Here is a 57,671-nt window from a genome sequence, read left to right as displayed (position 1 = left end):
GATAGGTCAGCGATGACTTCTTCGATTGGCTTCGAAGCGAGATCGGAACCGGCCAGGGCGTCGTTGACCTTGGTGACGTAGGCGTTGTGGTGCTTGGAATGGTGGATTTCCATGGTCCGCGCATCAATGTTGGGCTCGAGGGCGTCGTACGCGTACGGAAGTTCAGGAAGTGTGTAGGCCATCTTGCTATTGGATTGTGAGGGAGCGAGACAAAAGAAACTTTTCAGGTGAGCGGCAGTGGATCCTTTCCCGCAGGAAGAGGATGGCGCGTTCCGCCGCTCGACTTATGACTTTAGCAGCCCGGCTAGCGAGCGCGTATCGGTGGTGATTCACTAGTTTTCAGCGGTGTTTTCGGATTCGAGCAACCCCGCGTGGATATTTCCAATCCTGGATTCGACTTTGCTCACCGGTCCGGTCTCGCTATTGCATTTCGCCTCGGCAGGGCACCGATCGGCTGGAATTTGATTGAAATTGGCTCGACGGGGGCGGTCGATGACTCAGTTGGTTCTGATTCGTCCGTGTCCTGCCACCATTCGGGGTCACCGGATTCAAATAGCACCGTGTTGCCGGCTGACGGATCAGGTGCCTCATCCGAATCGACGTCTCGCCAAGCGTGATATAGCAATGAAGCTGAATTCTTGTTGGTAAAATCGGATTTGGTGCTTGGTGGTGTAAACAGATACAAACCCTGACGTGCTCGAGTCATGGCGACATATAACAGGCACATCGCTTCAGTCATCCGAGCGGTGACGTTGCCGCCGAGCGTCCGTTGCCAACGTAGCGGCAGGTAGTGCCATTGTTTTTCGCCCACGCTGCGGCTGAGACCGGCCGGTGGTTTTCCGAGATCCGGCAAGTCGGCCACACACTGGGGTGATTGCCCGATCAGCTCTTTGTGAATCTCCGGCAGGAAGACCGCGTCAAACTCCAGTCCCTTGGATTGGTGAACCGTCATGACACGAACTGCCGCTGCTTTGGGACGCTGCACCCGTTTGATACGGACCAATTCCACAAAGTCTCGTAAACGAGATCGAGCGGTGTGGTGGAACAGAGTTGCGAGCTCGACCAATTGTTGAAGACGGACGCGTTCCCGATCATCGCAAGCTGGTTCAAGAGTGGACGCCAGGAATTGGATCGCTTCGGGGAGACCTTGGTCTTCGATCAAACGACGGAGCTGGTTTGCGGCAGCAAGCTTGTCATCATCGGCGAGAGGCAGGCATTCGGGCAATGGCGAAAAGGCGATATGGTGCCGCCAACGCCCGTCACCGGGGTGCTCGACCATCATCAACGCGGACAAAATCCAACGGACGGCGACCGAATCGACCAACGGGTTACCACCCTCGGCACTGACATCAACGCCGCGTGCTTCGAGTTGGTCGATGAGGGTGGCGACGGTCGCGTTCGTTCGCGTCAAAACGCCGATCGATAAACCAGGGGCCGATCGATGCAGTGATTCAATGCGGGAAGCGACTTCATTGACGAGCGCCGCTTGGATGTCCGAGGCGGTCGGTTTGATCGGTTTGCCGTCCGGGTTTTGTGGGTCTGGTTTGGGCGGGACTTTCGGGCCAGTCATGAACTGTACGAAGCCCGGCAGGTCTTTTGCTGCGGTTTGCGGCGGAAATGATTTTGCGAAGTCTTGGAGTGCTTCGGCTTCGTAGACCGCTTTATCCGACGGATCTTCCGGCGAAGGGGTTTCCGCCAGCGGATGTCGAGTCAGGTTTTGAAACGCTTGGGTCACTGCATCAAGGACCACACGGCTACTGCGGTAGCTTTCGTCTTGCGCGACACTACGAACGCCCGGGATCTGTTCGTCGACGGCATCGAAAATCTCTGCTACACCGCCTCGCCATCCGTAAATGGCTTGTTTGGTATCGCCCACGCAGAAGAACGATTGGCTGCGACGAGGATCGATCAGGTTATTCGCGGCTTCCGTATCGTTGCCTTTTGGCACGACGGAATCGGCGATGACCTTCAGTACCTGCCACTGCACCGGAGCCGTGTCTTGGAACTCGTCCAACAACAAATGGTCAATCTTGGAATCGAGTTTGCTTTGGATTGTCTCTGCACTAAGCGTAGTGAATACGCTTGCCAATCGAACCGCGATATCATCGAACGCAAACGAACGTTGCGATTGCTTAACCAACGTGATCGCTTGGTTGTAATGATCGGCCACGCTGCCAGTGGCCAAGTTCTGGCTACGTAATAGCGACAGTGATTCACACTTCACGGATTCGTAGAGAATCTCGAAGTCTCTGTTCAGTTCCGGCGGGAACTTGCTGCGGCCGAACTTGATTTCTTCGTTGGTTAGGCGTGCTTTGTAGATGTTTTTGAGCAGGGTTTGTTCGACCAGAGGCGAGAAGTCTCGGGCGTCGAGATGATCGGCCATCTTTTCGAGCAACTCTCGAAGCGACTTCTGTTTAGGTTCAGCCATCCGCATCGAACCGGCCGTTCGCGTGATGTCAGCCGATTCGGGGCGCGTGGGAACCTCGAGTTGGTCCCATGCTTCGATGGAAGCTTGACGCGATAGACCGTAAGTCGTCTCGACAACCTGGATAAGTTCTCGGGCGATGTTTCTTTTGACGTCACCGCGTCCGAGCATGGAAATCAGCGATTCGATTTCGGCGGTCTGCAGTGAATCGATCATGTTGCCGATCGCAAGCTGACGCAGCCACACTTCTTCGATTTCGTCCGTTAATCGCCAACCCGGCGGCAGGTCCAGTTCAAACGGTAGTGCACGGGCGAGTTGTGAAAACAGACTATCGAGCGTGCAAATTCGCAGCCGGTGAATGTTCTTGAGTAGACGATGAAAGAGTTGCCCGCAAACGTGTCGGGGTAGTCCAGGCAATCCGACCTGGGCTTGCAGGGAAGCGAGAGCTTGTGGCTTATCAGGGTCCGCAGCATCACCAAGTGTGGTCAGTACGCGGGTCAGGATTTCGCCGGCTGCTTTGCGGGTAAACGTGGTGGCCAGCACGGTTTCCGGCGGCGCGCCTGTCAACAAGATTTTTAGCAGACGGGCGGTTAGTTGATAGGTCTTGCCCGTTCCCGCCGACGCACGTACTAGCGTGGGTTCGAATGCACCACGTAGTAGTTCGGGAGTGAGCATTTCTCGTTCGAGTAGCAGCTCATCAAGTGCATTGTCTGATGATGCGTCGTCTGATGATGCGTCACTGAGTAGCGAGTTTTCGAAACGATCGCCGGATGAGTTCGACGGTGTAGATGACTTGCTCATGATCCGGCCTCCGTTTCGTCGTCTTCGGATGCAATGAAGCTGCCACCGATCTCGTTGAACATCATTTCGTAATCGTCAAATTCAACACCAAGCGGGTTCGGTGCGAATTCACAGTTGCGGATTTTGCGAACGCATTCATGGATCAACTCGTCCGCCGCAGCGAATTGCTGTTCGGTGAACGAAGCCAAGTTGATTTTGGTCTCGGTGTCTTTCTCGGCGACGTTGAAGTAGCCCAGTTCGACTTGTTCCGGATCCGCGGGGATTCCTAAGTCCGGAATGAAACGCCGGTAGAGCGGGAGTTGCAAATCGACCCACCGTTTCGTTCCATCTGGATTGGATTTCAAGTGCTTCTTTTCAGGATGGTGACCATGGGTCTTGTAATCAAGGATTGCCCATCGCCCGGTTTCGGGGTGGTAGTCGATGCGGTCGAATCTTCCTCGTAGACCCGTGAACTCGCCGTCGAGCGTGATGCCCGTCGGCTGCTTGGGTTGTTTGGTTACGGGATCGATCTCTGTTTCATCAACGGAGGCTTCGACCGCGTGGATTTTCCAACCTTGGGCCACGCGTTCGGCCTGTCGCTCGGCCACCACTTTCAGTCGGCGTTGAGCTTGCCGGACTTGCAGTGCAACGGTCGCTTGCGTGTTGTCCCCATAATTGTCCGCTGCGTAGGCATGCAGATGTTCGATTAACGCTTCAGCGATCTTGTCGGGGTCGGGTTCGTCCTTGTCGCTGCTTTCACCGAATCGCTCCAAGGCACCGTGAACCAAGTCGCCAAATTGGTTGGCGGCCAACTCCAGTGCTGAATCGTCTAATGGGCGAAGACGCAAAACATGCCGTAGGTAGAATCGATACGGACAAGCTAGATACGCCGAAAAAGCCGTGACGCTAAGCGTTTTGATCGTTCGGCCAGGCTCCGGTGGCGGCGGACGATAGAATTGGTCAGCACGCGATGTTTCCGGTGCAGATGCGTGTAGCTGGCTTTGGATAGATTGGTGAGGTCGAGGTTCTGTGAGCAGGCGGCAGACTCGGCGAGCGGCATCATCCGCCGTTGCTGCTGAAAGCAGGCGGCTAGGTGGAGTGGGGGATCCATCAGCAGAATGAGTGCCGACAATGAATCGAGTTTCATCTCGGGACGTCACCATTTGATGCATCGCATGCACGTCTCGTGCGAATCGACGATCATTGTTTCGTTGATTAATCGTTGATTGAAGCGATGAAGGCAAGAATGGATCTCCAGAGGAAGCCTCCGGAACGAACGGATGGTTCAGGCCGCAAACGACGAGCGCTGGCGCATCATCGAGAGCGAGATCAAGCCAACCGAGAATCTCGATTTTCTCTGGTGAGGGCGTGTCAGGAAGCGTGAGTTCAGCAACCCGGCCCGCGAGAGTTTCCAGTGCCGTGGTGGAATCGACAGGGCTGTCTAGACTGGTGCTGAGCGTTTGTAGTCGTTCTAGAAGTTTGATCGTGGCTTGAAATGCTTGGTCGGAACGATCGGCGTTGTCACCGGGCGGGACCGCTGCTTGATCAGGTGTGTAAGCCCTCAGATTGCCGATGACGTCGGCCAGCACGCTACTCCATTTGCTAAGCCGTTGTGGCTTCTGGTTGAGCGGCGCTAACCAAGCTTCGACGCACGTTTTTACGTTATCTGGTGTCGAGATGCCGGGACGCTGTTGCGGTAGGGATTCGTCGACGCTGCGGGGAAACGCCTCGGATAGCAGTTGATCCAAACTGGTGATCCAACTTTTGGTTGAAACCCCTTTGGTGGAAGCGTTCGTATTGGGCGAGTCTGGGTCTGTTTGAGCTGCAGCAGCAAAATGTCGGTCAATAAAAGCGTAAACGTCCGCATGCCGAACAAGCGCCGCTAGCGAACGCCAAGTTCGGCGTTGGCGATAGGTCAGGATCAAATCCAACAAACGACCTACCGAAGTGAGTGAAACGGAATAGCCCAAATGGCGATACGTCCGGACATCCAGGCCGCGGCACTCGATTTCAATGGGGGCGACTTGGGACTCGTCGGTGACCCCGATCGTGATCGCATCGATAGCGTAATTTTTGCCAAACGATGCTAGTGATTCAGCGACTGCGTGTGACTGATCTTGCACTGCGGCCGCGGCAATAAGTTGCGTGTCTTGAATCGGAAGTTCGTGGTCCTTCCAGGCGTTCGCGATAAGACATCCCAGTGAATCGAAACGGCCGCTGTGTTCTTCGGGGGCTGCAATCAGTGAAGCCACCGGAACATCGACTTGCCCGATCATCGCTTTGACGAGTTCCGTTAGGTCAGTGGTGCCGACCAGGACGATCGGTCGCAACGCTCGACAGCGTTGGTCGGCGATCATCGAAAATGCCGACAAATTGGGGTCGCATCGATCCGCCTTTTCAAGCTCGGAAGCGTATTGAGCTTGCACATCGACAAGAAACTCCCAGCGACGTTGGTCGGTTGCTTCTTCCGCGAGATCATACACGTCGCTGAAGGAAAGGTTTTCAGCGGCAAGCGAAGAGAGCAAACGGCGAACGGTCCCGGCCAATTCAAGCCAGCCGGCGGTCGAATCGTTGTCTGGGGGTGTAGGAACGAGGGTCGTCAAGCGATCCGCTGGAGCCTGGGACAGTACCCGCGACCAAGCCAGCGTTTGTTCCATATCGGAAGCCCATTCCGCAGGACGTCGATACAGCAAGCTCGGCAAGCGACCTACCAAATAGAAACGTGGTGGTTGATATTGAAGTCCACGCTCATTCGCTTTTTGAAGCAGCAGTTCTTCTAGCCGGGCCACCGCTCGACTGGACGGCAATACGACATCAAAGCCGCTGAGGTCAAACGATTCCGATGCGTCAGGAATCGACGCGTCGGAATCAACCGACGGTTGGTCAAAAAGTGGAAGTGTCTCTTCACCGTCCGCGGACAGGGCTTGATTGGCATGCTCTAGAAGCCAGTCTGTTGCTGAATGCAAAAGTGGACGAGTCCACCCGCAAAAATGGCGTTGTACGATCCTTGAAACAGCCGAATGACGTCGAGCCGATTTAGATGAGCGGCGCGGGGCCGCGGATTTCTTTGCCAATGTTCTTCCTTGCGTGTCCCGTTCCGTTTTGAAGCAAGCGTGAAACGCTATGCTCGCGACAAGACATCGTAGAACGAACCGCTAGCAGCGCGGAGGGGGTTCACTCATTAGACCAAAACTGGCCAGCCTATTTAACCACGTGAAGGCGACACCCGGCGTGATCCTCGGATGCCCGTTCGAATTCTTTGCGGAGTGGTTTGTGTCATGCTGGCAGCATTCGCACGGTGATCACGTAAAGCAAGGAAGGGACGCTCGACCAGCATATGCAAAGCGATCGCAAATACCAGGGAAAGTGGCAGGTACACGCACGCGAAGACGGCAAAGACAGTTAGGTTCAACGCCGACGATCCGAGCACAGTTTGGGCGATCCAGACCGACAGAGGAATCACCATTAAATGCACGAGATACCAAGCATAAGAAAGCTTGCCAATCGCAAAGAGACCCGTGCCGCTGAGCAAACCAACGGGGCCGCCGCCTAAAACAAGCCCCAGCAATATCGCTGCCGACGCCATCGCAACCAAACTTTGCAGAAGCGTGATGTCAAACAGACTGACTTGATCTAGCAGCGGAACGAAGAACAGGAATGCCGAAAATACGCCAATCCCGGACCAGCAAATCAAGTGAGCAATGCGAGGATTCTGGGTCCAAGCGAACTTGTCCTTCTCTAGATAGATGAACGCCGCCAGAACGCCCATCGCTAAACCGTCGAAGGTCAGGTGAAAAGGACTTCGGAATTCGTGGAAGAACCCTTCGTAGTCAGTCGCGACGGTTCCCAATTGAACTTTGGCAATGCGGAAAAGTACCGGCAAAGCGATGATGCTCAAGAGACATGGGTAGCGAGCACGGTGCCGTTGTAGACGCAAGATTCCCATCAGCACGAACGGAGTGATTAGATAGAATTTCTCTTCGACCCCCAACGACCAAAAGACCACAACGATGTTGGCGGGCAGGTAATCTTGTAGGAACATCAAGTGGTAGCCCACTCGCCAGGCTAGATCTTCGTTCGCCACAACGAACAATGGCACCAGACCCAAAATTGCGATCACAATCGCAGCGAAGTAAGCCGGCACGATTCGGTAGGCACGACGGCGACCGTAGTCGGCCATATGACCAACGGTAAATTCCGTTCCGTACCGCCTCAGGATATGGATCGTGATCAAGAACCCGCTCAGGACAAAAAACAGATCGACGCCCATCCATCCGTTGTGCATTGGTGTGCCGAGATCCCAGCCGGAAACGTTCAGGAATCCCTGTTCACCCCAAAAAGGTCTAACACCGTGCCGACCGATCACTAGCAAAATTGCAATCGCTCGCAATCCATCTAACGCCGTGATGGCATTCTTAGGGCGATCCCACCAGCTTGGTTCACTGGCGTCACCATGCGACAGTTTATTCGCAACCTTCGTTCGCTCACCCGTTTCCGGCAGCGTGGGTTGGACGCTGGGTTTAGGCGGGGACATTCATGATCTCTTGATGGGACTTTTTGCGAGCCTTCCAGATATAGCTGTCAACAACGTAATGGTGAAAGTTGATCGATTGGAAAAGAACAACCTTGATACCCAGCAGCATCGTTACGTTGTCTGCGGCAATCAATTGTGTGCCTTGGTCGAGCATGCCGTACACGACGGTGGTGACACCGATGCAAACTAAGAAGTACATCAACGTTCGATAGGGGCTGCGTTGACATAGCCAAAACATCAACGGCGATAGAGCCTCTTTTTCAGGGCCCCGGAAGCGGTTTTGGTTGAACAGCCAAACGAACAGGATGTATTGTGCGTTGTGCCAAACGTTTGCGACTAACCATCCGGTGGTCATGTCCGGCGTCAGAACATAGGCGACGTAGAAAATGGCGTGATGGCTGACCAAGAACATAAACGGTGCATAGCTAAACCGGCCCATTGCCAAATCGTCGATTCGCAGCATCAGCCACACCAGTACGATGGCCACTGCGGCAAACATCGCAATGGAACTTGCCACGGCAGGCAACGCTGGCAACCAAACTGGTTGATAGATGAATGTTTCCCAGCCTTCGGTGCACCGATGGATAAGTCCCCACACGGGGATCGCCCAAACTGCAGCGTGATCGAAACGCGATCTTAAAATAGGTTGCTTGAAGCCTGACTTGCGTTGATAAAACGCAGAAATCCCGTAAGCCTGGCGCGTGTAGTGGTACCATTGCCAAAAGAAGTAGATGGTCACGATCGACCAACTTCCCGCAACTAGATAGCAGCCGACCACGGCGGCGATCACGATCAACGGCAGCCGGTAAAGCAGGAATTGGTTTTCCTGACGATCTTGACGGGTGCCAGCCAGCTTGGTGAATGTCGAGATGACATGATGGTAGCCCAGCAGCCACAAATCCAAGAACAGAATCGGCGTGAAGAGTCCTGGCTCGACGTGTACTAAGTAGCCAGATAGGATCGCAATGAACGCGACGCCGATGATCAAGGTGTGATCATAAAACGGTCCACTCAGAAATGCACTTTGCATTTGCCAAGGCCGAGTCACCGTTTTACTCGCGACGCTCACAACCTGCTCCCTGCGACTGAATCTGCGTATGTCCTAGGGCTTACAACACGGAATCAGCCCTTGTCTGGTACCACCCTCATGTGGATCGACAGTACGGGCAAAGTCGCTCGAAGAAATACTTGGCGGGGCCGGTTGTGATGAAAATACCGGCAACCGGAATGTTGCCAGTCCAGGCTGGGTTATTAGGCACGTGTCGACTGTCTGTTTGGCCTGGCGAGCTAAGGCCTAAGCGGATTGGCCAACTGGCATATCCCACCGGCAAAGTGTCGAGTTGTCGAGTTGTCGAGTTGTCGAGTTGTCGAGTTGTCGAGTTGGCGAGTTGGCGTAATCGCTAACTAGCAAGTCAGTGTCCGGCGAATCGCTGACTTGGTGGCTATTGATTAGCCAGATCTTTCAGTCCTTGCCCGTCGGAAAGATGCCCAGCCGGTAGGCTTTGCTGATTGCCGATGGTGCGTTTTGGACGTCTAGCTTCTCATAGATTCGGCGGATGTAGGTGGCAACCGTCGGAACGCGGATATCCAGTTCCTTTGCGACTTGTTTCTTCAGCAGCCCCTGCCCGAGCAAGGATAGGATCTCGAGTTCTCGTTCTGACAACGCATGGGCGAGCTCTTCGCACGGTTGGTGCTTTTGCACCGAATCGAAGATGTACTTCGCCACGTTGCTATCGATCGTGGCGCCGCCGTTGGCGATGGTTCGAATCCCATCGACAATTTGATTGACGGTCGAAGATTTCAGCAGATATCCAACGGCTCCCTGTTGGATAGCTTCGATGACGTCGGCCTCGCGATCGGATTGGGTCAGGATGATGATTTTCGCGTCCGCCAGATTGCGTCGAAAGGCAGGGAGCGATTCCAGCCCCGACTTGCCCGGAAGGTTGACGTCCAACAGGATGACGTCGGGTTGCGGGTGAAACGACTGGTCTTTGATATTGCGCAGCGCTCTTTCCGCCGAACCCACTTGGCTAACCAAGACGATGTCGGGTTCTTCGTACAGTGCCATCTCGATTACCTCGCGATATTCGGGGTGGTCTTCCACCAACATGACATTGATTGTTCGATTCATGATTGTCTCAAGTCCGCCTGCTCCAACGCCCTACTTTCAATCTCAATAGAATACAGGTTCCGCCCGCTTCCGGGTGCTCGGCCGTCACTTTTGCTCGAAGCAACTGTGCCCGGCGCTTTAGCGAACCAGGAACGCTATTCGTTTTTGTGCCGCTTGTCTGTGCGTCTGTGATACCGTGCCCATTGTCGGTCACGCGAAGGCTGATTTCGTTAGTTGTGCCTTTCAGGTGCGCCGAAAATTGAGTTGCTTCACTGTGACGGCTAATGTTGACGAGCGATTCTTTGTAAAAGAGAAATAGGTCCGCCCGAGTTTGCGGTTTCAGGACCTGCAAGTGCTCTTCGCCCTCTATCGTTAATTGGCCGTCCAAATCGGCCATGATTCGCTGGGTGGACCGGCGCATGTCTTGAACCAAATCGGCATGCAAAAACGAGTCCTGTGCCATGTTAGTCGAATGTCGCACAGCGGAACTGGCCCGCTGGCTCATCATCCGAATTCGATCGTGCAGACTTTTCAGTCGGTCGGGGGAGTTGGTCGCGTTCTGGGCCAAGTCACCGAGCAGGCCGATCACATGGAGGTCGGCACCAAGTTCATCGTGCAGGTCGGCTGCGATCCGTTTGCGAATCTCGGCAATTTTTCTTGCCCGGACAATCCGTTCGATCAACACGGTGCACCCAATTCCAGCCGCCAGTAGTGCTGCCAGCCAGGTCATCCGAGTGAGGTCGTTGGTTTGTTGTTCGTACCGACGCGACAATTCAGCTTGGAGCAATGGACGCTCCGTTTCCAAGTCATGTCGCAGCGCAAGTTCCTCAATCCAGACCCGGATCGGTAGGATCTGGCCATAAAGATTGTTGTCGTCCGTCAGAGCCTTCAGTGTGCGAAATGGCTGGTCGGGTTCACCCTCGATGTACGCTCGCTTGCCGATCGCGATGTTGTTGCGGCGGGAGTAGACCTCGATTTCGGCAAACCCGATACGAAACGTATCCAACGCTTCGCTGGTTTCCGGCTTAGGGTCAGCTGAAGACAATCGGAGATATCGCGAATTAATCGGTGGAAATCTCCACATCATGATCGGCCCGATTTCTTTGATGCTTTTGCTTTGGAAGTCGATGAGGACCTGGGCGTCGGAAAAGTCCGGCCGAGTGGCCGATTCGATTTTCAGGTGTTGCGGCATCCCGAGGTCTCCGGCGTGTGCTTGCGGGACCGTGTCGCTCTGGTCGACCGCGTGCAAGTGCAGCCGATGGATCAGGTATTCTTCTTCCAAGTCGAGGTGCAAGACAGGACGTTCACCATGTGGGCTTACGTAAGAAATACTGGGTGTTCCGCCGGACGAATTCATCAGGTACGGCATTTGGCCGTCGACTAAATAGCGTTTGTCCCAAGCTCCAGCGCGATCGACGGAGTTCGTTTTCGCCTTGACCGGCCGCCGTAATGCGACATTTTCGGTGTCACTGAATACCAGCAGTTCGGCAAGTTGAAATACATAACGACCGTCGAATGCACGCGTCGAAAGTCGCGTGGCCTCCACTCGCACCCAGGACGCTAACGTTTTATCGATAGGAATTACCAGCGGTCCTAGTCGAGATCGGTTGTCGCCGATTGTTTTGTGCTGAGCAACCAGTTTTCCAATGTGGTCGGTCTCGGTGCCGACTCGAATGGTAAAATCCAGCGGGAATCCGTCTGACTTAAACCCCATCGTCATGTCACGCCAGATGTTTGGCACCAAGACAACTTCGTCAATCAGAATTTCATTCTCAAGTTTGACTTCCACCCACTGAGGCGGCGGTGGCGATCTTCTCGCGGTGGATCGATAGCCGATTGCTCCGACTCCGCTGCGCAGGCTGTATTGCGAGAGTTGCCCCAATTGCCGATCAATCTCGACCGCTCGTTCTTCCAGTTTGGACAGCGGAAGCGTGGCCAGATTCAGTGAGGTTTCGGCAGCGGTCGTGTGTTCGCTTCCTAACCCGAAAAGCCCCAGCGAAAACGCGACAATCCCCATTGCAACTGCGTGGAATGTTCGGGGGCCGGATCGGTTCATGCTGATTCGTTAACTCGTGGCTTCAGAGCGTCGGCTACTTTCGGAAAGCCTCTCTTTATATCCCATTCCAAGTCACTAGGGGCATGTTTTGGGGGTCTGGTTGCCGGTGTGTCGTGAATCATTAGGCGTGCGTCGCAAATCATGCTTTGATTCAACTGCGCGATAGCGATTCTATATGGGTGGTGAAGGCTGGTCTGTTTCGGCATCGAAAAGACGCAAGATTGAGCGACTAGATCCACGTTATCCGCGAGTGAAAATCCAAGTTCGTTAGTAAAAACTAAAAGCAGTCTAGGAATGAAAAAACGCCCCTTTCTTCTCCCCATTCTAGTTGGCGTGCTTTTGGCTTTCGGTTTTTCCACCGATGTTGCCGCCGCTGATAAAGAGTTTCCTCAGCAAGCCGGTACTGGAAGCGTCGATCGTTTCACAACGCATGGTCGAGAGGTTTACCGATTCGTGCCCACTGACATGAAGCTGCGAATGGTTAAGTTCGTTCCAGGCCAACTGGGCTATAAGAAGAACAAGCTGCCAAAGGAATATGAAGAAATTCTGTCGACTGCATTGAAGGATCAAAAGCAGATCTTTCTTGATTGCAAGTATTTCGATCATGGCCCCAAAAAGACAGCGATCGGCAAGAAGATCATCGTCCTGAAACTGGTCGAATCGGAACCTGGCACGGAGTGAATGCGGAAAGGAATCCTTGTTTCGAATTCGATGCTTTCGTTGAGTTGATCTCAATGAGTTGAGGTCAGCGAATTAGAATGGGCGTGAGCTGGATGGACAGTCGCCCTCGCAATCTTGTGGTGCAGGCTTCCGCGTAATAGTTACCGGTCTGTCCAGGGAAACGCCCTCTTCAATCCCCCACCCCCATCTTTCCCACCTCTGTTTGCACTGGCGTAATTCATGAAAACCGCATTAATGTTAATTCAGTGTGGCGTCTTGCTTGTGACCTTTTCAGTTTCGGCTTGCTTGGCGTCCGACGGTCGACCCGCTAAGCCGAACATCGTTTTACTGTTGACGGACGATCTGGGTTGGCAAGATGTCGGCTGTTATGACATTGACGAACCTTGCCCTTATGAGACGCCTAATATCGATGCGTTGGCAAAAAAAGGTGTGATGTTTTGGCAGGGTTATTCTCCGACACCCGTTTGTGCCTCATCGCGGTGTGCGATCCTAAGTGGTGTTCATGCCGCCCGTGCCCAAAAGACAAGTGTTCGTGGCGGCACGCCGCCGGTACCGCTGGGGCAATCATCGAGGATTATGTTTCCATGGCAACGTGCGGGACTTCCGCCTAACGAATTAACGTTGCCAAGATTGTTGCAACAAAACGGATACGTGACTGGCCACTCGGGCAAGTGGCACATCTCCAATGGTGGCGAAAGGGAAGCTTCCAATCGCGAGCCCTTTGGTTTTGACTACACGCGTTGTGATCGCGGTTCCCGACAATCAATGCCGGATCGGCTGAGTGGTTTTGCAACCGATGCGCCTGACGACCCTTATCGCCTTGATGAAAACGGTTATCCCTTTCATCAAACCAACGAAGACGCTTTGACGTTTTTAAAGCAGTACAAAGACCAGCCCTTTTTTCTCTATTACGCTACTTGGCTGGTTCACGCTCCAATCCATACGCGATCGGAGGCTCATCTGCAAAAGTACGTCAATCGATTGGGAACCGATCCGACTGACGTGCCCACCAGGGACACGCCGGGCCAGTTGAACCCGTTTTACGCGTCAATGGTTCAGGAATTGGACTACTACGTTGGTCAAGTATTCGATTATCTGGACGAAACGGAAGACCCACGTTGGCCAGGACATACGCTGAGCGAAAACACCTATCTTATTTTTACGTCTGACAATGGCGGTATGGAGGGTGGGCCGACGGAACGCTACACCGACAACTATCCGCTTGATCATGGCAAGATTCACGTTGAAGAAGGCGGCACGCGAGTCCCGCTTATTATCACTGGCCCCGGTGTACCCGCCGGAATCCAAAGTGACGTGATGATCAACGGTCTTGATTTTTATCCGACCATTTTGTCACTCACCGACACTGAAAAGCCCACCGGCAAGCATTTTGATGGTTGCGATTTGACGAACTTGTTGACCACGGATCCGACTGACTCGTCCTTAGTTAAGACGTCTAGCGGATCGGTGCGTGACACCATGGTGTGGCATTTCCCGCACGGTAGTCAGCCCGCCAGCACCATCCGAGTTGGCGATTACAAGCTGACTCGCAACTACGATCATCTCAACAATCCGTCGACAACTGAATTTGAACTGTTTCGTCTCTACGAGACGACGGACGGTGTGCAGGAACGAGGGGACATTGAAGAGTCGAAGAACTTGGCCGAATCGATGCCTGAAAAATTGGCTGAGTTGGATGCGAAGCTAACCGAGATTCTGACCGGAATGAACGCGACCTACCCCTACTACAATCCTAATTGTCGTAGTGAACTGCCGCGCAAGGATGCGGTTCCAACGGTCGTTGCAGTTAGCAAGAGTGAGGACATCGTTACGTTTGCCTATCAGGAAAACGGAGCGAAGGTTGTTCGGGCTGATTTGATTTATACGACCAACGGCGGTGACCGCGACGAAGAGTGGTTGCGAGTAGTAGCCGATGTCCCATCACCTGGTACCGTGAAGGTGGAACTGCCCGAGGGGGCGACTCATTACTACCTTAACCTGATCGATGAAAATCAATTTTTGGTTAGCTATCCGGAAGTCGCCAGCGAGAAGAGGACGTTCTCTAAGGCAGCGTTGAATGCGAAGTCAGCTTCCACGCCGAACATAACGTCGGCCCCTAAGTCGATTGTGAAGTCCGAAAAATTTAAGCAATTGGATGCCGATGGAAATGGTCAGATCACACGAGATGAATATGTCGCCCCGTTTGTCGCCGGTTTTGCACGCAAGGACAAAGACCAAAGTGATTTCTTAAGCAAGGAAGAGCATTCGCATCCATCGTTTAAGTTTGGTGATAAAGATCGCGATGGCCGCCTGTCTCGCGACGAGTTCTTGGCAATCCATGATCGACATTTTCGGCAAGCTGATCTCAATTCGGATGGGGTGATCGCACCCGAAGAATTAGTGCCATCGACAAAGCAATAAACGCGTTTCGTTTCGGCGTTGATGGGGGCCGCTAATACGCGACTCATGCATCTGGTACGGAAATCCGATCGGCACTGAAGCAGTGGATCAACGCCGTTTTGAGTTTAGATCAAACGAGTTTACAGCAGGCCCATGTCACGCTCGTGGATCAACGACATGCGTCTGTGTCGCCAACAACCTTCGTCTTTACCAATTTCTAGCTCTCGTAATTTGCCGTGGCTGATTTGAATCGAATGAACAAATTATTGACGATGGCTGTTGTTTGTCTTTCGTGCGTGTGGGCAATGCCAGCATCCGCGCAAACGCCGGAATTTTCATGGGACACGGTGCCGGTATACCTGCACTTTGGTAGCAAGAAGAGGATGACCGATGAGCAGGTTGCTGCGGCCGCGCGGCTGTCTAACTTCATCTGTCTTGAAAAGGCCCATGGTCGTCTCTCTGACAGCGACCATCCCGAACGGGTTGCCGCAGCGGACGCCCATCGCATCAAGGCTGCGAATCCAGACGCCAAGGTCCTGATGTACTGGAATACGCTGATCGCATGGCCGTTCACTTCATACAACTTTGATTTCGCTGAAACGCATCCTAAAGACTGGACGTTGCGAGACATCAATACGGGCGAACCTTTGCTCAAGGCAATGCATGGAAAGGTTCCCGTCTATCAATACAACTTATTGAATCAGGATTTGCGTCAATGGTGGGCCAAAACGCTGGGCGGCGCTGTCAAAGAATTCGGGTTTGACGGCGTGTTCATGGACGCCATTTCGCAAGCGAAACGACCCTTGTGGTTGCGAACCGGATTTGGCGGGATGGACAAAGCCGTTGAGCTGGATGCTGCTGCAGTGGACATGATGAAACAGTTGAAATCAGTGATGGGTGAAGAGCGTTTGCTGATCTACAACGGTTTTCGTTCCAAAGCGGGCGGCCCCGATGGGAACGCTGCTGCCGGGACTGAATTCTTGCCTTTCGCCGATGGCGCACAGATCGAGCATTTTGATCAGCTCAGTTCAACCACAAAAGAAGACATGGTGGCGTACTGGAAAATGGCGGCCGAAGCGGCAGACGCTGGCAAAATCGTCCTGTACAAGGCATGGCCTGATCACGACATCAATTGGCTTAACAAGAGCTTCATGCGGAAACCGGCTGAAGAGAAGGAAGCGTTTGCTCGGAAGTCGATGACGTACCCGCTTGCCTGTTATCTAATCGGTGCGAGGGAGAATAGCTATTTTTGTTATGGATGGGGCTACGACATCGAAGACGGGCAATTAGTGGATTATGTCGAATACGGTAAACAACTTGGTGCGCCAAAAGGCGATGCGGAACGAAACGGTTGGGTCTTTCGCCGCAATTTCGAATATGCCAGCGTGACGTTGGATCTTGTTAATCGAAAAGGAAAAATAGAATGGTCGGAAGAATAACGTTCGGATTGCTAGCCTTACTGTGCGTGAGTGTCACACAGGGGGCTGAGCAGCCAAATGTCGTTTTCGTCTTTGCGGATGATTGGGGCTACGCGGATCTAGGAATCCATGGAAGCACGTTTTGCAAAACGCCGCGTCTGGATCGGATGGCAAAAGAGGGCACCGATTTCCAGAACTTCACTGTCGATCATCCGGTGTGTTCCCCAAGTCGCACCGCCGTCATGACGGGGCAGTTCCCCGCGCGGCATTGCGTGCATCAACATTTCGCAACCATCGCTCATCATGTGAGGGCGGGGATGCCCGACTGGCTTGATCCGCAAGCACCCATGTTGCCACGAATGTTGCGAGAAGCAGGATACGCCACTGCTCACTTCGGCAAGTGGCACTTAAGCAACGACCAGACTCCCGATGGTCCAATGCCCACGGCATATGGGTACGACGAATATGGTGCATTCAATTTGCCTGGGGAAGATACCGAGCAAATGCCCACGGAAGAGACCTGTTCCCGGGCCGTTGACTTTATCCAGCGACACAAGGACCAACCGTTCTTCATTAATTTGTGGCTGCATGAAACACACACTCCTCATTATCCCAAAGACAAGTATCTGAAGAAGTTTGAACATCTGGATGAGCAAAAGCAGGTCTATGCTGCAGTGGTTGCCGAAGCGGATGATGGGGTTGGAAGCGTATTAGATGCATTGCAAGAATGCGGCTTGGATGAAAAAACCCTGGTGATCTTTTCTTCGGACAATGGTCCTGAAAGTACGGGAAAGAAGAAGCAACAAGACGATAAATCAACGGGCCCTGGGCTCGGATCGTACTATTCGGTAGGCGAAAAGGGAGACCTCAAAGGCCAAAAACGGTCTTTGTATGCGGGTGGGGTTCGAGTGCCGTTCATCGCTCGGTGGCCTGGCGTGATTCCGGCGAATAGGACTGACCGCAATACGGTTCTTACTGCAGTTGATCTGTTGCCGACCTTTGTCACTTTAGCGACTGGGGCGTTGCCGGATGATTATCGACCTGATGGCGAAGACGTGATGTCAGCGTTGAAAGGAGAATCATTCGAACGCAGCAAACCCATTTTTTGGGAATGGGCACCTGCTCGTAAGAGTGCGTACACGTGGCCTCACCAAGGCATTCGAGCTGGCAAGTGGAAGTTGCTACTAAACGAAAATCTAGGGAAGGTGGAGCTGTATGACATCGAAGCGGATTGGGCGGAGACCACTGATCTTGCTGCTAATCATCCCGAAACGGTTGCACAGCTAACGGGGCAAATTCATGCTTGGAAAAAGACACTGCCCGCTAGTCCACCTGAGTCATGTCTCTCGAAGACACGGAAATGAGTTGCTGAAGAACAGTGATGTTTCGAAAACAACAAGGTGTGAATGATGATGAAAAGGTCGGGAAGTTTACTTTTGGCTCTGGTTTGTTGCCTGTGGGCCGTCACTGTTCAAGCTGAAACGGCGGAAGAAGCCTGGAATAAGCTTGTCGGGCAACGAATGATCAAACGTCCCGAATTTGCGTTTGTTCAGAACGATCCGGCGCTACCCAATGTGCTGATATATGGGGACTCAATTTCGATTCACTACACCCAGCCTCTGCGAGCTAAGCTAGCGGGCAAGGCCAATGTGTATCGTCTTCATTGCAACGGTTCGCATTCCGGAGCATTCGTCGGGAATTTAAAACGCATGCTTGAAGTCATGTGTGACGATGATTTGAGTGGTGCGTGGACGTTTCAGTGGGATGTCATCCAATTCAATGTCGGGCTGCACGACTTGAAGTACCTGCATCAGAATAAGCTGGACAAGACGAACGGTGCGCAGGTCACCTCGATCGAAGATTACAAGACGAATCTGAATGACATCGTTTTGTATCTCAAACACGTCGCACCGCAGGCAAAACTGGTCTTCGCGACGACCACGCCAGTGCCAGAGGGGGAACCGGGACGGTTTGCTGGCGATGCCGAGAAATACAATCTGGCGGCAATGGAGGTGCTCAGTCAGCATCCGGAGGTTACGATCAACGATCTGTTTGCTTTGACCAAACCAAAGCATTCAGATTGGTGGACCAAGCCGGGCAATGTTCACTTCAATATGGACGGGCGACGTGCCCAGGGGGATCAAGTGGCGAAGGTCATTCTGGGGGTCTTGTCTGCAAAAAAGTAATCAAGTTCAAAAATAGGGTGACAGTCGGTAGCACCAAGCATCGTCGACAACGATCACCCAATCATCAACGAGAAACTCATGAATCGACTAAAGCAATTTGTTGTAGCCATCGCATTGGTCTTGCCAATGTCGTCATTGGTTGCGGGCGATGCGAAGCCCAACGTGGTTATCGTGATTACTGATGATCAAGGGTATGGCGATTTTGGTTTCACTGGCAATCCAGCAATTCAAACGCCAAATATTGATGAATTGAGTCGGCAGTCGACGTTACTCAATAACTTCCACGTTGATCCCACCTGTGCGCCGACGCGTTCGGCTTTAATGACCGGTCGCTACTCCGATCGCGTGGGCGTTTGGCATACCGTGCAGGGTCGCAGCATGTTGCGGCGTCGCGAAGTCACGATGGCGGATGTGTTTGGAGACAACGGTTATGCCACGGGCATGTTCGGTAAGTGGCACCTTGGGGATTGTTACCCGTATCGGCCGGAAGATCGAGGTTTTCAGCACTGTGTATATCACGAAGCTGGTGGCGTCGGCCAAGCACCGGACTACTGGGGCAACGACTACTTCGATGACACGTATGTCGTCAATGGAAAGCATCAGCGTTTTGAAGGCTTCTGTACTGACATCTGGTTCGACGAAGGGATGAAGTTCATTAAGGCGAACAAGGAAAAACCGTTCTTCGCGTATATCGCCACCAACGCCCCGCACGGCCCCTATTATTGCCCTGAAGAATACGTCCAGCCCTATGAAGGCAATCCGCAAGTTTCCCTGCCGGAATTCTACGGCATGATTACCAATGTGGACGATAACATGGCCAAGTTGATGGCGATGCTTGATGAGGAAGGGCTTGCCGATAATACAATTCTCGTCTTTATGACCGATAATGGAACCGCTGCGGGCGTGAAGGATGGTCGTGGCTACGATGGCGGTATGCGTGGGCAAAAGAATTCAGAATATGAAGGCGGGCACCGCGTTCCATTTATGATCCGTTGGCCGGATGGAAAGATTGAAGCCGGGAAATCAGTCGAGCGTCTGACAGCACACATCGATATTCTGCCTACATTCATCGAGTTGTGTGGGTTGGACGCTCCAGAGATCAAGTTTGATGGAAGCGACATCCGCGACTTGATCTATGGCGATGGGAAAGAGTGGCCGGACCGTGGCCTCATAGTGGAGTCGCAGCGGGTCGTGGATCCAATCAAGTACCGCAAGAGTGCCGTCATGACGGACCGTTGGCGTTTGGTAAACGGCACAGAACTATATGATTTACAGACCGACCCGAAACAGACCAACGATATCGCCGCAGATTATCCCGAGGTATTGAAGCGTCTGCGTGATCAATACGACGGTTTTTGGAACGACGTTTCGCGAGAACATAATCTGACCAGTTACATGGTGATCGGTTCGGATCAATCCCCGATTGTTTCGCTTTCGTCGCACGACTGGTTAATCGACCAACTTCCACCATGGCACCAATTCCATGTTATTCGCGGTGAAGTTGCTGAAGAATCCTATTGGGCTATCGAAGTAGAGCGTGATGGCGAATATGAGATTTCGCTACGCCGTTGGCCAGTCGAGGCCGACAAAGGCATCAATGATGGTACCTATGGCAAGGCGTTCAATTATAGGCAAGCTAGGTTGTTGATCGGTGACATTGACGAAACGGTCGACATTCCCGAAGGGGCTAAGGAAGTCACCTTCAAGGTCACCCTTCAAAAGGGAATCACGCGATTGGCTCCGGTTTTTATTGGTCCTGAACAGACCGCCACGCCGTACTACGCGTACGTTACTCATCACCCGAAGGCCGGGTGGCAGACGCCGCAAGGAATGGGGATCCCCGTCTACGATCCTGATTACGGACGAGTTCCGCCACAGGTGAAGAAAACAGTTAGTGACAAGTCGAGTAAGTGATGACTTAGGTAACGGTCGGGATGTCGATGGGCTCAAAACCTGCTCTATCGACATCTCATCTCATCGGCTTCGTGCGAAGTCGGCTATCGCTGCGGATTGAGTTGTCGATCGAGAAAAGCAAATGAAACGATATCGAAAAAGAGACTCGCGACAGTTAATGCAGCGATCGTCGGGGCGGTCTGCTTTCGGCGGCGAGCGTCGTTCGTTTTTAAAAGCGGCTGGTATTTCGATCGCTCTTCCCACGATGGAATCCGTGGGGGCATCAAGGCGTGCTAGAGACGATGAGCCGATGCGGATGGTGTGTATCAGCAGTGCCCTTGGTGTGCATCCCGGTGCGTTTTTCCCGAAGTCGACAGGCGTTGACTTTGAATTGTCGCCGACATTGTCTCCGCTGGCGAAATTGCGTGATCAGTTCACGGTCTATTCGCACATGGATCATCCAAACATTTCTACGAAGCACCAGGGAATGAATTCATTTTTAAGCGGTGTAAACGCGATTGGTGCTAGGGCGGGTGAAAATGTTTCGATGGACCAGGTTGCGGCTTCGCATGTCGGATACGCGACGAGGTTTCCTTCTTTGCACGTTTGCCTGGGTGGTTCTCTGAATGCTTCATGGACCGCATCGGGAATCAAGGTGCGGGAAGACCGCGATCCACGCGATTTGTTCAAGCGATTGTTTGTTAGCGATTCCGCTGCAGCGATCAAAGAACGCGAACAGGAGTTGCATGAACAAGGCAGCATTCTGGATATCGTCCGCAGTCAAGCAAAGCGATTCGAGGGAAAAGCGAATCCATCGGATCGCCAGAAATTGGATGAGTACTTAACCGCGATTCGCGAAGCGGAAATTAAGTTGCAGGGGATGCAAAATTGGCTGAAAAAGCCCAAGCCGATTGTGGACTACGACCCGAACGGAAGTCCCCATTCGAGTAACGACTATGGTTTTCTGTCGCCGGTGATGTTTGATTTGCTCTTCTTGGCCATTCAGTCTGACTCCAGTCGGGTCTTCACCGCCGGCTTTGGAATGCACAATCGAACGATTGAATTAGATGGTGTTCGGGATGGCTATCATGGGCTATCGCATCACGGCAACGTGCCCGAGCGTTTGCGTCAATTGCACATCATCGACAAGTTCTATATCGAGCAAATGGCTCGCTTTATGGTCCGGTTGCAAGGGGCGTCGCTTGGGAATGGTGGTGACGGAAGCTTGTTGGACAAGACAATGGTCTTGTTTGGCACCGGTTTGGGTGATGCGGCAAGGCACAGCAACCGTGACTTACCAACCGTGATCGCTGGTGGAGGCTTCAAGCATCGCGGACATGTGGATGCCAAGCTGCCGCGAGGCCAGCAGACACCGCTAAATAATCTATATACGACCATGTTGCAGAAGTTCGGCGTTGACGTTGACCGCTTTAACGGTGCTACCGGAACCGTGGATTTGAGCTGAAATGTTTGCGGTCTTCGATGTCGAAAAACGAGTTGCACTTGCGCCTCTTGATCAGTCGTTCGCTAGCCAGGTCTTTGACGCCTCAGTCATTGAGCTGGGAGCAAAAGTCTCGAACTTACTTTACGGCGTTTCGAGATTTCGTTTCGCATGCTTTCTAGTTGCCCTTTGCTTGATCAACGCTTGGCAAGTCGAGGCGAGTGAAACCACAACGTCGCTATTGCAGAAATACTGCGTGGGTTGCCACAACGCCAACGAGCAAGCAGGTGATGTCCGTTTGGATCAACTTGCACGCGATGATTTCGAATTGTTCGGAGGAATCTACGAGCAGCTATCAAGTCGACAGATGCCGCCCGATGATGCGGAGCAACTGTTGGTTGAAGATCGTAATCGGTTGGCAGAGGTTTTTCTTGGGCTAGCAAAGAAGTCTTCGGTCGCTGAGACAGCTTCGTTACGGCGGATGAACCGTCGGGAATACACTAACACCGTGCGTGACTTGCTCGGGCTGAGCGATGTCAGTTTCGATCCCGCTAAGTTCATATACGAAGATGAGGTAGAGCATGGCTTTGATACGCAAGCGAATGCTCTGGTTATCTCGAACGAGTTGCTGCTTGAATATCTGGAGTCAGCACAACTCAGTTTGCGACAGGCTTTGTTTACGCTCGATCCCGTTCAGCCCAAGCCGGAAACGGTTGTCGCCAAGCTAGACAAGATGCAGGGTGGTTCCCGTCGATATGAAACGAAAGGTAAAGATGCTTACGTTTTCAGGGCCGGAAATGCTCGGATCACCTCAGGCGAAAAGTCTCGGATTGTTTCTTTGCCTGGTCGGTATCGCATCACTGTCACCGCATCAGCTCTCGATAAGAATCGTTATCCCGTGCCATTCCCGCCAGAAAAAGGAAATCCCATCTTGGGAATCGGTACAGTCGAGGTGAAGCGGGGCACGATCGCTGGATTTGATAGTAAGGAAGAACGTTTCGAACTGAAGTACGATCAAGATACAACATTCAAATTTGAGCGTTGGATCGATCGAGGTTCCCAGCCGTATCTTCGGTTTACCAATGGCAGCAACAATATACCGACGTTGTTGCGTCAAAAAGTGCGCAAGCGAGAGATCACTCAAGCCCAGGCGAATGGGAGATATAGGGGGCCTGGAATTCGAATCAGTCAGTTCAAGGTAGAAGGACCGTTCTATGATCAGTGGCCGCCAGAGTCGGTTCGTACCACGCTCGGTGTCAATGAGCCGGTCGATTTGCGAAACGCCGATGAACGCTTGAAGTTGCTTGGTCGATTTGCGATTCGTGCGTATCGTCGTCGCGTGTCTCGTGAAGAGATCGCACCATGGAGTGAGTATCTACGGAAGCAGTATCGAATCAAACGGGATTGGAACGAGGCGGTTATTCAAACCTTGATGGCGATGATGGCATCGCCAGACTTTTTGTACCTTAGCGAAGAAGAAGGAAATCTGAGCCCGTTTCGATTGGCCAGTCGAATGTCGTATTTTTTCTGGAGTACGATGCCTGATCGCGAATTGTTTTTGCTTGCGGATTCGGGCAAGTTGACTGATCCTAAAGTGCAGCAACAGCAAGTGATCAGGATGATCCAGGATCCGCGAGCGAAGCGTTTTAGTGAAAGCTTCGTGGACCAGTGGTTGTCCCTTGATACGCTTGGCACGATGCCTCCGGACAATACCAAGAAGGAGTTTCGGGCGTACAGTTCATCGCTTGAAGCGGCGATGCAACAAGAAACTCGGCAGTTCTTCCAGTATGTGTTCGAAGATAACCGTAGCGTGCGGGAGTTCATTGATTCCGATTATTCGTTTCTGAATCAGCAACTCGCTGATTTGTACAACATCCCGTTTCAGAGCAACAACCCAGTCCGGCTTGTCCTAACGAGTCTGCCGGAGAAGTCGAGACGCGGTGGGATCTTGGGGCAAGCCAGTATCTTGACGTTGACTTCCAACGGAGTGGAAACCTCACCCGTGACTCGTGGCGTTTGGGTGCTCGACAACTTTTTAGGCACGCCTCCGCCTCCACCGCCGGAGGAGGTCCCAGCGATTGTGCCCGATCTGAATGGTGCATCCACTGTGCGGGAGTTGCTCGAAAAACATCGCAGTGATTCGGCGTGCATGACTTGTCACCGAAAGATGGACCCGCTTGGATTTGCCTTGGAAGCCTACGATCCAATCGGACGCTACCGCACGAAGTATTCTAAACGTCAAAAGGTTAGCACTGAAGGTCGTTACATGGGCACGGATTTCGATGACCTGCAGGGCTTGAAAAAGATTTTAGGTCGTGACGTGCGATCCTTTGCTCGAAATCTCATTGTGCGAATAGCAGAATATGCCAAAGGCCGGAAGTTGGTCGCGGCGGATTACACGACAGTCGAAGCGATTTTGAACGCTGCGGAAAAGCAAGATTACAAGCTCAAGTACATGGTCTACGCGGTTGCAGTCAGTGATCTGATGACCGTTCGATAGTGCGTCGCAAGTTTTGTGGAAGATCTTGCGGCTATTGGTGGGCTATGTATGCGTCAACGTCGGATGATTCTGGTGCCCCCCAAACGATCTTGTGCTGATCAAAGATTCAGGCAGAGAAATGCTAAATACAATGGCGTTCGGTCTCTTGGGCAGGTACGGGAAGGTTGCCAAGCACTAACCCAATATGTCCATCGCAAAAACGATTGGATTCAAATCGGCTGTGCTGTCTGCGTCGATCGTTTTGCAGTGTAAACTGTTCGGCACATATATTGGTAATCGCGGAACAGGCTCGGTTTGGCAAACAGCGATTCCAGAGACAAGTGCCAAAAGAAAGAAACGAAAACGGTTTTTATTGTTTTCGGAAGACCTAACCGCATGACACGCGTCGTGCGAGCAACGTGATCAAGATGGTGATAATTGATGAAGATAAAACGGATGTTTGTAGGATTGGTTTGTGGTTTCGCGAGTCTTTGTCTGTATGGAACAGCCTGGGCTGACGAACTGACGCCGGCTTCGTTGTTTCAAGACCACATGGTGTTGCAGCGGGATATGCCGATTCCGGTTTGGGGAACAGGCCATCCTGGCGAAACCGTTACGGTTGAAATCGCCGGGCAAACGAAGTCGACGGTGGTTGACCCATCGAACCGTTGGAAGGTTGTCTTGGATCCGATGCCAGCCACCTTTGATGCCGCCGAAATGACGATCGCTGCGGATTCCAAGGCGCCGGTGATCCGTTATTCCGACGTGGTCGTTGGCGATGTGTGGATCTGCTCTGGACAATCGAATATGCAGATGGGGGTCGGTGGGGTGCCGGAGCTCGCCGCACTAGTACCATCGGCCAAGAATATCCGCACCTTTCATGTTAAGAATACGGTTAGCTTTGAAGAGCAAGAAACCTGTGGTGGTGCATGGGAAGTGAAGGTTCCCAACAGTGCTGTGGCATTTGGGTTTGCGCATTTTCTAGAAGAAGCCGTTGATGCGCCTGTCGGGATTATTCTTACCGCTTGGGGCAGTTCGTCACTGGAAGCATGGATGCCGCGGGACATGACTGAGACGGTTCCGCACTTTAAAACGATCATGGAAGAGTTTGATGCCAACGTTGAAACTCGTAATCAAATCCAGGCAATCTTGGACGGGCCCAAGCCCTGGAAGAATAAGGACGATGTTTTCCTTCGCCGCCAGACGAACATTCTTTACAACGCGATGATGCATCCGCTCGCACCTTATGCCTGCCGGGGGCTGGTCTGGTATCAGGGGGAACGCAACACCCAGTCGATGCACGGGATGCTTAAGACACCATGGTTTTCACGTAATTCCGGGATGCTGATCTACGGCGATGTGTTGAAAGAATGGGTGAAACGATATCGCCAAGAATGGGACCGTGATGACCTTCACTTCCTGGTGGTGATGCTGCCGGGATATTTTGGGAATCAATTGCCGACGGGTCCGCGTGGTCACGACGCCGAAAGTCCAATCGCGCATTCGTGGGCTTGGATGCGAGACGCACAATTGCAAGTTTTGGATCTGCCGCACACGTCCGTCGCCAACACGGTTGATTTAGGTGACGTCAAGAATATTCACCCAAAAGATAAGTTACCGATCGGTAAGCGACTTGCTTTGCTTGCCCAACGGGATGTTCTTGGGGTGGACGTAGTTGCGGAAGGGCCCGTGATGGAACGCGTCGAGCGATTGGGAAGCCAACTTGTTGTTCACTTTCAGGACGCGACCGGACTTACGACGAATGACGGGAAATCGCCGTCTGCATTTTGGGTGACGGATCAATCTGGGGAATGGGTGCGAGCCCAAGCGGCGATTCAGGGTGAACAGGTCGTGCTTCATTCGTCAGAATTAGCCCATCCTTTGTACGTTCGGTATGCTTTCGCAGGCAAACCTCAGGTCAACTTAGTCAACGGTGCAGGCTTGCCAGCGCGCCCGTTCCGGACCGATACCTTTCAACCTTAATGTTGCATCACAGCAGTGACGTGATCGCCCGGACGCATTCACTGGTGCCGGCGAATCTTTCCCGTTAAACGTTCGGAACTAACCATGAAATCAGTCTTGTTTTTGCTTGCCGCAATTGGTTCGGTATCGTTGTTGACGTCGACATATGCGGATGCGCCACCACCAAAAACATCCTTGTCGAAAGCGTCGCGTCCCAACATTGTATTTTTGCTGGCCGACGACCAATCGACTTACTCGGTGGGGTGCTATGGCAACAAGGATGTGCAAACACCCAATATGGACAAGATCGCCCGCGATGGTTTGCTGTTTGACAAACACTACAACACAACCGCTATTTGCATGGCCAGTCGTGCAAACGTGTTTACGGGCATGTACGAATATAAAACGGGATGCAATTTCAGCCATGGGGACATGCACGCGGAGACCTGGGCGCAGTCATATCCGGTGTTGCTGCGAAAGGCAGGCTATTTGACGGCCTTCGCTGGAAAGTTCGGGATCGTCGTTGAAGGAAAAGGCTTGTGCGAAAATGATTTCGATTTTTGGGGCGGCGGTCCGGGCCAAACCAGCTACAAGACATCAGCGAATAAGTCGATGGCCAAGTACGCCAAGGAATACCCTCACTCTACTTTGTCATATGGCGCTTTCGGGCAAGACGTGATCCGAGAGTCAGTGAAGCAGGGCAAGCCATTCTGTCTGTCCGTCAGTTTTAAAGCACCACACAAACCAGCTACCCCAGACCCGCGATTTGATGATGTTTACGCGGGTAAGACGTTTACGAAACCAGCGAACTTTGGCCGCGAGTTTGCTGAACACCTTTCGCCGCAAAGCAAGCAGGGCCGTCAATATCCTCGTTTCAGCGAGTGGAAATACGACACTGACTATGACGGGGAAATGGCGAAGTATCATCAGCAAATTTTCGGTGTTGACGTTGCTGTTGGCATGATTCGCGATGAGCTAGAAGCACAAGGTGTGGCGGATAACACCGTCGTGATTTACACCAGCGATAACGGTTACATTTGCGGTTCGCATGGATACGGATCGAAAGTGTTGCCGATGGAAGAATCCGCTCGGGTTCCGTTGATGATTTACGATCCGCGTAGTCCGCTCAATGGCAAGCAACTGCGATGTGACCAACTGACTGGAAATATTGATTTTGCACCAACCCTACTCGAGCTTGCCGGTGTGCCCGTCCCCGAGAAAATGGACGGCAAAAGTATCTTAGGTTTGTTGGGAGATCCCGAACAAGGCGGACACGATCAACTTGCCTTCATTAACACTTGGGGCGACTTACCCACTACCAGCATGACTAGCCTGACAAATCAATATAAATACACGTACTGGTGGTATGGGGATGACGAGATGGATCCCACTGAAGAACTGTTTGACACCAAGAATGATCCCCTGGAACTGAAGAATCTGGCGAATAATCCTGAGTTCAAAGAGGTGCTCGACAAAATGCGAAAGCAATACGATGCAGAGCTTGCGGCATGGAAGGAGAACGCTGTGGAGTACAACGACTATCAACGATTCGGGACCTTGTTTGATCGCAATGTTCCGCTTTCGAAAAAGAAGGATCTTCGGCGGTCTGACAGAAAGGCAGCTTCAAAGCCTGTTGTGGGTGCAACTGAAGCGAAGCAGAAAAGGCTTGAGAATCGAAAACGACGTCAGGCAAAATTGCAAAATCAATAGACTGGCGGTCGAAGGAGGCTATGTGATTTCGAAATGCAACCGCTCAGCGATCTAGAAAGTGACGCTTCGTGGGGGGGATCGGATGGTCGGCAATTATTGGCCGCAACCGGCGCGTTGCGATTGTAGTAACACTTTGTGGTTCGGCGTGTTTTGACGCAAAACGTTAGCTGGCTGCCGCATAACCACCTTCAAAACGCGTGGCGTTAGTTCATCATCGATGCCAGCCTTTTTGTATGCACATTTCGAGATAGCAGCATGTTTCGTATCGTCTGTATTTGTATCGTCCTAATTTCGTTGATCGGTATCGTTGATGCGGCGGATAACAAGCCTAACGTAGTCTTCGTTTTCGCTGACGACATGGGTTATGGGGAAATCGAAGCACTGAACCCGGAGCGGAGTCAAATCCCGACTCCTCATCTGAATCAGTTGGCGGCTGAAGGTATGGCCTTTACTGATGCGCACACTAGTTCATCGGTTTGCTCTCCGTCTCGTTATGCGTTGCTGACGGGACGCTATAACTGGCGAACCCGTATGCAGGGCGGTGTGCTTACCGGTGGGAAGGAATGTCTCATTGCATCCGACCGATTGACGCTCGGCAAGTTGTTTCAGCAGCATGGTTACGACACCGCCATCATTGGGAAATGGCACCTCGATTATCAGTACGATATTCCCAAGTCATTGAAAGGCCAGCAGCCAAAGAAGACGAAAGTTCGGTTCCCTGCATCGGTTCCGGTGGGCACTCAAGTTGTTGGCGGACCGGTAACACGAGGGTTTGATACGTTTTTTGGCTTTCATCATGCACGCAGCATGAGCAGCATTGTGCGGGATGATCAGATTGTCGAAGAGATCGATGTCGTGGACGTCTTGCCGCGACTGACACAGGAGGCGGTGAGCTATATCGCCGATCATGCCGCGGAATCAAAGTCAGGTAAACCGTTCTTTCTATACTTGCCACTTAGTTCGCCGCACACACCGATCGTGCCTGCGGACGATTGGGAGGGCAAAGGTAAAATCGGCCAGTACGGCGACTTCGTCGCGCAAACCGACGGCACCGTTGGCGCTGTCGTGGAAGCACTGCAGAGCAACGGTGTGAGCGATAATACCATTGTCATTTTTAGTGCGGATAACGGCACTTCAAAAGCAGCGAACATTGATTCGTTGCAGTCCAAGGGGCATTTCCCAAGTGCTAGCCTGCGAGGCTCGAAGGCGGATCTTTGGGATGGTGGGCACCGTGTGCCTTTCATTGTGCGATGGCCGAAGTCCATTGAAGCCGGCTCGCAGTGTGATCAACTTATCTGCCTTTCAGACTTGATGGCGACATTCGCCGAACTGTTCGAAATTGAGTTGGCAGCCGACGAGGCTGAAGACAGTATCAGCTTTTTATCGACTTTGTCGGGTGAGTCGCCTGTCCAGCCACGAACCGCTATTGTTCATCACTCCATTTCCGGACATTTTGCGATTCGGAAGAATCAGTGGAAGTTGTTGCTCTCACCCGGATCCGGTGGGTGGAGTTCACCTAAGGATACGGAAGCTTTTAAATCAGGCCTTCCTGAAATGCAGCTTTATGATTTGTCCGAAGATCTTGGCGAGACGAAAAACTTGATTAAGTCGCATCCCGAGAAAGTAGCTACGCTTTTGGCGTTGCTGGAATCCTATGTCGATCGGGGGCGAAGTACGCCGGGTGCCGCACAGTCCAACGATGCGAAAATTGACATCTGGAAAAAGCGGTTGTGGCAAAAGAAGCAGACGCCGAAGCAAAACGATGCTTCCAATAAGAAGAATCGTAATCAGAAGCGAGTGAAGGCCGAAGCCGCAGCATCCTAGGGATTAACGCGATGATGCGGTTGCTGTTCAAAGCATGTTTGTAGTTTTTTGCACTCAGGGCTTTTGGGTGAGGGCTTATAGGGTTCTCGGGTGAAGCGGTCACCGTTAGGGATGCCAAGCGCCCTGGGCTATCACTGTTTTGCTTTCGGGGGATGCCATATGACAAAACTGTTCGTACCTTGAAGAGAATGCGTTTTAATGAATCTACTAAGATTGATGCTGTTGCTTGCCCTTTCGCTCGTTCCGGTGAACAGCGTGCTGTCGCAATCTTTCGCGGAGCAGCGAGCCAAGGTCGAATCGCTTGGTCAACTGACACAATCGCCAGCGTTTCAGGAAGCGACTGACTTCAATACGGATCCTAAGCTCTCTGCGGAGCTTCGAGCGATTTACTACGATGCTTTGGACTGGAAGGGGAAGCCGACCAAGGTGTTTGCTATCTTAGGGATTCCTAAGGATCGCCAAGATAAAGTGCCAGCGATTGTGTTGGTTCACGGGGGTGGCGGTAAGGCGTTTCCAGAATGGGTACAGAAATGGGTCGATCAAGGTTATGCCGCGATCAGCATGTCGGTGGAAGGGCACACGACGACACGAAAAACACATGATTGGTCGGGGCCTGAGCGAATGGGTATCTACCATGATTCATCCGAGCCCTTGGTTGATCAATGGATGTATCACGCGGTCGCCGAAACGGTCTTGGCAAACTCCCTGATGCGTTCGTTGCCGGAAGTGGATGAAGATAAAGTCGGGTTAATGGGGATATCTTGGGGCGGTGTGATTACCAGCACTGTTGTTGGGATAGACAATCGTTTTGCATTTGCGATTCCCACCTATGGATGTGGGGATCTGGCCACATCGATGAATCAATACGGAAGGGCATTAGGCCAGAATCAGATATATCAACAGGTCTGGGACCCGATGCTGCGATTTGACCAAGCCACCATGCCGATGCTTTGGTTTTCATGGCCCCAAGACAAGCACTTTCCCATGAATCACTTTGCGGCGTCATATTCAACCGTTTCGGGCAATCGCATGGTTTCGCTGGTTCCCAATATGCGGCATGGACATGGACCTCCGATGAACCGACCTGAGCCTTATGCTTTTGCCAACAGTGTGATTGAGTCAGGAAAACCATGGTGTTTGCAGGCTCATGCGGCGCGAAAAGGTGACTTGTTTGAAGTTGTGTTCGAAACCACTAAGCAACTCGACAAAGCGGTGCTCGTCTGGACGGCGGATGATGGAGTGACTGGAGAACGAGAATGGGTCGAAAGACCAGCCAAGCTGCAAATTGATCGAAATTCCGTGATAGCTTCGGCACACATACCCCAGGGAGCGACCGCCTGGTTCATTAATGTGGTGAGTGATGGATTGATTACTAGCTCTGACTATCAATCTGTCGCAGCCGAATTGGCTGAGAGTTCAAATCAGTAAGATCGAACAATGCAGCCAAATGTTATACGCAATTGTTTGCGTCGCGGGTTGACCTTTGATGCCCCAGAATGACCAGTCGAAAAACATAAAACGTAGCCACGGGAAAGACCGCAGAATGAATTGCCAACGACGAACGTTTCTTGCCGGAATTTGTGCACTCATCATCGTTGCATATACGCCCTGTTTGCGTGCCGACACGCTCATCGGTTCGCGGCCCAATATTGTGTTTGTGCTAACCGATGATCAGGGCATGGGTGATCTGTCTTGCATGGGTAATGAGGTGGTGCGGACACCGAATATTGATCAGCTTTACCGCAATTCGATTCGGTTTACTGATTTCCAAGTAAGTCCGACGTGCGCACCGACTCGAGCGGCTTTAATGAGTGGCCGTCCCCCGTTTAAGGTTGGCGTGACGCATACGATTCGTCAGCGAGAGCGATTGGCACCGGATGTATTTACATTGCCCCAAGCGTTGAAATCGGCTGGCTACGCAACCGGCTTGTTTGGCAAATGGCATCTAGGCGATGAGGAAGCTTATCTGCCGCAGAATCGGGGTTTCGACGAAGTGCTGATGCACGGCGCCGGTGGGATTGGACAAGTCAGCCTTGGAGATTTTCCGCCCAATAAAGACAATGTCTATTTCGATAACGTGTTATTGCATAACGACACGATCGTTCAAACGCAGGGATTTTGCACCGACGTCTTTTTTCAGGCGGGTTTGAACTGGATTAAGAAACAGACTGAATCTGGATCTCCTTATTTTGCATACATTGCCTTAAATGCACCCCACGCTCCGCTCGCTGCTCCGGTGGAATCCAAGCAACGTTTCCTTGATCTAGGCTATGACGAGGGTACCGCCGGACGTTACGGGATGATCGAGAACATTGACGACAATGTCGGACTGCTGCTACAGAAGCTTAAGCAATGGGAGGCATTGGAAAACACGCTCGTGATCTTCATGACCGACAATGGGGCAACACATTTAGGCGGTAGGCTGAACGGTAAGCGAGTCAAACACTACAACTTTGATATGAGAGGTGGTAAGAATTCGCCGAATGAGGGCGGTACACACGTCCCGGCGTTCTTCTATTGGAAGGGGAGGTTCGCCGAAGGAGTCGACGTCGATGTCTTGACCGCACACTTGGATATCTACCCAACATTCGTCGACCTTTCTGGCGCAAAGCTTCCCGTACAAATGCAGCCTCTGGACGGTCGATCGTTGCTTCCTTTGTTGTCTGATTCGAATGCGGAGTGGCCTGACCGGGAGTTGTTTGTGCATTGCGGTCGATGGAAAGACGGCGAAATGGAAAACGACAAATTCAAAAAATGTGCGGTGCGGACTGAGCGGTGGCGATTGGTTAACAATACTCAGCTCTACGACATCTCAGCGGATCCTAAGGAGACCGAGGATGTTGCTGGGGCTAATCCGGAAGTCGTTCAGCGACTGCGGGATAGCTACAACAATTGGTGGGATTCCGCTGTACCGTTGATGGTAAATGAAGGTCTAGCAAGCATTAGACCAGCCGATCAACCGTTTGCTGTTCGGTACGCGAAACAGAAGGAAGAAGGTGGTGTTCCCGAATGGAGTCCTGAAGAATCGTTTGTTCGATAGTGGGAAACGCGTTTGTTCAGACTCGAGCGAAGTGTCTGAATTAGAATCGGTCATGACGGTAGAGCGGGACTCGCTGAAAGGTCTTACGCTTAGCCAAGTTCGCATCTGTTCATGCGAGCTCGTTCTTCGTCGCGGTCGCAATGATTGAATCGAAGACATGCCACTTTTGGCATTCGAATGTCCAGAAACGAATAGGGTCCGAAGTTTGTTTGCGATCAATATGAGATGTTTGGTGTGGAGCGTTGCGTTTTTCACCACAGTGGAAGCGTGTGCGGAAAACTACAAAGTAGCTTCGCCCAATGAGGCGGTTGTGGTGCAGGTGACGTGCACCGATACGAAGCTGTCCTATCAGTTGTCATGGAATGACGAGGCATTGATTGGCCCATCGACCCTCTCGCTATTTGAGCGGTCACGTTACAAAGTTTTGGGTAATGAAACGAAGGACGTTGACGAGAGTTGGGAACCTGTATGGGGGCAATTCAGTGTTGTGCGGGATCATTGTCGCGAATTGACGGTGCACTTGTCGGTTTCCGGTGCCAAGGTTGATCTGGTTTGTCGGGTTTACGACGAGGGTGTTGGGTTACGGTTTGTCGTTCGTAAGCAGCCTGGCTTGGAGAATAAACCAGTCAAGTTCCATTTTGAATGGAACGCAATATCGGATCTTGCTGGATACTTCCCCAATGGGGAACGCATGCCATTGGGACCGCTGCGATTAAGTGAGTGGTCCGCAGGGAAGCGGAAGACACCCAAGACGCTTTCTATGCCCGCGGTATTCGGTTTAGGCGATCATCGTTATATCAGCTTTTTAGAATCCGATCTTTATACTGCCAAGTTGTTTACAACGATGAGATTATCGACGGGGCAAGGTACCGGCTCGGTTGTGCATGACGCTACGGCGAAAGCTACCGACGATGGATTCGTGACGCCTTGGCGTGTGGTGTTACTAGGGGAAGAACTCGGTGATCTGATCGTCAACACGGTTCCATTGAACTTGGCGGCGCCTTGTCAAATCGAAGGTCCAAGTTGGATTGTGCCCGGCAAGGGGCTTTGGGATTGGCGGATTCATGGCTACGACAATGGTGAGTTTGTTTATGGCATCGACACGCGTAGCTATTTACGATTAATCGATTTCGCGTCCGCTCAAGGCCTTGAGTACCTCACTATTGATGATCATTGGTACAAAAATGCGAAGAATGGCAAGATGACGGTTGCACCGGAAGTGGACATCGAAAAAGTGATGTCGTATGCCAAGGAAAAAGGCGTGCGGATTATGCTTTACTACGATCGCAAGAAGGGCAACTTCGGCGATGAATATCTTTATCCTTATTATCACGATCTGGGGGCATCGGGCATCAAGTACGGATTTATGGGCAACGCTGCTTCGTTCACGCGAGGTGCGAATGAAGCTGCGGCGGCGAACAAATTGCTGACTAACTTTCACGATGGACCGACGCCGATGATCGGAGTCGGCCGTACTCTACCTAACGCGATTACTCGCGAGTATTGCCACGCGCAGCAGGATTCACGGCGAGCTTTCACGCCGGAGACATTTTTGAAGATGGCGATGGTGAATGCAATCAGTGGCCCGCTGGATCAGGCGAATGGCAACTTTGGTTTGCGTAGCATCAATGCGGGTGAACGTCTCAAGGGGCCGCGTTTGAAGAACTCTTACGTCTCGACGGTTACCAGTGAAGTGGCTCGCACGTTGGTGATTTTTTCAGGGATGATCACGTTACCCGACGCACCGGAAGAGTACTTGAAGAAAGCAGATCTATTCGACTTCCTTAAGCAAATGCCAGCGACCTGGGATGAGTCGCGAGTGCTTCATTGTAAGATGGGAGAATACATCACCACGGCTCGCCGTTCAGGTGACACTTGGTATGTGGGTAGTGTGAATAGCGAGACTCCCCGCGATCTGGACATTGAGCTAGGTTTCCTGGATCCAGGGGTTACGTACCAAGCCACTCTTTTTCAGGATGCCTCGGACTCGCATGGGATCGATAATCCGGAGGCGTACCAAGTAACGTCACAGACTGTTACGTCCGCCGATGTTATCACTTCTTCCATGGTGCTCGGTGGCGGGCATGCCATGATCTTAAAACCTAAGAGATAGGTGATGATAAAGACATTCGCTTTTATGTGCATCGGTCTAGTCTGGATGGTGGACGCGATAGCCGGTGCAGGGCCAGGGCGGCCACACTCGAAGCCTAATATTGTCTTCATCATGGCCGATGACCTGGGGCCGGGATGGGTCGACTTCGATGGAAGTCATCCGGAAATAAACACGCCCAATTTGGAGCGGTTGGCACGGTCTGGGATGGTTTTCACCAGGGCTTATTCGGCGGCGACGGTTTGTTCGCCGACACGAGCGGCCTGCATTACTGGAATGTCGCCCGCACAGATTGGGCTGACGACCCACATCCCTGGGATTGCCGGCAGAGAACGCCATATGAAAGGCAGTCCGCGTGATGCGAAATCGCTGACTCACTTGCCGCTGGATCTTCCCAGCTATGCTCGAGAGCTAAAGAAACAGGGTTATGCCACCGCATTCATGGGAAAGTGGCATTTGGCTGGGGAAGGATCGGTGAAAACTCGTGATGGAATCGTTGATCGCCAATATCATCCTGAGCACTTCGGCTTTGATCTCAACCTAGGTGGTTGTGCATATGGGCAGCCGAAAAGTTGGTTTGATCCGTACAAGAACGGAACAATTCCAGGGCGAACGCCAGGCGAGTATTTGACCGATCGACTAGGTGAAGAGGCGGCCGCCTTCATTGCAAGTCAGGATGAGCAGCCATATCACTTGTCGTTGTGGTTCTATTCAGTACACACACCCATAAGGGCTCCCAAGGACCTGGTTCAGAAGAATGGAGGAGATGCCTATCTTGCGATGCTTGAGAGTATGGATAACGCGATTGGCAAAGTACTCGATGCGGTTGAGTCTACCGGTAAACGGGAGAATACTTTGGTCGTGTTTTATTCTGACAATGGCGGCGCCAAACGCACCGCTTGGCTAGCGGACAAGAAAGGGTCGCTTCACGAGGGTGGCATACGCGTACCGATGGCGGTGTCGTGGCCTGGCGTGATCCGACCTGGAACTGAAACGGCAATACCGGTGACGTCGATGGACTTCTTTCCCACGTTCGTGAACGCTGCCGGCGGGAGTGCAGCGGAGTTCAGGCAATTGGAAGGCGTGGATCTGATGCCGCTATTCTCGGGTAAGAAGGAACTCGGTAGGGAAGCGTTGTTCTGGCACTATCCTCACAATCGTCCCGACGTGAAGCTATTTATGGGGAGTGCGATTCTGGAGGGTGATTGGAAGTTCTATCAGGGCTACGGGCTATTCGAGAATGCGCTCTTTAATCTGAACGATGACCCACTGGAAGAGAACAACGTAATTCAAAGCAACCCCGAGTTGGCAGACCGATTGCGTGTTCGGCTCAACAGGTGGCTAGAGAGTGTTTCAGCTCAAATGCCCTGAGTTGCTATGTGAATGTGAATCTCGATAATTCTTTCGAACTGACTGAATACCAAAAGCTAACTGGATCTGAAATGAAAATTTGTATCGTCGCGGTAGTAGCCTTGTTTGCGTTGACGGCTTTGCCTTCAACGGCGGAGTCCTTGCATGGCTCTCGACCCAACATTGTTTTGGTCATGACCGATGATCAAGGCTATTTCGATTTGGGGTGCCATGGACATCCCTATCTTCAGACGCCGAACATCGATCGCTTGTATACCCAGAGCACTCGGTTCACCGACTTTCACGCCAGTCCAACTTGCGCCGACGCGGGCGGCTTTGATGTCGGGACGTGCTCCATTCAAAAACGGTGTCACTCATACGATTTTAGAACGCGATCGAATGACGCTTGATGCGACCACGATCGCACAGGTTTTAAAAGCTGCTGGTTATGCAACAGGAATCTTCGGCAAGTGGCACTTGGGTGACGAGGACGCATACCAACCGCACAATCGTGGTTTTGATGAAGCCTTTATCCATGGGGCAGGAGGCATTGGCCAGAGCTTTTTAGGAACGCAAAGCGATGCACCGGGAACTAGCTATTTTAATCCGATCATAAAACACAATAACCAGTTTGTTCAAACGAAAGGCTATTGCACCGACGTCTTCTTTCAGCAAGCGTTGGGCTGGATTCAGGCGAACAAAGACAATGACAAACAGCCGTTTTTCGCGTACGTGCCTACGAATGCTCCGCACGGACCCTATAACGTCGAAAAGCGTTATTCCGACATGTACGAGAAGTTCGCCGATCCGAAGAGTAAGAAGAAGTCTGCCGCGTTTTACGGAATGATCACCAATATTGATGAGAACATGGGCACATTGATGCAAAAATTGGAAGATTGGAACCTTACTGACAATACGCTGCTTATTTTTATGACTGACAATGGATCCGCTGCTGGTGATTACGCTCCAAATATGAAAGGAAAAAAGGGTTCACCTCACGAGGGTGGTTCTCACGTGCCGTTGTTCATGCGGTTGCCGGGGAAGATCAAGCCGGGAGTGAATGTCGACGCACTGACGCGGCATTACGATCTGTTTCCGACACTGGCCAGTTTGGCAGGGGCTTCGGTTCCTGAAAGTGTCGAGCTGGATGGCCGTGATTTGCTTCCGTTGTTGGAGGGGCCTAATGCCGATTGGCCCAATCGAAACCTTTTCTTTCATGTTGGCCGATGGAATAAGAAGGGCGCAGGGAAGCGATGGGGTGCTGGAGAAACAGGCCCGGATCTCGCGAAGTATCGTGGCTTTGCAGTTCGAAACAAAGAATGGCGGCTCGTTGAAGATGAGCTGTACAACATCAAGAACGACCCGGGTGAAGTTGAAAATGTCGCTCGAGAAAACCCCGAGGTGGTTTCTGAAATGCGAAAGGCATTTGATGCGTGGTGGGATGAGGTTCGGCCCCTGATGATCAACGAAGATGCTCCGCTTGACACGCCCAAGCCATTTCGTGAGCAGTTCCTGAAGCAGAAGGAAGAAGACGGTATCGACGATTGGGTTCCGCCTGCACTTAGCTGAATCAGGGTGTTCAAAACGCCTGGAGTCGTCTCGTGGATCATAGCCAGCGGCCGAGGCTGTTGGCTGTTCGGCGGAACTGAGGATCTCGACGAAGTTGCGGATCCAAGATTGCTATCGGAACGTTGAGAGTGTTCGGTATCAAACAGTGGTTTGTCGCGACCAAAGGGGGATAGCCTGCCTGTTGCCGCGGCAATGTAAAAAGAGCGTCTTGGATCGTATTCGATATCCAAGAGTCGGAACGAACGAACAATTGGCGATCCATTTCAGATGGCGTCTACATCATCAAAACAATCAAAGCGAGTAAGCAATTTAGGCTTACTCGCTTTGAGGAAAGATTTTTCGTGATAGCTCGCTGACGTTCCTTTTAAAACGTGGCGACAACCAGATCGGGGCTAAGGGGTGTCGGTGGCCGTTTCGTCTTCGGCCGCCATGTCGTCCATCCCTTGTGAATTGAGTCGATTGTACTCTTCAATCTTTGCTGCATCGGCGTCGTCGGTGACGTTGGTTAGGCCTTCATCGCTACAGCCCGTAAGTGCAATCGCGATGCAAATGCAGCCAGCCCAAAAGAATGTTTTCATGAGATTTCCAATTGAAGGTGTTGAGGAACTAATTTGATCTGCGGTGAAAGCAAAGCTCCGGCCTAAGCAATAGACCGGAGCTGAGACGAGCATGTTTAGAACTCAGTATCAATCACTTCTTTAGCAGCGCGAGTACCGAGTGCTCCCCAAAGTCCATAGGGACTCTGTTCGCCGGGCTTGTTGTTTGCCCAGATGTTTTTGGCTCTCTCGTCGCCTGCTTCAATGGAGTCGGTGATGAATTTAACGGCTCCATCGCCCATCAACACGTGGACCCCACCTTGGTGACGACTCGACATCGTTGCAGTCGAAGTAGTACCTGCCGCGTTGTACGCGCCACAAATTTCACGGTTGGGTGAAAGAATAGTCATGCAGCCGGAGTAGACGGGCAGGAAATCGGCCCACTTATATCCTCGGCCATGCGTCGCGTTCGTGTTAACAGTGTGTGCTGGGTCCCAGAATTGAGGGCGATCAGGAAGTACCTTTCCTTTGCAGCTCGATGGCGTGTTGCGGACCTGACCAAAGGTTGGCTTCTTGTTCGAATTGTTTCGCCAGTTGATTGTGCGTTTGTCGTCGTCGCCGAGGTGGGTCGCGATCTCACCGGCAGCAATTGTGTTGCTGAGGCCATCTAGGCAGTCTCGGAACTTTGACTTCGCAACTGGTTTAAAGAATCCACGGTGGGAAGCTCTCGCACCTTCCTGGTTGGTTTTGTCGGTACGGTTGCCATTCCAAGGGCCGTTTTCTTGGCCAACGATCGAATCGCCAACGCATGCGGCGTAATTCGTACGACCTAGTGAGGGAAGGCCTTGTCCTGGATCGCTTGGGCAGCGATATCCAGGGATGTTGGTCGCCCAAGGGTCGTAGGCCAATGTATCAGGAGTTGGTCCCATTGCTGGGTAGCCGTCGTTTGGGTTGGAGATGGTTTCCCACAACGCTTGTTGCTCGATGAAGGGGGTGATCCCGACGAGCATGCTGAGGCGAAGGCGGTTCCCCTTGCTGGAAGGACGCCAGTACGACCACGGGCCAGCGTCTGTTCCGGTGGCTCCGGCAAATGGCACGGTTCCTGAACCGTGGTTAGGCAACTGCTTGTAAGCCGAGTGATAGTTGTGAATCGCCAGTCCAATCTGTTTGAAATTGTTGCTGCAGCTCATGCGGCGAGCCGCTTCGCGAGCGGCTTGAACCGCTGGTAAGAGTAAGCCAACTAGTACGCCAATGATTGCGATTACAACAAGAAGCTCCACCAACGTGAAACCATGTGATTTGCGAGGATGATTGCTCATGTCTCAAAACCTTTGTACGAGTGATTAGATGTATGACGCAGTTGACGTGGTGGCCCGGTTTTCGCCCAGTTTCGGTTCGGCCAGGTGAAGGGCTATCAGAAGGTCACCAGCATTGTACGCATTGCTTTATTGCAGGGTTGTCCTCCGTTTGGATGACGCTAAGGGGTTTTAATCGCTGTTAAATTCGTTTTTAGTTGCCTGATTTGCCAAGTTTGGTGCAAATTCGACTTTTGGGAGCGGCATGGAGGGTAATTTCGCGGATTTGATGACAGTGTCGCAAATCGTTAAAGTCCTGTCGCGGATCGCTCTCGAAATTTGCCCAGGCTGCGATCAATGTCTGAGGTGGACAGTTACTAGTCGTCAAGGTGGCATCGGCAGTGTGAGAGGTCGGTGACTGTTGAAACGGAGCGAACCTAGAGGAAGTGGCGACCGTGTTAGCGTTATTGACAACGCGAATACTTGTCCGGAATAGAATTGCGGACCAGATAAGAATTGAGGGGTGCTGCAAGCCAGGTTATGAACGCGAACATTAGGATTAGCCGATGAGACAATTTTTCGACCAGACCGCGGATCACGAGACTGTGGGGCAAGCGACGATCGATCGTTTTGGGCTGTCGATAAGTCCATTTCGCGACCGAAGTATCTCACGTCGGAATTGGAAACTTGCTGGCATCGTGTTGTTGTTCTTGGCGACCTTTGCGTTCGACCGGCCGGCGTCATCCCAAGAAGTGAAGCCGAACATCATCGTTATCTACACCGATGACCAAGGTTACGGCGATGTCAGTGCGCTGAATCCAAACGCGAAGTTTCAAACACCTAACTTGGATCGGCTAGCGAAAGAAGGAATCGCCTTCACCAATGGTCACAGTCCAGATTCGGTTTGCACACCTTCGCGGTATGGATTGCTGACAGGACGATATTCTTGGCGTACCGCTCGCAAGCAAGGCGTCATGGGGGCGGAAGGCACATGCATGATCGCCGACGGTCGAATGACCTTGGCTTCGCTGCTGAAACAGAACGGTTATCACACGGGAATGGTTGGCAAGTGGCACCTGGGCATGGACTTTCCGGGAACACCGAAGAACCGCGATTGGACGCAACCAATCAAAGACATGCCGCTCGATAAAGGATTCGAGTATTTCTATGGTGTGCCTGCTTCACTCAATTATGGCATTCTCGCCTGGTTCGAAGGGCGCTATGCCGCAGTGCCGCCGACGTTGTATACCAACAAGAAAAAGAATCCTCGGCATGTGGACTACCGGATCATGCCACCGTACGAGGATAGCCCGGGGCCTTCCAAGGATCCGAAGCGGACGATCAAAAAGGGATTCGAAGTTGCCGAGGATTTCATCGACAACCAATGCCTAACTCGCTTCACCGATAAAGCCATCGAATGGATGGGGGCGAAGGTTTCCGATGCAAAGGAAGGGAAGCCGTTTTTCTTGTACCTGCCATATACGTCACCACACTATCCGGTTTGCCCACTGCCTGAGTTTCATGGACAAGGGGATGCGGGAGCCTACGGCGAGTTCGTAATTGAAACAGATTATCACGTCGGCCGAGTCCTCCAATTCCTTGAGAAAACCGGCTTAGACGAAAACACGTTGGTTGTTTATACGAGCGACAACGGGCCTGAAAAGTCATGGCCGGGAAGGCTTGAGAAGTTCGGGCATGACAGTCGAGGCGGGCATCGCCAAGGGAAACGCTCGGTTTACGAAGGCGGCCACCGAGTTCCTTTTTTGGTGCGTTGGCCAGGTGGGATTCGCAAACCCGGGCGGACTTCCGATCGGTTGGTCGGGCAGACGGACCTCTTGGCGACGTTTGCCGAATTAGTTGATGCCGATTTGCCAGTCGACGCGGGGGAAGATAGCCAGAGCTTTGCTTCGGTTTTGTTGGATCCGCAAGATGATGAAGAACGATTGCCATTGATCGCCCACGGCAATAGCCCTGGCGATTTGCGTTATGCAATTACTGAGGGCGATTGGAAGTTAATTTTGCCAGCGGGCAAACGTAAGTCGGAACTCTACAACCTTGAACAAGACCGGATGGAAGAGACAAATGTGGCCGATGAACATCCGGAAGTCGTAGATCGCCTTACGCAAACCATCACACGAATTGTCGTGCAAGGGCGAACGACTCCTGGTGGAGCGTCACCCAATGACACCGGATACTGGAAGGATCTGACATGGATAACGGATGCTCAATACAAATCGATGCAATGATTCTTTGAGCCAGTTTGTTCTCGACCTTATTCCCCTTTTTTACTCACTACGTGTTTGCCCCCATGAACCAAAATTTGCGTACGTGCCTGTTGGCTGTCGGCCTCTTTGTTACAGGAACCTTGTCTGCGGCTCCGCCCAATGTCGTCTTTGTCATTAGTGATGATCAAGGCTATGGCGACCTTGCTTGCACCGGCAATCCCATCATCAAGACTCCGAATATTGATAAGCTGGCGTCGGAAAGTTCAGGCTTGAGCGATTACCACGTCGCACCCACTTGTTCGCCAACCCGTTGTTCGCTGTTGACTGGGCACTGGACGAATCGCACTGGCGTGTGGCACACGATCATGGGGCGTTCAATGCTGCGTGAAAACGAAGTCACGGTCGGCCAGATGTTCACCGACGCTGGTTATCAAACAGGCATGTTTGGCAAGTGGCACCTAGGCGATAACTACCCCTATCGACCTGAAGATCGAGGCTTTACAGAAGTCTACCGGCATGGCGGTGGCGGCATCGGGCAAACTCCCGATGTTTGGGACAACGCTTACTTTGACGGTTCGTATTTTCACAATGGCGAGATCGTTCCCGCCAAAGGTTTTTGCACGGACGTCTTCTTCGATCAAGCGAATCAGTTCATCAGTAAATGTGCCAAGCAGAAGCAACCTTTCTTTGCTTACATCTCGACAAACGCACCGCACAAACCACTGCATTGCCCGCCGAAGTACACCGAGATGTACAAAGGACAGTCTGACAACATCGCCGCCTTTTACGGCATGATCACCAATATCGATGACAATGTTGGTAAGACCCGGAAGTTGATTCAAGAGCTGGGTGTTGAAGATAACACGATCTTTGTGTTTACCACCGATAATGGAACGGCCAGTGGTGCAAAGGTTTACAACGCAGGGATGAAGGCTGGCAAAGGTAGTCCTTACGAAGGCGGTCACCGAGTGCCATTTTTCTTGCATTGGCCAGCCGGCGGGATCACGAAACAGCACGATGTGACGACGCTCACACACGCGGTGGACATCGTTCCGACCTTGTTGGAAATGACAGGTGTCGAAAAGCCAGAAGGGGTCGAGTTTGATGGCGTATCAATAGCCTCTTTGTTAGATCCTAGCAAGGACGTCGAATGGACAGAACGATTCGTGATCAGCGATTCGCAACGCGTGCGAGATCCTATCAAGTGGCGTAGCTCTTCGGTCATGTCGCAAAAATATCGACTGATCAACGGCAAGCAGCTTTACGATATCACGGCGGACCCAGGTCAGAAAAACGACATTGCAAAAGAGCATCCCGAAGTCGTCGAGACGATGCGAGCGTTTTATGAAAAATGGTGGGCTGAGCTTGAGCCAACGTTCTCGCAGACCACCGAGATCTATCTTGGGCATGCCGAGCATCCGGTCGTCCGTTTGACGGCTCATGATTGGATTCAAAAGGCCTATCCACCTTGGCATCAAGGGATGGTCCGAGAGGCCAGCGCGAAATCGTCCAAGGGAGAAAAACTTTCGCATCTGGGGTATTGGGCGGTCAAGGTCGTTCGCGACGGTAAGTATCAGGTATCGCTTCGTCGTTGGCCCGCTGAATCGGGTGCAGCGATCAATGCATCATTGCCACCTGGCGAGAACGTTCCTGGTGCTACGGTCCCTTTCCGTGCCACGCCTGGAAAAGCAATCGGAGCGACCCATGCGGTGCTGCGAATCGACGACAAAGATCTTGAGCGAAAGCCGGTCGCTGCAGATGCGGAAGAAGTTAGCTTCGTCACCGAGTTGAAGGAGGGTTCTCATCAGCTCGCACCGGTCTTTGAGATCAAAGAAGGGGAAGTGGGAGCCTATTACGTCGTCGTGACGAGCCTCGACTAAGTCGAGTGTCGTTAGTACGGCAGGTTACTTGGTTCTGAATGCGGTTGCCGAACTGGCGCCGCAAAAGCCGAGTGTCATTTTACTGTTCAATTTGAAACAGCGAGTCAGTTATGCCTAAAACGTCAGCTAGCGAAACGCAACTCGCTTCGCCCCGCCGTTCGAGTCGGAAGCGGATGGTGACGGTTTCGAATGGGACAGAGATATTTCTTGCACCTGCGGCAGATATCGATCGTTTAAACGCCGATGGATATTATCGGCCGGCCGATGAAGGCAAGACGGTTGTTGTTAGGGACGGGCGACTCGTCGAAGTGCCACTGGATCGAGCATCCGACGCGATCGAACTGGGGTATTCTGACTTGCTGCTGCGTGAGCGACGCAAGACGGCGGTCAATTCGAAGCCGAAATTTTCATCGAGTGAAACTGCGGTCGCTGTCGCTTCCTCCGTCGTTGTCGATGACGTCGGCGCCGAGGCGACGACCGCTGATGCAGTGGATTCAACTGGTTCTGATCAGGTAACGCCGAGCTTAGCCGCAGACAATTCGGCTAGTCCGTCGGTTGGTGAGTTTGACATTGTTAATATCGCTGAGAGTGCGATTGAGCGAGAGCTTCGTGCAGAAGAAGAACGCCTCGCTGAAACCGAGGGTTGGCGGCACTATGCTTTGCGAACGCAATATTGGCTTCGCCATCGCCGTTCGGGGTTGATGAAGCAACTCGGCGGTGGAGGAATCAGCATTGCGATTCATGTTGCGATCGTGCTGTTGTTGGCAAGTTTTTATCTCGTACAGGAACAGCCCAAAGAGTTGACGTTTGCGTCATCTATGTCGCTCAATGAAGAGTTGCCCAGTGAGGTGATGATTGAGACGGAGATGATCGAAATTGTCGATCCTAGCGAGACGACTCCCGAGGAGGTCGCGCCCACGGAGGAATCCACGGTGGAAACGAATGATCCAGTGGATGCGACCGATTTTCTTGATTCAATCACCGGTGCGGCGGTCAGTGTCGCAGAGAAAGCGAGTAAGCCAAGCAAGACTGTGAATGTGCCTACCGCCTTTGGCAGCAAGTTGAGTTTCGTGAACTACGTGTTTGTGATCGATAACTCAAATAGCATGACCCGAGGACGTTTTGAAACCGCTTTGATTGAATTGATGAAGACAGTCAATCAGCTCAACAAAGAACAATACTTTTACGTGATCTTCTACAGCGATACGGCTTACGGGATGTTGTACCCCAACGTCGTACGCCAGCTTTTTCCCGCAACCGAACGCAACAAGCAGAAGCTGGAGAAATGGCTTCAGACCGTTCAGTTGTGCTTGAGAACCAATGGCAAGGAGGCGATCCAAGCTGCTCTTGATCTGAACCCCGATGTGATCTTCGTGCTGGGTGATGGTGCATTCACTGATGGTGCTGATGTTCACTTCGCAAAGAACCCACACAAGCGGATTGTGATCCATACGAGGGGAATGGAAGTCGACGCTAAAAACGCCAAGGCTTTTCAGAAGTTAGCCCAGTCGCATCGCGGCAATTACAAGGACGTCGGCGTCAGTCCCGAAGGTGCTGCGATGGCCAAGAAGTATCCTCGTTACCGGAATAACACCCGCGGACCGGTTTGGGGAATCACTCTTCCGTTGCAGCCAAAGGCGAAGAAGAAAAAGTGAGTTCTGCAATCCGTCAACTTGCCTGTCCGGTTTGTCTGAAACGTCACCAGCTTACCGAGACGCAACAGGGATCCGTGGTGCGGTGTTCATGTGGCATCACGCTATTTTCCGCTGATGGAAAGAAGTTGATCGCTGCTCTGGATGAGATGCCAGTAGCATTGCAAGAGTCGAAACCAACGGTTGCACCAGAGATGATTCAGAATAATGACTCGTTGGCGGTGCAGCGTCCTGAACAAGAAGATGAACCAGAGCTTGGTGGTCCGGTCGAGATGAATCCTGACTCCGAGGTGCGAACGGAAGTTCAGGCCAGGCCAAGCTTGGTCTTAGATGTTGAAAAGCAAACGCCCGAACCAAGTAGAGTCAGTGCTAAGGAACGAAGTAAAACACCTTGGTTTACCATTGTCGGGATCGCGACTGTGGTGCTGTTTTTCGTCGGAGCATTGACGGCGTTTTTGCTGCGTGATGATGGAGCGGTGGATCCGCAAGCTGGGAAGTCACAAGTTGCGTCGCGTACAGGTGCGGCGGGACGAAAGGTATCTGGGCAAGCCCACCGTGGTCCCAATACGATTGAACCGGGCAGGTTGTCTAAGTTGTTGGCTCAGGTTCCACTGCCAGAACAAGAAGCGATGCCGAACTTGGCTCAACCAGTTGCGATGAAACGTTCCGAGACGCACTCTTCGGGCGATTCAGCGGAGTCGCCGTTCGGCAGTCGTACCGCTCCCAGGAATTTTCAATTACCTAAAGCTGCCGACGCTCGCAAGCAAATCTCGCCCGTGGAGGTCTCACCGCTGCCGAGTTCCTTTGATGATTCGTTTGCATTGGCGTTGGATCGCTATCAAAAGCTTAATGCGAAATCAAAAGAGGAGCAGCAAGGTGAAAAATACTTCAACGATCTTGGCGAGACCCTTTTTCTGTTGCGCCATGCTTATCAGTTGTCGTTGCACGATGACGATGTGAAAAAACGAAACGAGCTGACCTACTTGCTTTCGTTTGTTTCATTGAAAGCTGGGTATCCGATGGATGCTGCGATCTACGGCGAGATGACGGTTCGTTTAGGCGATAGCAATGAACAGTCAACACGGGAAGCCGCGATGATCGCGTTAGCGGCAGCCCAGGAATGTGCTGCGATACAGTGGGGTGACATCAACGACGTTGGTGAGATCCGCTTGATGCAAACCGTTGCTACTCTATTCGACAAGAAGTGGCCGGATGATCCTCAGCACGATGCAATTTGGATGAACGTGGGACGGTTGTTCAATAACTACGGGCGGCCTTTGGCTGCTGCGTCTGCTTTTCTAAAGATCTCGGAGGATTCGGGAGATTTCGCGGATGCACAATTTGCTGCCGGGGCTGCTTATTGGGACCAATTCATCGACGAAGCGAGTGTCGAGAAACCGAATGCGGCTGTATTAGTTCAACGACTCAAGTTGGCTTCCAAGCATTTGGCGATGGGGGTTAACAAGCAAGAAACGAAAGCGAAGCGTCCGACGCTTCCCATCTTCACAGCGAAGTTGACGCTAGCACGGATTGCCGATCGGCTTGGGCAAACCGATCGCGCCTTGCGATGGCTCGAAGATGGAGCCTCGCCTCTGGCGGAATCGATTACCGTCAATCGAAGACGACCGGCGGGCAAACTGGTCGTCTCACCATCGCAAGCTCGCAGCCTATTCGAATTGTCGTATGAACTTCGGAGTCACCAACAGGATGCAGCGGGCGCCGCGAAGGCACTTCAACAACTTGCCAAGGTTCTTGGTCCGGAACATCGTGGCGAGATTGCTCAAATGCATCTGCTGGCAGCCAAGCGGCAGGTCGATCAGATGACGAGTAAGCGGCCGCTTCGGATCAAAGAGGCTGATCAGCTCGAGTCGATGATGGCTGCTATTCCAAAGCAGGGAAATGGCTTAAGCCTTTCGGATCGGCTTTGGATTGGCGAATCGTGGGCACAGCTTGCCGGTTCGGCAAGCCCGGCTTTGGCCATTCGTTGCTACACCAATGCTGCTCAAGCGTACGCCGGTGCTGAAAAGCACCCCGAGATCACGCCGGGAAAGCTCGCGTCGATTCGGTTGCGCAGCAGCGAGCTGTTGCAACAGGCTGGTAAGCACGAAGCTTCACTTGCTCAGGTGGAATCCATTTTACGAGATTCACCCAACGTACTTCAGTTGCAATTACGCGCGGTTAAAGCAACCGAACAAATCGCGATCGAAGCTAAGTCGATCGAGGGGATCCGCAGTGCACTTTATGGAAGACTGGATTCAGAGGGACAACCGACGGACTCACCGATATGGGGATGGGCAAAATTAACCGGCCAATTACAGAAACTGCGTTACTCACCGAATGCAACTGAGGCACAGAAAACGCAATTCCTAGAAGTACAGTATCGCTTGGCCCGGTGCCGTTGGTTGCTCGCTGGCGTCACCAACGATCCGCAAGAAAAAGAGCAATTGATTGGCAAAACCCGTAAGCAACTTCGCCAATTGTTGGCTTTGGTCTCACGTGAGAACCCAGACCATTTGAAGTGGATCGACGCACTCGAGCATGTGAAGGACGTGCTTGAAAATCCAGTCGGGCAGGGCTCGGCTGTGTAATGCGTTGATTAGCGGAACCGCATTGGCAACGGTGCTGCTTTAGATCAAATACTCTTGTGTGATGTCGTCAGGTTTGCATGTCTTTGAGGTTTGCATTTCCTTGAAGGGCAATAGGCTGGCTTAGTGTCCTAAGCCGCCACCCATGCCACCACCGAACGCGTCGCCTGTGTTCAGATCGGCCAAATCTTTTTCGGTTGCCGGAGGCACTGAAAGCACATGGCTGCGGTCGAATTCGACACTGTAAGTGTAGGTGATCTCGAATGCTTGGCTGCCATGGCTAGCTGCCGGTACTTCCAGGTCCCAACGTAGGATGCCAAGCGGCCGCAGCATTCGCAGATACAACGCGTCGTCACTGATCGCGACTGAGGTGTCGCCCAGTTCAACGTTGGTTTGTTGAGATTGGCCGCTGAGTGGAACACGGTCAAGAACGCGAACGCGAATTTCGCGATCCTTGAAGTTGTTGACCACCAGCTTGTAGGTTGATTTTAAGCGTTTGTTGCCGCCCTGTACGGACTCTTCTTTGCTAACCAGTTCACGTCGTGTCCGAACCTGCCCGTCGGCGCCAAATCCGATCGTAAGGCGTTGTCCACTCGCGGTTGTGGGTAGCGTCATGGTGCCAACGAAACGGTCATTCAAATAGATCGATGCTGGTCCGCTAAGCAAGCCGATATCAAGATGGTTTCGCAGTTCGACTTCTCGATAGGCGAAGCTTGATAGCAGTGGTGTGGCGGTGTGGTACAGCTTGCCATCGAATTGGGCGTCGACTATTTCGACAAGTTGTTGTTCACGTCGAGATTGCAGGCTGACGGTGCCGCCGAGCGGATAGGTTTGGCTGGCGACTTCGTCTTCCGCATCAGCGGCAAGGCCTCGGGCGGTTGTGGAGGAAGCTCGTAACTCGATTTCCTGCATTTCGCCGGCGATTCGGTTCAGTGCGACATCGCGTTTCTGTTCGGCAGCATGGCCTTTGGTGCCTGGGTCGGAGTATTCGACCTGGCGTTGTTTGCTGCGAAGTGATTGCAGCTTGTTTTTCAAATAAGCACCCCCAGCGGATTGGCTAGGCATCGCTTGTTGGCTGGCTTGGTTCATGTTGGACTGGATCGAGATATCACCGAACGGATCATCGGCTCGTTCCAAGAGTTCACGCACTTCGTCGTTCGCTTGGTGCGGCGGGATGGCGGCTACTCGCAGCGGAGTCAGTGTTGGCCCCGACGCACTCACCGAAGGAGACGCGGTGGAGAGTGTGAGTTGAACACCGTTCCAATCTTCGCCGCTAAGTTGTTGGATGATTGCTCCATAGCGAAGAGCAACATGATCGGATTCCACCTCTCCTTTGATCGAATACTGGGGCGACCATTGGCAGCCTCGCACGCTGTAGCTGAGGCGAATCGTTGCGTTGGTTTCTTCGGTTTGAGCGTCTTCGTTATCAGAGGCGGCAACATCCACGAAGATCCGCGCACTGTAGCGAGTCTTCGGGGATCCGGCGGTGAGCTTGGCGCGTTCGCGATTGGCTTGTTGGATCTTGTTGTTGATCTCTTCCCGTTCACGTTCAACCGAATGAAGGCGACTGCTGAGTTCTTCACGTTGATCGTGGGCCAGAGACCACATGCTTTCAAGCGTGTCGGCATCCAATACGCCACGATTCAAATCGTCCTGAACCGTCTTGTGGGTGAACGTGGTCATTCGCTCAAGCACAGCGACATGACTTTGCGTCAGTTGTTGAATGTGAGCCAAGTCCTTGAGTTCACGCGACAGTGAAGCCAGTTTGGCATCAAGCTGTTGGACTTCTTCTCGCACACTGCCGTCGATAGGATCTTGAATCACCCGGACAGCACGAATCGCGATCGCCTCGGTTCCCTCGGCGAAGACGCTGTTAGGGATCAATTGTTCGGGAAGCCCCTGAACAACGATTTCACGTGAACCCGTTCCCGGATCAATTGAGATCTCTCGCGTCACCAAGGCGGAGTCACGGTACAGCGTGACCTCAGTGATTTTACCGGTCGCGGCATTGAGGTCGGAATCTTTGGATGCTGAGTCAGCGGCGCTTGATTGCGTCTCTGCCGAAGCAGTAGGCGGGGCGGTTGGTGCCGGCTGCGCCAGGGCAGTGGAAACCAGGGTGATGGGAGCCATCGGCCCTGCCATTAGGCACGCCACGAAACATCCGGCAAAACTTAAACCACGCATCGCAAACCTCAGCGGCAGACAGAAAGGGAAGAGGTCTCCCAGTCTAGCCAAAATGGAATGCGAAACAGATCAGCAGTGCGTTTTCGCTAGAAAGTTACCAACTCTCAGCGGTGGATTCGTCTTCGACACCTAGACGGGTCTTAAGCTGCTGGAAGCGGTCGTAGAGACGCTCGCTGCTGCTATGGACATGTTCGGCTTCGGTGATGAAGCGAATTTGGTCGTCTGGATAGACATCTTGGCCAATCAACGTTTCGCGAAATCCGTCCAGAGGTGAACCGTAGGCGATCAGCAACTTGTGCTCGTCCAGCTGAACTTCTTGCTGTTGGCCTGGGTTGATGATGGCGATTCCGGTGCAACCGTCATTGAGCAGCACGTCTTCGAATTCCATCAAGATGCTCTTCAGCACTGGAAGGTCGATGTGCTCACGATAAAGGTCTTCGTGATGAGAACTGCTGTGGTGACTTGTTTCTAGAACGACGTCGACCACATTGCCCAAGTGGTCAATCATTTCTAGGAAAGTGTCCATCAACGATGTCTTCGTCGCCGCAGCCATGATGACTGGGGTGGTCGCTCCGCTGGCTTCGTCGACATATTTGTCGTATCGGAAGCCTTGGCGAGGTGAGACTTGGATGTCGTAAGAAGGACGGATAGCGTCAGTTAACTCGAATGCCCCATAGGTTTTGATACCCATATGAACTTGAAGTTCATCGTCAGTCAGTTTTTCGAAACTGCCCGGTGCTACCGGGACGCTCGGAGTGTCTTGGCTGTTGGGACGAAGGATGCGTTTAAGGAAGCCCATCGTGTTGGTCAATCAGGAGAACGCGGTGCGTATGGCGTTGCAAACGGCAGTTGTGCCTTTCCGCTTGAACGGTTCACCCGTTTCGTCAGGTGAACACCCAACGGTAGGTCACATCAGGGGCGGAGCGAATTCACTCTGGTGTTCGCCACCAAAACCTGCAAAATGGCCTGCATTGGGCATCGCAATCTTGGTGTAACCGCTACGATCGGCATGATCGGGTCGAAAACAGGGGCTCTCTGTTCAGAACGAGCAGTGGAACTGTTGGATTTTTGAAACGTCTGTATCAAAAGCGGATCGTTGCGATACGGGAGACCACATCAGTGGTGGAAAAGTGAGACACCTCAGGCGGTCAAAAACAGCAGCCGTCAGCAAACCGGTACTGTTTTCGGTGAGATTTCGGCGGGAATACATGACACAACGGAATGGATTATCAGGATGAATCAGGTTATGACGACACTTGGCCTGATTGGTGTGATCATTTTGTGCGTTGTGTGCGGGTGTGATGTTCCCGATCGGCATGACATCGACTTGCTGCGGCGTCCAGCGGTTTGGGAAGTTGAGGCCGGTGCGCCCGTACTTCGAGATGGCGATACCGAGTTGGCGCGGATCCATGGGCCAGATGCTCGTAGTCCCGGCGACCACCGTCTTGGTGTAGACGGGGCCGATATTCAGGGGGCTGATCCACGCGACGAAGTTTCCAAGCATGATTGGGAACATTGGTACCTGCACTGCCTCGAGTCAGATGCCCTTGCGGCGGATTCATCAGCGAACAAACGGAAGTTTGTATTGGGCGGGGTGCATATGCGGTCCGAAGGCAATCAGGTCGAGCTTTCAGAGCGAGTGCTTGTCAGGACCAGCGAAGTTCGCTCTCCAGGCGTTCTGATTCGCAATGTTGAATCCAAAGACAAGTTGTCCCTTCCCAACCACACCCTGTGCTTGAATGCAAACGAGCAAACCTTTTGGCATGACGACGACGGGCATCTCGAACGTGTCGAATGCAAGGTCCGGCAGGGACCGGTGGAATCCGGCAAGACAATTCTAATTTCGGCGAACTCGGTGCGCATCGAACCGACTTCGGGCACTGGAGCAAAGGTCCGGGAGCTTAAGAAGTCCGGTTCCTTGGGTGGCCCCCTCATGGTTTATCGCTCGCTTCGAGGGAACCCCTTACCCACCGGACAAGTACGCGAGTCGTCGGTGTTCTTGCCGATCAACGAGTCATTGGCCAAGTTGCGATTGGTTGGCAATCCGAGAGCGTTGGCGAAACGCATGAACGCTGACGGCGTGGTGGTTGATTCGCTCAATGAAGCCGTCGGAGCTTTGTCCATTGATGACGGACCCGCTCGCTATCGTTTTTACTGGTACGACGATGACGGCATTGTCCAGGCAACTCAAATCAGTGACGAGGGCGGCTTTACGTATCGTTGTGACGAAAGTCAGTATCAGTCGCTTGGCCAGGATGTTTTGGCTTACCGCTATCCGATTACGGTCGAGGTGCCGGGTAAGCCAATTGCGATTTCGGAAGCGGGCATGTTCGTCAAGCAATTGGCGGTGAACATTCATTTGTTACCGCAAACGAAACAAGCTCCCGAATCCAATGCAGTCGTTGCGCGGCCCAAACTGCCCGCAGCACCGAGACAATATGTGCAGGAGTTAGACGATCACACACAGCGGGTCATCATGGCGCATCGGCCCGTGCCGGCGGAGCGTTTGGCAGGACGGTTCGAAACTTTCGATGCTGAATCTACCCAAGCGGATTTGGCCGCGACCAAGATTTTGGATTTTCGTTCCGCTGCGATGCGGAAGGTCTTGGGGACGACAGCGTCGCTTCGTGGCTTGGATCAGCGAGACCAGGCCGAGCAGATCAATCGCACCATTCATTCGCTATTGTCGTTTCAAAATCTGTCGACGGGGATTCGTCCGGCCAGCCAAATTGTGCAGTCGACCGCAGCGGACAGTACCGAGCATGCAATTGTGTTGATCGCGATGCTGCGTGCTAATCGGATTCCAGCACGAATGGCGGTGGGGCTTCGTTATTTGGATTCAGGTGAATCCGTGCAGCCAGGGGAATCCGGAGAGGCCGTCAATCGCTTTGGCTACCATGCTTGGGTGGTTGCTCAGGTCGATCAAGAATGGTTGGCGTTGGATCCAACCTTGGGCACACCGGTTGGTGCCGAGTGCATTGCACTGGAAATCGATGATCTATCGAATTTGGACGCGGATCAGTTTGTTGATCACTACTTAGGAATCTTGCGATCGATTCGCTTAACGGTACATGCGGCCGTGATCGGAAAGCGGTGATCAAACAAAAAAACGCCCCAGAGGAAGTTGCCTTCCGCCGGGGCGTCATCGTTGTCACGTCTGTTTGACGCAGAGCTGCTTATGCTTCTCTAATGAACAAGTTCATTAGCGAGCGTAGCTTGCACTGGCCTGAATGACGCGACGAGTACGGGAGATGCTTGCACTTGGATCAACGATCGGTGCTGGTGGCATCGGAGCTGCTTGCTCGTAAGCAGGAGCTTGAACTGGAGCGGCGACTGGTGCACCACATCCGCAACCGCTGTCGCAGGTTCCGCAAGTGTCACAGCCCATGTCGCAGCAGTTGCTTTTCTTCAGGGAGCAGTTGCCGAACAATTTGCTCAACAGGCCACCCTTCTTGCTCGAGCAGCATCCGCTGTCGCAGCAAGTAGGTTCGCAGCAGGTTGGCTCGCAGCAGGCTAGTTCAGCACCGCAAGCTGGTTCGCAGCATGCAGGAGCTTCGCAGCATGAAGGAGCGTCGCAGCCACAGCTGTTCTTCTTACCGAACAACTTGCTAAGCAAGCCACCCTTGAAGTCGACGCAGCATCCGCTGTCGCAACCGCTGTCACAGCAAGTTGGTTCGCAGCAGGTTGGCTCGCAGCAAGCTACTTCAGCACCACAAGCTGGTTCGCAGCAAGTGTTGCCACAGCTGTTGTCGCAGCAAGTGGATTCAGCACCACAAGCTGGTTCGCAGCAGGTGTTGCCACAGCTGTTGTCGCAGCAAGTGGACTCAGCACCACAAGCTGGCTCGCAGCAAGTGTTGCCACAGCTATTGTCACAGCAAACGGTTTCGGCACCACAAGCTGGTTCGCAACAAGTGTTGTCACAGCAAGTGGATTCAGCACCACAAGCTGGTTCACAACAACTAGGTGCTTCGCAGCATGAGCTCGAGCTTCCACAGCCCTTCATGCCGAGCATTCGGTCAAGCAAGTCGAATCCGTAGCTTTGGCTACAAACTGAACTAGCGATTACCATTGTCAATGTTAGGATTGTCCGCTTCATCGGAGATCAATCTCCCTCTCTAGATTGGTGCGGGGTTGAAACGACAACAATCGTTGGAATGTCTTGGAAGTTTGGATCCACCTAGAAACCGGGGGACGCGGTCGTCGGACGAAGTCGCCGGCGATCATTTCCCGAGGTTTTCCCACAAACACACACGAGCCAGGTGCGAGCACCTAGCCCGCTGACTTCGTTAAGTTTGTTCGCCTAAGTAATCTCTTCGCCGAAGCTAGAGATCAAGGAACCAAGTTCAATTCAATCAATTCTTGTTGTCAGGCACCGACATCCGCTGTCAGTGCATCTGGGTCTGTCCGAAAGCTGCTCACCCCTCTAGCCAACCTAGTCAAGCTGGGAGAAGTGGTGAGACGTCTTCTGGACAAAGAGACGTATCGGCGACCTGGAGGGAGGAATGTAGCCGAACAGTTGAATTTCGCACGGTTGTTAAGGAATGCCGAATGTGCGGATTCATGCTGGTTTTGACGGTGTTTTGCATTGTCCCGAAGAAACCCCTCTTGCAATGGGTGCAACTGGTGTAGACTACCAAAATGCGTGCTCTATGCTCAGAAATCACCCTCTTGCGGTTCGTAGTCTCGTTAAACGTGAGCGTTTGGCGTCGGCCGGGTCTGCCAGGCTCCGGCTTGAAGCCGTGTAGCTTCGGGCGTTCGTTTCTGGACGACTCCACTGATGTCTATCCCGCTGGTCTTATTAGGACCACTGGTCAGAAACTCGGCTGGTCCAGGCCCTTCAGCGTTAATTCCAGACGATCATCGTTAGTTTTCCGCGGAGATCGAACGTCGGCTGGCCAGCTTCGCGGAGCGTCCGTTGTCGCAAGCGGCGAACCGAGCTTCAGGCTCCGATTCGCGGGATCCTTTCTGGGGCGGCTTTTTCCACAAAGTCTCGGACACCACCGTTTAGTGGGAGTTTGTTCCGTATTAGTGGTTTTCTGTTCAAGGGCCCATTCGCTTGGTGTTCAAAACGCCATTGCGGGAAAAATAGACACAATCGCACCAGTTTGACTAACTGCTAAGCTACCTTATCAATACTAGACTATGGCCTCGCACATCTGCTGCGTTCGCCTACACCCTCCATCCCCGGTTTGACTTGATGCCACTGCCGACTTCGTTTGGGTTTCGATCCTTTTTGCTCTTAGCGTGGATTGCCGCCGGTTCGATTCCAATTGCGTCAGCGCAAGATTCAGCTACCGCTTCCGCCGATTGGACCTATTGGCGAGGACCGACCTTCAACGGTCATGCCGACGCCGATCACCTGGTTGATGATTGGGACTCGGAAGGCGGGCCAGACAGTAATGTCATTTGGAAGCGGGACGACATCGGAGCCCGCAGCACCCCGGTCGTCATGAACGGCCGGCTTTATGTCACCACGCGAGCCGACGCAGGCACGCCAATCGAAGGCGAAAAGGTCGTATGCCTGGATGCCAAGACAGGCGAAACGCTCTGGGAAAATCGATTCAATGTTTGGATGTCGGATGTTCCCGATACCCGAGTGGGTTGGTCGAGCGTGGTCGCTGACCCCGAATCGGGCAATATCTATGCGTTAGGCGTTTGCGACCTGTTCCTTTGCATTAATGGGAAAACAGGCCAAACCATCTGGAGCAAACCGCTGCACGAGCAGTTCGGATTCCTTAGCACTTACGGTGGTCGAACGAACTTTCCAGTCGTTCACGAAGACCTCGTCATCATCAGTGCCATTGTCATTAACTGGGGCGAAGCGGCAAAGCCGAACCACCGGTTGTTGGCAATGGATAAGCTGACCGGCGAAGTTGTTTGGTTTTCAGGGACGAAAGACCTGCCCGATGACACGACTTATTCCGCACCTACCCTGGTAACCATTGACGGACAGCGTCAAATGATTCTCGGTACGGGGGACGGAGCGGTTTGGGGAGTTCAGCCTCGGACGGGCAAAACGCTCTGGCACTACGATATTTCTCGCCGTGGACTATTCGCGACTCCATTGGTCGAAGGAAACCGGGTTTTCTGCAGTCACAGTGAAGAAAACGTCAGTGGTAGTGCGATGGGAGCCGTCGCTGCACTTGAGGTTTCGGGAACTGGCGATGACACCCAAGTCAAAGAACTATGGAAGCTGGATGAATTGGTCGTAGGTCGAAGTGCACCGATTTTGGTCGACGGAAGGCTCTACGTGGTTGATGACCGTTGCAAATTGTGGGTTATCGATGCAGATACCGGTGACATGGTTGTTGAGCGATTCGCGATCGGCGACCGCAAGCAATGGCCCAGCCTCCTGTATGCTGACGAAAAAATCTATGTGCTGACCGAAAATGGCCGCTGGTCGATTTTGAAGATTACCGAAGACGGTGTCGAAGCGATCAACAAGGGACGAATTCGAAACGAAGCGTTCTACGCATCGCCAATCGTTGCTGGCGGACGACTGTACTTCCAAGGTACTTCGGCTCTGTATTGTGTGGGCACGGACGAGGCGACTCAGAAGCCCATGAGCTTGGCCGAACAATTGGTTGGCGAAACGCCAACGGCGGAAAATCCCGAACCTTCCCAGTTGCTAATCGTGCCGGGTGAATTACTGGTCGAGCCAGGCGAATCCGTTGAGCTCGCAGTGCGATTGTTCAACAGCTTGGGGCAGCCGCTTTCCACCCCCGCGGCGTCGGACGTCAAGTTCACCGTGGACGGGCCGGGAAGTATCGACGGTTCCACCTTTACAGCGGATGCCCATGCGGATCATCAAGCTGTCCTAATCACTGCCCAAGTGGGCGACGTCGTTGGCACAACACGTGGACGAATCGTGCCACCTTTGCCGTGGAAGTTCACCTTCGACGACCTCAAGGACCCGCCTGTCAGTTGGGTGGGGGCTCGGTACCGACACCAAATTCGAACCGTCGATGGATCACCAGCCTTGGTGAAAGTCAGCACGATTCCTAAGGGAGCTCGTAGTCGTGCATGGATGGGGCCAAGCACGCTCAGTAACTACACCATTGCCGCAGACGTTCGTGGGAATCGCAGCAATGGCCAAATGCCTGACATCGGGCTGACCGCTCATGGTTATGTCTTGGATTTGATGGGCAACAGCCAAAAGCTCCAAATTCGAACTTGGTCACCCCAACTTCGTATGGCTCAAACCGTTGATTTCCCCTGGGAACCAGATACCTGGTATCGCATGAAGTTGAAGGCCCAAGTGGAAGGCAGTGGCGATGACGCTGTTGCTGTTCTGCAAGGCAAGGTTTGGCCCCGCGGACAAGCTGAGCCAGAGGAATGGACCGTGA

The 57,671-nt window shown here is 52.7% G+C and carries 33 protein-coding genes and 1 pseudogene (2 of these 34 running past the window's edge); 22 read left to right on the top strand and 12 right to left on the bottom strand.

Translation table 11 applies throughout. From position 1 onward, the window contains the following. From ACR3ZL_RS26170 to ACR3ZL_RS26140, 7 genes are all read right to left on the bottom strand, one after another. Positions 1–182: the 5' end (the start) of a superoxide dismutase gene (locus tag ACR3ZL_RS26170; RefSeq protein ID WP_473650152.1), read on the bottom strand. The gene continues 442 nt to the left of window position 1, outside the view; the window shows 182 of its 624 coding nt (coding positions 1–182); the start codon lies at positions 180–182; the stop codon falls past the left edge of the window. A 221-nt stretch (positions 183–403) separates the two neighbouring features. After that, positions 404–3,226: a UvrD-helicase domain-containing protein gene (locus ACR3ZL_RS26165; RefSeq protein WP_473650153.1), complete on the bottom strand. Its 2,823-nt coding sequence runs from the start codon at positions 3,224–3,226 to the stop codon at positions 404–406. Then, a complete protein-coding gene (locus ACR3ZL_RS26160) occupies positions 3,223–6,171 on the bottom strand; it encodes a PD-(D/E)XK nuclease family protein (RefSeq protein ID WP_473650154.1) in 2,949 nt (982 codons plus the stop codon). The genes ACR3ZL_RS26165 and ACR3ZL_RS26160 overlap by 4 nt, the downstream gene beginning before the upstream one ends. Before the next feature lie 239 nt (positions 6,172–6,410). Continuing rightward, complete coding sequence (locus tag ACR3ZL_RS26155; protein WP_473650155.1) at positions 6,411–7,739, bottom strand: acyltransferase family protein; 1,329 nt, start codon at positions 7,737–7,739, stop codon at positions 6,411–6,413. Then, positions 7,726–8,808: a hypothetical protein gene (locus ACR3ZL_RS26150; protein WP_486173082.1), complete on the bottom strand. Its 1,083-nt coding sequence runs from the start codon at positions 8,806–8,808 to the stop codon at positions 7,726–7,728. Before ACR3ZL_RS26150 ends, ACR3ZL_RS26155 begins: the two co-directional genes overlap by 14 nt. A 393-nt stretch (positions 8,809–9,201) precedes the next feature. After that, a complete protein-coding gene (locus tag ACR3ZL_RS26145) occupies positions 9,202–9,870 on the bottom strand; it encodes a response regulator (RefSeq protein ID WP_473650157.1) in 669 nt (222 codons plus the stop codon). A 7-nt stretch (positions 9,871–9,877) separates the two neighbouring features. Beyond that, positions 9,878–11,905 (bottom strand): histidine kinase, encoded by a 2,028-nt coding sequence (locus ACR3ZL_RS26140; protein ID WP_473650158.1) that lies wholly within the window; start codon positions 11,903–11,905, stop codon positions 9,878–9,880. 294 nt (positions 11,906–12,199) lie between these two features. On the opposite strand from ACR3ZL_RS26140, the gene ACR3ZL_RS26135 reads away from it, so the two are divergent. From ACR3ZL_RS26135 to ACR3ZL_RS26060, 16 genes and pseudogenes are all read left to right on the top strand, one after another. After that, positions 12,200–12,586 (top strand): hypothetical protein, encoded by a 387-nt coding sequence (locus ACR3ZL_RS26135; protein ID WP_473650159.1) that lies wholly within the window; start codon positions 12,200–12,202, stop codon positions 12,584–12,586. A gap of 219 nt (positions 12,587–12,805) precedes the next feature. Next, entirely contained in the window at positions 12,806–15,007 is a 2,202-nt protein-coding gene (locus tag ACR3ZL_RS26130; RefSeq protein ID WP_473650160.1) for a sulfatase-like hydrolase/transferase, read from the top strand. A gap of 233 nt (positions 15,008–15,240) precedes the next feature. Next, a complete protein-coding gene (locus tag ACR3ZL_RS26125; protein WP_486173081.1) occupies positions 15,241–16,425 on the top strand; it encodes a putative glycoside hydrolase in 1,185 nt (394 codons plus the stop codon). Next, the gene (locus tag ACR3ZL_RS26120; protein ID WP_473650162.1) at positions 16,410–17,768 is read left to right on the top strand and encodes a sulfatase family protein; all 1,359 of its coding nucleotides are present in this window, start codon (positions 16,410–16,412) and stop codon (positions 17,766–17,768) included. The genes ACR3ZL_RS26125 and ACR3ZL_RS26120 overlap by 16 nt, the downstream gene beginning before the upstream one ends. A gap of 42 nt (positions 17,769–17,810) precedes the next feature. Then, on the top strand, positions 17,811–18,590 hold the full coding sequence (locus ACR3ZL_RS26115) for an SGNH/GDSL hydrolase family protein (RefSeq protein ID WP_473650163.1): 780 nt from the start codon (positions 17,811–17,813) through the stop codon (positions 18,588–18,590). 78 nt (positions 18,591–18,668) lie between these two features. Beyond that, the gene (locus ACR3ZL_RS26110; RefSeq protein ID WP_473650164.1) at positions 18,669–20,504 is read left to right on the top strand and encodes an arylsulfatase; all 1,836 of its coding nucleotides are present in this window, start codon (positions 18,669–18,671) and stop codon (positions 20,502–20,504) included. Between the two features lie 121 nt (positions 20,505–20,625). Continuing rightward, positions 20,626–21,948, top strand: a complete 1,323-nt coding sequence (locus ACR3ZL_RS26105) for a DUF1552 domain-containing protein (protein ID WP_473650165.1) — start codon at positions 20,626–20,628, stop codon at positions 21,946–21,948. Between the two features lie 169 nt (positions 21,949–22,117). Next, positions 22,118–24,424 (top strand): DUF1592 domain-containing protein, encoded by a 2,307-nt coding sequence (locus ACR3ZL_RS26100; protein WP_486173080.1) that lies wholly within the window; start codon positions 22,118–22,120, stop codon positions 24,422–24,424. A 420-nt stretch (positions 24,425–24,844) separates the two neighbouring features. Continuing rightward, positions 24,845–26,386, top strand: coding sequence for a sialate O-acetylesterase (locus ACR3ZL_RS26095; protein ID WP_486173079.1), 1,542 nt, complete (start codon positions 24,845–24,847; stop codon positions 26,384–26,386). Positions 26,387–26,470: 84 nt separating this feature from the next. After that, positions 26,471–28,075 (top strand): sulfatase family protein, encoded by a 1,605-nt coding sequence (locus ACR3ZL_RS26090; RefSeq protein WP_473650170.1) that lies wholly within the window; start codon positions 26,471–26,473, stop codon positions 28,073–28,075. 255 nt (positions 28,076–28,330) lie between these two features. Beyond that, positions 28,331–29,899 (top strand): sulfatase family protein, encoded by a 1,569-nt coding sequence (locus ACR3ZL_RS26085; protein ID WP_473650171.1) that lies wholly within the window; start codon positions 28,331–28,333, stop codon positions 29,897–29,899. Between the two features lie 198 nt (positions 29,900–30,097). After that, entirely contained in the window at positions 30,098–31,327 is a 1,230-nt protein-coding gene (locus tag ACR3ZL_RS26080) for an alpha/beta hydrolase family protein (RefSeq protein ID WP_473650172.1), read from the top strand. Positions 31,328–31,442: 115 nt separating this feature from the next. Next, positions 31,443–32,939 (top strand): arylsulfatase, encoded by a 1,497-nt coding sequence (locus ACR3ZL_RS26075; protein WP_473650173.1) that lies wholly within the window; start codon positions 31,443–31,445, stop codon positions 32,937–32,939. Between the two features lie 220 nt (positions 32,940–33,159). Continuing rightward, positions 33,160–35,052 carry a glycoside hydrolase family 97 protein gene (locus ACR3ZL_RS26070; protein WP_473650174.1) on the top strand — a complete coding sequence of 631 codons (1,893 nt, stop codon included), beginning with the start codon at positions 33,160–33,162 and terminating at the stop codon, positions 35,050–35,052. Between the two features lie 3 nt (positions 35,053–35,055). After that, positions 35,056–36,420 (top strand): sulfatase, encoded by a 1,365-nt coding sequence (locus tag ACR3ZL_RS26065; protein WP_473650175.1) that lies wholly within the window; start codon positions 35,056–35,058, stop codon positions 36,418–36,420. Between the two features lie 71 nt (positions 36,421–36,491). Then, positions 36,492–37,968, top strand: a pseudogene (locus ACR3ZL_RS26060) (arylsulfatase). Between the two features lie 392 nt (positions 37,969–38,360). Here ACR3ZL_RS26060 and ACR3ZL_RS26055 read toward each other — a convergent pair. Next, positions 38,361–38,546: a hypothetical protein gene (locus ACR3ZL_RS26055; RefSeq protein ID WP_473650178.1), complete on the bottom strand. Its 186-nt coding sequence runs from the start codon at positions 38,544–38,546 to the stop codon at positions 38,361–38,363. Between the two features lie 95 nt (positions 38,547–38,641). Continuing rightward, positions 38,642–39,823 carry a DUF1559 family PulG-like putative transporter gene (locus tag ACR3ZL_RS26050; RefSeq protein WP_473650179.1) on the bottom strand — a complete coding sequence of 394 codons (1,182 nt, stop codon included), beginning with the start codon at positions 39,821–39,823 and terminating at the stop codon, positions 38,642–38,644. A gap of 542 nt (positions 39,824–40,365) precedes the next feature. Between ACR3ZL_RS26050 and ACR3ZL_RS26045 the strand changes: the two genes are divergently transcribed. The 4 genes from ACR3ZL_RS26045 to ACR3ZL_RS26030 all read left to right on the top strand — a co-directional run bounded on the left by ACR3ZL_RS26045 (position 40,366) and on the right by ACR3ZL_RS26030 (position 48,144). Further along, a complete protein-coding gene (locus ACR3ZL_RS26045) occupies positions 40,366–42,045 on the top strand; it encodes a sulfatase family protein (RefSeq protein WP_473650180.1) in 1,680 nt (559 codons plus the stop codon). A gap of 62 nt (positions 42,046–42,107) precedes the next feature. Further along, complete coding sequence (locus tag ACR3ZL_RS26040) at positions 42,108–43,904, top strand: arylsulfatase (protein WP_486173078.1); 1,797 nt, start codon at positions 42,108–42,110, stop codon at positions 43,902–43,904. 110 nt (positions 43,905–44,014) lie between these two features. Next, on the top strand, positions 44,015–45,559 hold the full coding sequence (locus ACR3ZL_RS26035) for a VWA domain-containing protein (protein WP_473650182.1): 1,545 nt from the start codon (positions 44,015–44,017) through the stop codon (positions 45,557–45,559). After that, complete coding sequence (locus tag ACR3ZL_RS26030) at positions 45,556–48,144, top strand: hypothetical protein (protein WP_473650183.1); 2,589 nt, start codon at positions 45,556–45,558, stop codon at positions 48,142–48,144. The genes ACR3ZL_RS26035 and ACR3ZL_RS26030 overlap by 4 nt, the downstream gene beginning before the upstream one ends. A 120-nt stretch (positions 48,145–48,264) precedes the next feature. Here ACR3ZL_RS26030 and ACR3ZL_RS26025 read toward each other — a convergent pair whose 3' ends face one another. Both ACR3ZL_RS26025 and ACR3ZL_RS26020 read right to left on the bottom strand, forming a co-directional pair. Continuing rightward, entirely contained in the window at positions 48,265–50,271 is a 2,007-nt protein-coding gene (locus ACR3ZL_RS26025) for a mucoidy inhibitor MuiA family protein (RefSeq protein ID WP_473650184.1), read from the bottom strand. 148 nt (positions 50,272–50,419) lie between these two features. Continuing rightward, positions 50,420–51,124, bottom strand: coding sequence for a hypothetical protein (locus ACR3ZL_RS26020; protein ID WP_473650185.1), 705 nt, complete (start codon positions 51,122–51,124; stop codon positions 50,420–50,422). Positions 51,125–51,559: 435 nt separating this feature from the next. Between ACR3ZL_RS26020 and ACR3ZL_RS26015 the strand changes: the two genes are divergently transcribed. Next, the gene (locus tag ACR3ZL_RS26015) at positions 51,560–53,422 is read left to right on the top strand and encodes a transglutaminase-like domain-containing protein (protein ID WP_486173077.1); all 1,863 of its coding nucleotides are present in this window, start codon (positions 51,560–51,562) and stop codon (positions 53,420–53,422) included. Between the two features lie 602 nt (positions 53,423–54,024). On the opposite strand, the gene ACR3ZL_RS26010 is transcribed toward ACR3ZL_RS26015, so the two are convergent. After that, positions 54,025–54,279, bottom strand: a complete 255-nt coding sequence (locus tag ACR3ZL_RS26010) for a hypothetical protein (RefSeq protein WP_473650188.1) — start codon at positions 54,277–54,279, stop codon at positions 54,025–54,027. A gap of 1,243 nt (positions 54,280–55,522) precedes the next feature. Here ACR3ZL_RS26010 and ACR3ZL_RS26005 point away from each other — a divergent pair. Further along, positions 55,523–57,671 carry the 5' portion of a PQQ-binding-like beta-propeller repeat protein gene (locus ACR3ZL_RS26005; RefSeq protein WP_473650189.1) on the top strand. The gene runs 107 nt beyond the window's last position, so 2,149 of the gene's 2,256 nt are visible here — the first part of the coding sequence; its start codon is at positions 55,523–55,525; its stop codon lies beyond the right edge, outside the window.

The sequence above is a fragment of the Rhodopirellula sp. J20-39 genome (assembly GCF_057365095.1).
This window is presented reverse-complemented; position numbering and strand designations above follow the sequence as displayed.

Bases quoted from the DNA above. Each gene is read 5' to 3' on its own strand.
- ACR3ZL_RS26165 (WP_473650153.1), bottom strand. From the start codon at position 3,226: ATGAGCAAGTCATCTACACCGTCGAACTCATCCGGCGATCGTTTCGAA.
- ACR3ZL_RS26155 (WP_473650155.1), bottom strand. From the start codon at position 7,739: ATGTCCCCGCCTAAACCCAGCGTCCAACCCACGCTGCCGGAAACGGGT.
- ACR3ZL_RS26145 (WP_473650157.1), bottom strand. From the start codon at position 9,870: ATGAATCGAACAATCAATGTCATGTTGGTGGAAGACCACCCCGAATAT.
- ACR3ZL_RS26140 (WP_473650158.1), bottom strand. From the start codon at position 11,905: ATGAACCGATCCGGCCCCCGAACATTCCACGCAGTTGCAATGGGGATT.
- ACR3ZL_RS26135 (WP_473650159.1), top strand. From the start codon at position 12,200: ATGAAAAAACGCCCCTTTCTTCTCCCCATTCTAGTTGGCGTGCTTTTG.
- ACR3ZL_RS26130 (WP_473650160.1), top strand. From the start codon at position 12,806: ATGAAAACCGCATTAATGTTAATTCAGTGTGGCGTCTTGCTTGTGACC.
- ACR3ZL_RS26125 (WP_486173081.1), top strand. From the start codon at position 15,241: ATGAACAAATTATTGACGATGGCTGTTGTTTGTCTTTCGTGCGTGTGG.
- ACR3ZL_RS26120 (WP_473650162.1), top strand. From the start codon at position 16,410: ATGGTCGGAAGAATAACGTTCGGATTGCTAGCCTTACTGTGCGTGAGT.
- ACR3ZL_RS26115 (WP_473650163.1), top strand. From the start codon at position 17,811: ATGATGATGAAAAGGTCGGGAAGTTTACTTTTGGCTCTGGTTTGTTGC.
- ACR3ZL_RS26110 (WP_473650164.1), top strand. From the start codon at position 18,669: ATGAATCGACTAAAGCAATTTGTTGTAGCCATCGCATTGGTCTTGCCA.
- ACR3ZL_RS26105 (WP_473650165.1), top strand. From the start codon at position 20,626: ATGAAACGATATCGAAAAAGAGACTCGCGACAGTTAATGCAGCGATCG.
- ACR3ZL_RS26095 (WP_486173079.1), top strand. From the start codon at position 24,845: ATGAAGATAAAACGGATGTTTGTAGGATTGGTTTGTGGTTTCGCGAGT.
- ACR3ZL_RS26090 (WP_473650170.1), top strand. From the start codon at position 26,471: ATGAAATCAGTCTTGTTTTTGCTTGCCGCAATTGGTTCGGTATCGTTG.
- ACR3ZL_RS26085 (WP_473650171.1), top strand. From the start codon at position 28,331: ATGTTTCGTATCGTCTGTATTTGTATCGTCCTAATTTCGTTGATCGGT.
- ACR3ZL_RS26080 (WP_473650172.1), top strand. From the start codon at position 30,098: ATGAATCTACTAAGATTGATGCTGTTGCTTGCCCTTTCGCTCGTTCCG.
- ACR3ZL_RS26075 (WP_473650173.1), top strand. From the start codon at position 31,443: ATGAATTGCCAACGACGAACGTTTCTTGCCGGAATTTGTGCACTCATC.
- ACR3ZL_RS26070 (WP_473650174.1), top strand. From the start codon at position 33,160: ATGAGATGTTTGGTGTGGAGCGTTGCGTTTTTCACCACAGTGGAAGCG.
- ACR3ZL_RS26065 (WP_473650175.1), top strand. From the start codon at position 35,056: ATGATAAAGACATTCGCTTTTATGTGCATCGGTCTAGTCTGGATGGTG.
- ACR3ZL_RS26055 (WP_473650178.1), bottom strand. From the start codon at position 38,546: ATGAAAACATTCTTTTGGGCTGGCTGCATTTGCATCGCGATTGCACTT.
- ACR3ZL_RS26050 (WP_473650179.1), bottom strand. From the start codon at position 39,823: ATGAGCAATCATCCTCGCAAATCACATGGTTTCACGTTGGTGGAGCTT.
- ACR3ZL_RS26045 (WP_473650180.1), top strand. From the start codon at position 40,366: ATGAGACAATTTTTCGACCAGACCGCGGATCACGAGACTGTGGGGCAA.
- ACR3ZL_RS26040 (WP_486173078.1), top strand. From the start codon at position 42,108: ATGAACCAAAATTTGCGTACGTGCCTGTTGGCTGTCGGCCTCTTTGTT.
- ACR3ZL_RS26035 (WP_473650182.1), top strand. From the start codon at position 44,015: ATGCCTAAAACGTCAGCTAGCGAAACGCAACTCGCTTCGCCCCGCCGT.
- ACR3ZL_RS26025 (WP_473650184.1), bottom strand. From the start codon at position 50,271: ATGGCTCCCATCACCCTGGTTTCCACTGCCCTGGCGCAGCCGGCACCA.
- ACR3ZL_RS26020 (WP_473650185.1), bottom strand. From the start codon at position 51,124: ATGGGCTTCCTTAAACGCATCCTTCGTCCCAACAGCCAAGACACTCCG.
- ACR3ZL_RS26015 (WP_486173077.1), top strand. From the start codon at position 51,560: ATGAATCAGGTTATGACGACACTTGGCCTGATTGGTGTGATCATTTTG.